This window comes from Nonomuraea sp. 3N208, from assembly GCF_052245935.1.
In the GTDB taxonomy this organism is placed as follows: domain Bacteria; phylum Actinomycetota; class Actinomycetes; order Streptosporangiales; family Streptosporangiaceae; genus Nonomuraea.
In genome coordinates, this window is the sequence record NZ_JBQQBR010000013.1 from 166078 (window position 1) to 221522 (window position 55445).

A 55445-nucleotide genomic window follows, 5' to 3' on the forward strand; every position below is an offset into this window, starting at 1 on the left:
GAGCCTACGAACAGGTCGGTCGACTCGGCGGACAGCAGGCGGACAGGCAAGGGGAGACCTCCGTGAGGAGCAGCATGATGCCGGCGCCCGTAACACTAAGGCCTTCGGAGATCAATGACAACGATGTCAAAGATCGCCTGTGGATAACTTGGGGCCGACTGCCTGGGTTCTGTGGATAACTTGCGAGCCGCGCTCGCGTACCGCACCCCGGCCGCCCGTCGAGTGCGAGGAGCCGGTGGCGGCATGGAAGGATGACCGCATGAGCGCAGTGAAACTCGATGGCAAGGCGACCGCCGCCAAGATCAAGGCAGACCTCACGACCCGAGTGGCCGCGCTCAAACACCGCGGCATCACCCCCGGCCTGGGCACCGTGCTCGTGGGCGAAGACCCGGGCAGCCAGATCTACGTGGCAGGCAAGCACCGTGACTGCGCCGAGGTGGGCATCGCCTCCATCCGCGTCGACCTCCCGGCCACCGCCACGCAGGCCGAGGTCGAGGCGGCCATCGACGAGCTCAACGCGTCCCCGGAGTGCACCGGCTACATCGTCCAGCTCCCCCTGCCCAAGCACCTCGACACGATGGCCCTGCTGGAGCGCATGGACCCGGCCAAGGACGCCGACGGCCTCCACCCGGTCAACCTCGGCCGCCTCGTCCACATGGTCGACGCGCCGCTCCCCTGCACCCCGCACGGCATCGTGCTGCTCCTGCAGGAATACGGCGTGCCGATCAAGGGCGCGGAGGTGGCCGTGGTCGGCCGCGGCATCACCGTGGGCCGCTCGCTCGGTCTCCTGCTGACCCGCCGCAGCGAGAACGCGACCGTGACCCTCTGCCACACCGGCACCCAGGACCTGGCCGGCCACGTGCGCCGGGCGGACATCGTGGTGGCGGCCGCAGGCGTGCCCGGGCTGATCACCCGCGACATGGTCAAGCCCGGCGCGGCCGTACTCGACGTGGGGGTCTCCCGGGTGAACGGGAAGATCGCCGGTGACGTGGCGCTGGACGTGGCGGACGTCGCGGGATTCCTCACCCCCAACCCGGGCGGCGTCGGCCCCATGACCCGCGCCCTCCTACTCGCCAACGTGGTAGCGGCCGCCGAACATCTCTAGGACTCCGCCTCAGGCGCGGGCGACCGCCAACGAGGCCAGGTCGGCCTCGATCTTGCTTGCCGTGGCCAGAAGTGGCGGGAGGAGGTCGCGCCTGGCCTGCTGCAAGGTCGTACGGCTGGCGTGCGTCGAGACGTTCACCGCGGCCACCGCGCGACCCGAACGGTCCCTGATCGGGGCGGCGATGGAGCGCAGCCCCTCCTCCAGCTCCTGGTCCACCATCGCCCACCCGCGGCCGCGTACCCGGTCCAGCTCGGCCCGCAGCGCCGCGGGCAGCACGATCGTGTGTGACGTGAGCCGGCGCAGCGAGGCACGTTCCAGATAGGCGTCCAGCTCGTCCGGCGGGAGGGCCGCGAGCAGCACCCGCCCCATCGACGTGCAGTAGGCCGGGAAGCGGGTGCCGATGTTGATGGTCACCCGCATGATCCGGGCCGTGGCCACCCTGGCCACGTACACCACGTCCGCACCGTCCAGCACCGCCACCGAGGCCGACTCGTGCACCTCTGCGGCCAGCCGTTCCAGGTGCGGGTCGGCCACTTCGGGCAGCGACAGGCTGGACAGGTACGCGTACCCGAGCTCCAGCACCCGCGGCGTGAGCGAGAACAGCCGCCCGTCGCTGCGCACGTACCCCAGGTCGGCGAGCGTGAGGAGGAACCGCCTGGCAGCCGCCCGGCTGAGCCCGGTCGCGCGGGCCACCTGGCTGAGCGTGAGCTCGGGCTCGGCGGCGCTGAACGCCCGGATCACCGCGAGCCCGCGGGCCAGCGACTGCACATGATCGACCATCGTGATCCCCTTGACAGGAGACGGCAGAGGCGTAGCTTCCGCGATACGGGGCTTGTTCGGTCAGAGAATACATGTGCGCATCGCGAACAAACAGGAGCCACCGTGCGTCGTGCTCTCATCGTCCTCGCCGCCTTACTCGTGGCCGCCTGCGGGGGCACCCAGCCCGCGGCGCCCGGTCAGCAGTCGTCAGGCGGGATGAACAAGGTCAACGCCGGCGTGATCGCCATCGTCGACACCGCCCCGATCCACCTCGGCAAGGCCAAGGGGTTCTTCACCGAGCAGCAGATCGACCTCACGATCACCTCCGTCCCCGGCGGCGCGGCCAGCATCTCGGGCGCGGTGAGCGGGCAGTTCCAATTCGCGTTCGCGAACACGACCTCGCTGCTGACCGCCAAGCAGCAGGGCCTCGACGTCAAGGTGGTCGCCAACGGCGTCTCCTCGACCGGCGAGCAGGGCAAGGACTTCAGCGCCGTGCTGGTCAAACCGGACAGCCCCATCAAGACCGCCAAGGATCTGGCAGGCAAGAAGATCTCGGTCAACCAGCTCAAGAACATCGGCGACACGACCGTACGCGCCTCCGTACGCAACGCCGGCGGTGACCCCACCGGGATCGAGTTCGTGGAGCTGGCCTTCCCTGACGCGCCCGCCGCGCTGCAGAGCGGTCAGGTGGACGCGATCTGGGTGGTCGAGCCGTTCGTCAGCCAGGCGATCAGCCAGGGAGCACGCCCCGTGGCGTGGAACTTCGCCGACGCCGCCCCCAACCTCACCGTGGCCATGTACTTCACCACGGGCCGGACCGACGCCGACCTGACCAGACGGTTCACGGCGGCGATGCGCAAGTCGCTGGAGTACGCCGACTCGCACCCCGATGAGGTCAGAGAGGTGCTGAAGACGTACACGAAGATCGCGCCCGAGGTGATCGCGAAGATCAACCTGCCGAAGTGGCCGGTCGAGGTGAACAAGGCCTCCGTGCAGACCGTGGCCGACCTTGCCGTGGCGGACGGGGTGCTCAAGGAGAAGATCGACGTGTCGGCGCTGGTGCCGTGACCAGGCTCCTCTACGGCCTGGCCGGGCTGGGTGGCCTCCTGGCGCTGCTGGAGGCCGTGCCCCGGCTCGGCCTGGTCGACGAGCGTTTCCTGCCGCCCGCGTCGCTGATCCTGAGCACGCTGGCCGCGCAGCTGGCCGCGCCGCAGTTGTGGATCGCGCTGGGCGAGACCATGGGCGGCTGGGCGCTGGGCCTGGCGATGGCGTTCTGCGCGGCCGTCGTGGCCGGGGTGATCATCGGGATCGTGCCCGGCCTGCGCGCGCTGACCAACTCCACGATCGAGTTCCTGCGCCCGATCCCGTCGGTCGCGCTGGTGCCGCTGGCCACGCTGCTGTTCGGGCCGTCGCTCGGCTCGACGCTCATGCTCGTCGTGTACGCCGCGTTCTGGCAGGTGCTCATCCAGGTCCTGTACGGCGTCGCGGCCGTGGACGCGGTGGCCTACGACACCGCCAGGTCGTACGGGCTGTCGGCCTGGTCGCGGGTCAGGCACCTGGTGTGGCCGACCGCGCTGCCGTACGTCATGACCGGGCTCAGGCTGGCGGCGGCGGTGGCGTTCATCCTGGCGGTGACGGCGGAGCTGGTGATCGGCAGCCCCGGTCTGGGGGCCGAGATCCAGGTGGCGCAGAGCAGCGGGGCGGTGCCCACGGTGTACGCGCTGATCGTGCTCGCCGGGGTGATCGGCATCGGCGTGAACACCGCCGTGCGGCTGCTGGAGCGCAGGGTGCTGGCCTGGCATCCGGCCGTGCGATCGGAGGTCGCCGCGTGAAGGCCCGCCAGGTGACGGTCTGGGGTCGCGGTGCGCGCGCGGTCAGGTTGCTGGCTCTGCCCGTGGCGTTGGTGCTGGTCTGGTGGGCGGTCAGCGGGAGCTCGTTCTACCTGCCGAGCCCTGTCCAGGTCGGGCAGGCGTTCGCCGAGACCTGGTTCTCCGAGCGGCTCGTCGAGGACGTGGTGCCGAGCGTGGGGCGGCTGCTGGCAGGCTACGCGGTGGCCGGCCTGCTCGGCGTCGGCCTGGGCGTGCCGATCGGGTTGTCGCGGCGGCTGCGCGCCACGCTGGAGCCGGTGCTGGAGTTCTTCCGCGCCGTCCCGCCGCCCGTGCTGGTGCCGCTGATCATGCTGCTCGCCGGCATCGACACGCCGATGAAGGTGCTGGTCATCGTGTCCGGCTGCGTGTGGCCGATCCTGCTGAACACCGTGGAGGGGGTGCGGGCGCTGGACGAGGTCCTCGCCGACACCTGCCGCATGTACGGCGTGCGCGGCGCCTCCAGGCTGCGGCGTTTCGTGCTGCGCGGCGCGAGCCCGCAGATCATGACCGGGCTGCGGCAGGCTCTGTCCGTCGGGATCATCCTCATGGTCATCAGCGAGATGTTCGCCAGCTCCAGCGGGCTGGGGTTCACGATCGTGCTGTTCCAGCGGCAGTTCCAGATCGCCGAGATGTGGAGCGGCATCCTGCTGCTCGGCCTGCTGGGCCTGGGGTTGTCCATCCTCTTCCGCCGCGTCGAGCGGTGGGTGTTGTCCTGGTACTACGGCAGTGGAGCCGCCCGTGCTTGAGATCTCCGCGCTGAACAAGGTCTACGAGAGCCCCGGCCGCCGGGTCGAGGCGATCCGCTCTGTCACGTTGAGCGTCGAGGCGGGCGAGCTGGTGTGCGTGGTGGGGCCGTCGGGCTGCGGCAAGACCACGTTGCTGCGGTGCGTGGCCGGGCTGCTGCCGGTCAGCGGCGGCGCGGTGCGGGTGGCCGGCGTGCCCGTCACTGGGCCGCCGCCGCGGATGGCCGTGGTGTTCCAGGAGTACGGCCGGAGCCTGTTCCCCTGGATGACCGTGCGGCAGAACGTCGAGCTGCCGCTGAAGGAGAAACGCCTGCCTGCCGCGCGGCGGAGGGAGCTGGTGGCCGGCTCCCTGCGGGCGGTGGGGCTCAGTGACGCCGCGGACGCCCATCCTTGGCAGCTGTCCGGCGGCATGCAGCAGCGGGTGGCCATCGCGCGCGCGGTGGCGTACGAACCGCAGGTGCTGCTGATGGACGAGCCGTTCGCGGCCGTGGACGCGCAGACCAGGGCCGACCTGGAGGACCTGATCCTGCGGCTGTGGCGGGACCTCGGCGTGACCACGCTGTTCGTCACCCACGACATCGACGAGGCCGTCTACCTGGGACAGCGGGTGATCGTCCTGTCCTCCTCGCCCACCACGGTCATGGAGGACCTGAAGATCGACCTGCCGCCCGAACGTGACCAGCTGACCACCCGGTCCCAGCCGCGCTTCGGCGAGCTGCGCGGGCACGTCTACCGGCAGATCCAGCGAGCCAGGGGGACACGATGACGACAGTGCGGGACGCCACGTTCGACGTGCTCAGGCGGTACGGGCTGACCACGATCTTCGCCAATCCCGGCTCCACGGAGGTCACCCTGCTGACCGGGCTGCCGGACGACCTGCGCTTCGTGCTGGCGCTGCACGAAGGGTCCGTGGTGGGGATGGCCACCGGCTGGGCGATCGGGCGCGAGGCGCCGGCACTGGCCGTGCTGCACACGACGGCCGGGCTCGGCAACGCGGTCGGCGCCATCGCCACGGCCCGGGGCAACCGGGCGCCGTTGGTGATCCTGGTCGGGCAGCAGGACCGACGGCACCTGGCGCTGGAGCCGTTCCTGGCTGGGCGGCTGGACGGGCTGGCCGGGGATTATCCGGTGTGGGCCGATCAGCCGGTACGGGCTCAGGACGTGCCGGGGGCGGTGGCGCGGGCCTGCCACGAGGCGATCACCTTCCGCGGGCCCGCGCTGGTGGTGGTGCCGATGGACGACTGGGACGCCGCTTTCGACGGGGAGATCGCCGCGGCTGCCTCACAGGTCGTGCGGCCGGTCGCCGTGGCGGACGCCGAGCTCCCGCCGCTGGTGTCGCTGCTGGCGGGGGCCCGGGCGCCGGCGATCGTCGCGGGTGCGGGCGCCGACTGGGAGTCCTTGGTGGGGCTGGCCGAGCGGCTGGGGTGCCCGGTGTTCCAGGAGTCGTTCGGGGCGCGGGCCGGGTTCCCGCAGGACCATCCGCAGTACGCCGGTGTGCTGCCGGCCGACCGGGTGCGGCTGCGGGGCGTGCTGGCGGGCTACGACGTGGTGCTGGCGGTGGGGGCGCCGGTCTTCCGGCAGTACCCGTACGTGCCGGGGCCGCTGGTGGCGGCGGGGACGGCGGTCGCGGTGATCACGGACGATCCGGCTGAGGCACATCGCAGCCCGGCCGACCTGGCCTATTTGGCCGATCCGTCAGCCGTCTGCGCCCGCCTGACCACCCTGCTGCCCCCAGGCGACCAGGACGGTGGGGGCGTTGATTCGAGGCCGGCCGGCGTTCCGCCGGTGCCGGAAGGAGGGCGGCCGTTGCGGGCCGCGCATGTGCTGCGTGAGCTGGCCGTTCGGCTGCCCGCTGACACCGTGCTCATCGAGGAGACCCCGTCGTCCCGCCCCGACCTGCACCGGCTCGTTCCCGCCAGGAACCCGCTCGGTTTCCTGTCCGCGGCCATGGGTGGGCTCGGGTTCGCCGTGCCGGCCGCGGTCGGGCTGCGGATGGCGCTCCCGGACCGCCCCGTGGTCGCGGTCGTGGGCGACGGATCGGCGCTTTACGGCATGCACGCGCTCTGGAGCGCCGCGCACTACCGGGTGGGCGCGCTGTTCGTGGTGCTCGCCAACGGCCGCTACGCGATCATGGACCGGCTGGCCGACCAGCGGGGCGGCAAGGCGCCGTGGCCGCCGTTCACCGAGGTGGACATGGGTGCCCTGGCCCGGTCGCTCGGCTGCCCTGCGCGGCGCGTGGAGACGTACGAGGAGCTGACGGCGGCACTCGACGAAGTGATGCCGGGGCTCTCCGCCCGCGAGGAACCCCTCTTGCTCGACGTCACCGTAACGGTGGACCCCGACTTCCAACCTTGAGGAGGCTCATCATGACGTTCCTAGACCCCAAGATCTGGACCGGCCTGATCTTCGACGGCGGATGGACGGCCTCGCGCGCCGGAGACGCGCCGGTCGTCGAGCCGGCGACGGGCAACGAACTCGGCCGCGCGGGCACGTCAGGCGCCGACGACGTGGCCGCGGCCGCCCTGCGGGCCCGCCAGGAGCAGCGGGCGTGGGCGGCCACCCCGTACGAGGAGCGGGCGGCCGTGCTGCGCCGCGCCGGTCGGCTCTTCGAGGAGCACGCGCAGGAGATCCAAGACTGGATCGTCCGGGAGTCGGGCGGGGTGCCCGGCAAGGCCGGGTTCGAGACGCACGTGGCGGCGCAGGAGTGCTACGAGGCGGCGGCGCTGGCCTCGCAGCCGCTCGGCGAGGTGCTGCCGACCTCGCGCAAGCGGCTCAGCTTCGCTCGGCGGGTGCCCGTGGGCGTGGTCGGGGTGATCGCGCCGTTCAACTTCCCGCTGATCCTCGGCATCAGATCGGTGGCTCCGGCGCTCGCGCTCGGGAACGCGGTCGTCTTCAAGCCGGACCAGCGCACCGCCGTCTGCGGCGGGTTCTCGATCGCCCGCGTCTTCGAGGAGGCGGGGCTACCGAGCGGCCTGCTGCACGTGCTGCCCGGCGGCCCCGAGACCGGGCAGGCGCTGGTGACCGACCCGAACATCCCGGTGATCTCCTTCACCGGCTCCAGCGCGGCCGGGCGCAAGGTCGGGGAGGCCGGGGCGCGCCTGCTCAAACGGGTGCACCTGGAGCTGGGCGGCAACTCGGCGCTGGTCGTCTTCGACGACGCCGACCTCGAGCCCGCCGTGTCGGCCGCCTCGTGGGCGTCGTTCTTCCACCAGGGGCAGATCTGCATGACGGCGGGCCGGCACCTGGTGCACGAGTCTGTGGCGGAGGAGTACGTCGAGCGCCTCGCGGCCAAGGCCGACGCCCTGCCGGTCGGGGACCCGGCAACCGGGCAGGTCGCGCTCGGCCCGCTCATCGACGGCGGGCAGCGGGACCGAGTGCACCGGCTGGTCACCGAGAGCGTGTCGGCCGGGGCCAGGCTCGCCGCCGGCGGGACGTACGACCGGCTGTTCTACCGGCCCACCGTGCTGGCCGGGGTGCCGGCCCACGCGCCGGCGTACGCGGAGGAGGTGTTCGGGCCGGTGGCGCCGGTGACGACGTTCTCCTCGCTGGAGCAGGCGGCGGCGCTGGCCGCCGACTCGGAGTACGGCCTGTCGCTGGGCATCCTCACGCGCGACGTCATGAAGGGGCTGGCGCTGGCCGAACTGGTGCCGACGGGAATCGTGCACATCAACGACCAGACGGTGGACGACGAGGCCGTGGCGCCGTTCGGCGGGCGTGGGGCGTCGGGGACGGGGACGAGGTTCGGCGGCCCGGCCAATGCGGACGCCTTCACGGAGACCCAGTGGGTCACCGTGCAGGGGGACGTGGCGGCGTACCCGTTCTGATCCGCCGCCCACGGACGGCCGGCGCGGCCTGCGCGGGAGCGGGGTTACCGGTTCCGGTATCGGTCCGTGGCGTCCCGAGTAGCCCGGATGGCGGCGTCCGCCGTCTCGTACGTCCGCTGCGCCAGCCCCACGAAAATGCAGTCCACGATCAGCAACTGGCTGATCCGGCTGGCCAGCGCCCCAGGCCGGAACGCCGTCTCCCGCCCGGCCGACACCAGCGTGTGGTCGGACAGCTCGGCCAGCGACGATCGCGGATTGTTGGTGATCCCCACGACCAGCGCCCCGGCGTCGGCCGCCGTCCGGGCGGGGACGAGCACGTCGGGGGTCTCCCCGCTGCAGCTGATCGCCACCGCCACGTCCCCGGTCTTCAGTAAAGCCGCACTGGTCAACGCCAGGTGGGCATCGCTGAACGGATGGCTGGACAGCCCGATCCGCAGCAACTTCTGCGACATGTCGGCCGCGACCAGCCCGGACGCCGCCACGCCGTAGACGTCCACCCGCCGCGCCACGGAGATCGCCGACACCACCTCGCCCAGCTGATCGGAATCGAGCTGGGCGGCCGTGTCGGCCAGCGCCTCGGACTCGGCCCGCGCCACTTTGGCGATCACGTCCGTCAGCGGATCGTCCGGCGCGAGGTCCCCGGGCACCAGCCGCTCGGGCTGCTGGGCCACGGCCGCCGCCAGCGCGAAGCGCATCTGCGAGTACCCGGAGAACCCGAGCGCCCGCGCCGTCCGCACGATCGTGGCCTCGCTGGTCCCGGACACCACGCTGAACTCGGTGATCGTGCTCCGTACGACCAGCCCCGGGTCGTCCAGGATGATGCGGGCGATGCCCTTGGCCGCCGGCGTGAGTGACGGCAGCACGGCGCGTACGGCGGCGACGGGGTTCGCCGACTCGGTGGCGCTCATCGGGTCAGCCATTCCGCCGCCGCCTGCGCGGACACGCGTGAGATCCCGTGGGTGGCGATGTGGGCGGCGCCGATGGGTGGGCCGGGGATGCCGGTGTCCACCACGATCACGTCGGGCCGCGCCGCCACGGCCTTGGCCACCACGTCGCGTACCCAGGCGTGCCGGGCGGCGTCGTGCACGACCAGCACGACCGGCCGTTCGTCGAAGGGCGGCAGCTCGCCGTCGGGCTCCAGCCGCAGCATGGCGGTGTTCGGCAGCCGCCTGGTGAGCGCCGCCGTGATGCCGGTCGGCGTGGCCGGGTCCACGGCCTGGCTGTGGCGGGTGTTGACCTCGACGACCAGCGGGCCGCGCTCGAGTACGGCGGCTCCGGTCGTGGTCAGCGCGGCCCTGGCCGCCTCCAGGCCCACGCCGGGGTCGACGTCGGCGCGGGCCTGCTCGCGGAGCGGGGCCTGGGCGTCGTACCAGCTCGAGAGCGCCAGCACCCGCGCGGCCGCCTCGGCCAGCCGCTCCTCGGGCAGGACCCCGTCGCGCACGGCCGCCACGACCGCGTCGCGGATCTCGTGCAGGCTCTCCTCGGTGCCCAGCCCCACGCAGACGGCGTCGGCGCCGGCGGCCAGCGCCCGCACCGCGATCTCGCCGGGGGCGAACATGGCGGCCACCGCCCGCATCTCGATCGCGTCGGTGACGACCATCCCGTCGAATCCGAGCTCGCCCCTGAGGAGTTCGGTCAGCACGGTACGGCTCAGCGTCGCCGGCATCGCCGGATCGAGAGCCGGGGCGAGCACGTGGCCGGTCATGATGCTGCGTACCCCGGCGCCGATAGCGGCCTGGAACGGCGGAAGGTCACGGTCGGCGAGCACCTCGCGGGAGGCGTGCACGGTGGGCAGCGCCAGGTGGGAATCGGTGACGGTGTCGCCGTGACCGGGGAAGTGCTTGGCGCAGGCGGCCACGCCCGCGCGTTGCACCCCGTTGACGTAGGCGACCGTATGGCGGGCGACGAGGTCCGGAGCCGGCCCGAACGAGCGCACGCCGATCACGGGGTTGGCCGGGTTCGCGTTGACGTCGGCCGAGGGCGCGTAGTTCAGTGTGATGTCGAGCTCGGCGAGCATCCTGCCGATCTGGCGGCCGACCCGCTCGGTGAGATCCACGTCGTCGGCCACGCCCAGCGCCCTGTTGCCGGGAAAAGAGCTGCCGGACAGGACCTCGAGCCGGGTGACCGTGCCCCCTTCCTCGTCGATCGCGACGACGGCGGCCGGGTTCTCGGCCCGCAGCCGCCGTACGAGCTGGGCGTCGATGGCGTTGCGGGCGAACAGGACTACCCCGCCCAGACCCTCGCCCAGCGCACGGCGCAGCCAGTCGGGGACGGAGGTCCCCTCGAATCCCGGATGCAGCACCGTCAGCGCCAGTCTGCACAGGTCACGGCTCATCGGCATTTTCCTTCATCGATATTGATCTGAAGGTAATTTTCTGTCATCGTCGCCCTCTATATAACCATCTCCGAGAGGCCACCCCCCATGCCGAGCAGAAGGACTCTCTTAAAGGGTCTCGCCCTAGCCGCCGCCGCTTCCGCCGTTCCGCTGCCTGCCTTCGCCCAGGCCGACTACGTGCCGCCGCTGCGCCAGATGCGCGGCATGTGGATCGCCTCCGTCGTCAACATCAACTGGCCGTCGAAGCCGGGACTGACCGCCGACCAGCAGAAGGCCGAATACCTCGCCTGGCTCGACGTGGCCGTGCAACGCAAGCTCAACTCGGTGTTCGTGCAGATCAGGCCCACGGCGGACGCCTTCTGGCCGTCGCCGTACGAGCCGTGGTCCCAATACCTCACCGGCACGCAGGGCCAGGACCCCGGCTACGACCCGCTCGGGTTCGCCGTAGAGGAGACGCACAAGCGCGGCCTGGCCTTCCATGCCTGGTTCAACCCGTACCGCGTGTCGATGCAGGCCGACCCGGCCAAGCTGCACCCCGACCACCCCGGGCGCAAGCACCCCGACTGGATCCTGCCGTTCGGCGGCAAGCTCTACTACAACCCGGGCATGCCGGAAGTACGCAAGTTCTGCCAGGACGCGATGATGGACGCGGTCACCCGCTACGACATCGACGGCCTGCACTTCGACGACTACTTCTACCCGACCAACACCACGGCCTTCGACGACAGCGCCGCGTTCGCGAAGTACGGCGCCGGCTTCCCCGACCTGGCCTCCTGGCGGCGCAACAACGTGGACCTGATGGTGCAGGAGATGCAGCAGCGGGTCCTGGAGAGCAAGCCGGACATCGCCTGGGGCATCAGCCCGTCGGGCATCTGGCGCAACAAGGCCAGCGACCCGCTCGGCTCCGACACCAACGGCGGGCAGTCGTACGACAACCTGCACGCCGACACCCGCGGCTGGGTGAAGAAGGGCTGGCTGGACTACATCGCGCCGCAGCTCTACTGGTACATCGGACAGCCGCCGGCCGACTACTCCAAGCTCGTGCCGTGGTGGTCGGACGTGGCGAAGGGCACGAACACGCTGCTGTGGATCGGGCAGCCCGCGTACAAGGCCGGCGACCCCGCCCAGCCCGCGCCGGAGTGGAAGAATCCCGCCGAGTTGTCCAACCACCTGACGCTCAACAGGAACCACCCCGAGATCAGCGGCGACATCTGGTACAACGCCAACGACGTCAAGGTCGACAGGATCGGCTCCATCACGACGGCCGTCAACGAGCACTACCAGCGGCCCGCGCTCGCGCCGGTGCTGCCCAGGCTCGCGGACGGGGAGCCGCCGCGGCGGCCGGCGGTGGCGTACGCACTGCGCCGTGACGGCGGCGTCGAGGTGCGGGCGGTGGCCACCGGCAGGGAAGAGCCGTTCCTGTTCGCGATCTTCCGCTTCGCCGGGCACGCGTCGCCTGCCGCGTTCGCCGACGCCCGCAACCTGGTCGCCGTCTTGCCGGGGGACCGGCAGATCCGCTGGACCGACCCGGACGGCGCACGCGGCGACCACTACTACGCGGTCGCGGTGGACCGGGCCAACCGGACCAGCAAGCCCAGCAACGGATTCCGGGTCATCTGAAATCCGCCGGCAACGCGGTTGTCAGCATGCTTCGCCCGCACCTGTCGCCGGCCATTGCCCTGACCTGCCAAGAGCCCGGTGGGTCGCCGCGCACCGAAAGGCGCGCGGCGCCCGCCGCTCTCCTGAGCCCATTCCGATGAGCGTGGTGTTGTCCAGGTTCCGACGCTGCCGGAACCCCTCGCCGAAGCCCCGGTCGCGATCCAGTCCCTATGAAGCCCTGCGCCCAGCCGCCGAAGCCTGCTCGGTCGTGGCTCCCGATGACCGCTGTGGGGGGACCACAGGGGTCGGCCGCACCAGACCGAGCGCGACGACCTCGTTGGCCAGTCGCGTGCGCCGGTTGGTGCCCTCGGGAATCCTGAACTTCTGGTAGAGCCGCAGCAGATGTTGCTTGACCGCGGCCTCGGTCACGACCAGGTCGTCGGCGATCTCGCGTGCGGTCGCCGGCGCCACGAACGCCTCGTCCGACAGCGCCGGCCTGCAGAGCGAGGTCAACACGTCCACCTCGCGCCTGGTCAGCTCGGGCGCCGCGGCCCTGCGCAACTCCACCTCGGGGGTGAAGTCCTCGCGGGGAACGCCACCGATGCGACCCCGCGCCGCGCCGAACGAAACGACGTCGCCGTCGTCGAGGACCCTCCGGGCGATCGGCCTGCCGTTCACCCGCGTGCCGTTCCTGGACAGCCCCAGGTCGACGACGTACAGGTAGGGTCCTCGTCTGACGAACTCGGCATGGAGTCGAGACACGCTCGGATCGGTGAGCCGGATGTCCACACCCCGGCCCCTTCCGACCGTCGTGATCTCGGGGCGCAACGGGATCACTTCGCCAGTGTCCTCGATGCGTATGAACGGCCCCTCCACGGCAGTTCCTCCCCAGGTAGCCCGCCGTAACTATTACTACAGCTCCGGCTTACCCAAACGAGGGGATGCGGAATCTCCTTTGCCGAAAGGAGAATCCGCCGTGAAATTGGTCTGGACCTTTGCGGACGGTTTTGCCTGCTCACGGGTAGACTTCGGACAAGATAAGCGGAGGAAACACTCATGGCGGACAAGCCCACGAAAGGCCTGGCCGATGTCGTAGCCGCGTCCACAGCGCTGAGCGACATTGACGGAAAGGCTGGTCGGCTCTTCTACCGTGGATACGACATCCACGACCTGGCCGGCCGCGCGACCTTCGAAGAGACCGCACACCTGCTGCAACGTGGCAAGCTACCCACCCGCTCCGAGCTGGACGCTTACGCCGAGGAGCTGTCGCGGGGCAGGGAGCTCGGCGCCCTGGTGTCCGCGAACATCGCCGAGATCGCCGAGAAGCAGAAACCCATGGAGGCGCTGCGCTCGCTGGTCTCGCTGTCCGGCGCGGACGACGCCGACAAAGACTCCATCGCCCCTGAGGCCAACCTGCGCAAGGCCGCCCGGCTGGTCGCGCAGCAGCCGCTGCTGGTCGCCCGCTATCACGCCGCCCGCACCGGCGGCAGCGTCCCCGACGCTGACCCGTCGCTGAGCATCGCGGCGAACTTCCTGCTCCAGGTCACCGGGCGCACACCCGCACCGCGCGAGGTCGAGATCTTCGACGAGTGTCTGGTGCTGCACGCCGACCACACCATGAACGCCTCCACGTTCGCCGCCCGCGTCTGCGCCGCGACACTGTCGGACATGCACTCCGCCATCGTCGCCGCCATCGGTACGTTGAAGGGCCCTTTGCACGGCGGCGCGAACGAGCAGGTCATGAAGACGCTGGAGTCAATTCCCGCGGACGGGGTGGCCCAGGCCGTACGCGACAAGCTCGCCGCGCACGAGAAGATCATGGGCTTCGGCCACCGCGTCTACAAGACCGAGGACCCGCGCGCCACGCACTTGCGCAGGATGTCCGCGGAGCTGGCCGAGGCCACGGGCGACGACACCTACTACCGGATGTCCAAGGAGATGGAGGAGGTCGTCTTCGAGGAGAAGGGCCTCTACCCGAACGTCGACTTCTACGCTGCTTCCGTGTATCACTATCTCGGCATCCCGACAGACCTGTTCACGCCGGTCTTCTCGATCAGCCGCATGTCCGGCTGGACGGCGCACGTCATTGAGCAGCACGCCGACAACCGCTTGATCCGCCCCGACAGCGAATACATCGGCGAGACGGATCAGAAGTGGAAGCCGCTAGAAGAGCGTTGAGTGACTGTTGAGCGATCAAGGGACCGAACGCGAGAGCTGGGGACCGTACCCGCTGATTCTGGCGGGTGCGGCCGTCGGCGTGGTCGCGATCTTTTTCGTGGACCCGCGCTGGGGCGGGTTCGCGCTGGGCGCCGTCGTCATGGTCGCCGCCGCACTGCGTTTCGCCGGGTACGGCGGCCAGTTGTCCGTCCGCAGCAAGAGAACCGACGTCACCACGCTGGCCGTGTTCGGCTTCGTGCTCGTCCTGACCTCGCTGCTGCTGGACGACAACGAGCTCAAGGCGTTCATCCTGTCCCTTTTCGCCCGTTGACCGGACGGTCCGATAGCCTCAACGCATCAATTCATTGAAGGGGAACCATTCGCATGCCCAAGATCAAGGTGGAGGGTCCGGTCGTCGAGCTTGACGGCGACGAGATGACCCGGATCATCTGGCAGTTCATCAAGGACCAGCTGATCCTTCCCTACCTCGACGTTGACCTGAAGTACTACGACCTCGGCATCGAACACCGGGACGCCACGGACGACCAGGTCACCATCGACGCCGCCAACGCCATCAAGAAGTACGGCGTCGGTGTGAAATGCGCCACCATCACCCCGGACGAGGCGCGGGTCGAGGAGTTCGGTCTCAAGAAGATGTGGAAGTCCCCCAACGGGACCATCCGCAACATCCTCGGCGGCGTCATCTTCCGCGAGCCGATCATCATGTCGAACGTGCCGCGGCTCGTCCCCGGCTGGACCAAGCCGATCGTCGTCGGCCGTCACGCCTTCGGCGACCAGTACCGCGCCACTGACCTGAAGGTTCCGGGCGAGGGCACGCTGACCCTGACGTTCACCCCCAAGGACGGCTCCGAGCCCATCGAGCTGGACGTGTACGACTTCCCCGGCAGCGGCGTCGCGATGGCGATGTACAACCTGGACGAGTCGATCCGCGACTTCGCCCGGGCGTCGATGCGCTACGGCCTGGCCCGTAACTACCCGGTCTACCTCTCCACGAAGAACACGATCCTCAAGGCGTACGACGGCCGCTTCAAGGACCTGTTCGCCGAGGTCTTCGAGAGCGAGTTCAAGGACGAGTTCGAGAAGGCCGGCCTGACCTACGAGCACCGCCTCATCGACGACATGGTCGCCGCCGCGCTCAAGTGGGAGGGCGGTTACGTCTGGGCGTGCAAGAACTACGACGGCGACGTGCAGTCCGACACGGTCGCGCAGGGCTTCGGCTCGCTCGGCCTGATGACCTCGGTGCTGATGACCCCCGACGGCAGGACCGTCGAGGCCGAGGCCGCGCACGGCACGGTCACCCGCCACTACCGCCAGCACCAGCAGGGCAAGCCCACCTCCACCAACCCGATCGCCTCGATCTTCGCGTGGACCCGTGGCCTGGCACACCGGGGCAAGCTCGACAACACCCCCGCCGTGACCGACTTCGCCAACACGCTGGAGCAGGTCTGCATCGAGACCGTCGAGAGCGGCCTGATGACCAAGGACCTCGCGCTCCTGGTCGGCGCCGACGCCCAGTGGCTCACCACCCAGGACTTCCTGGCCGCGCTGGACGAGAACCTCAAGAAGAAGATGGCCTGACCGTCCTCCGCAGCGTTCTCGCCGAAAGGGCCGCCGACGTGCGGCCCTTTCCCATGTCTTGACATAGGGGCGGCGTGGCATAGTTGATCACCTGGGTAAGGACCCCCTCGTAAACAGTCGTACGCGTCTCGGGGGGTTCGAATGCGACTGCGTATTTCCAGTGGGCTTGGGGTGCTCGCCGCCGCAGCGCTCCTGACCGGGTGCGACTCGCAGCCCGACACCGCCAAGATGGCGGACACCAAGGCGTCAGCCGCCGCCAAGGTCAAGGTCGACAAGGCCGCCAAGGTCAAGGCCGCCGCCAACGCGAAGGCGAACGAACTGGGCCAGATCCCGGTGCTGATGTTCCACCGGATCGTGGAGAAACCGGCCACGACCGACGACCGCACGCCGCAGCAGTTCCGCGCGGACCTGGAGCGGCTGGTCAAGGAGGGCTACGTGCCGATCACGGCGGCCGAGATGGTGGCCGGCAAGATCGACATTCCGGCCGGCAAGCACCCTGTGGTCCTGACCTTCGACGACTCTTCACCGTCGCAGCTCACGCTGAACCAGATGGGCGTCCCGCAGAAGGACACGGCTGTGGCGATCCTGCAGGACGTGGCCGCCAAGAACCCGGGCTTCCGCCCGGTCGCCACGTTCTACGTGACCCGCGACATGTTCGGCAAGACCGGTCGCGAGGAGCAGGCCCAGGCGCTGCTCTGGCTGAAGGAGAACGGGTTCGACATCGGCAACCACACGCGCGATCACTTCGACCTGCGTACGCGCACGCACGAGCAGGTCGAGGAGCAGATCGGCACCATCGGGCAGCAGATCACCTCGCTGTCCTACGTCAAGCCCGCCACGATCGCCCTGCCCTACGGCAACCAGCCACGTAAGAAGGACTGGGCCATGCGCGGCAAGCACTACAACCACCAGGGCGCGTTCCTGGCCGGCTACACACCGGCTCCCGCGCCGTTCAGCAAGGCGTACGACCCGGCCGGCATCCCGCGGATCAAGGTCATGGAGAAGAAGGGCGACTGCGCCCAGTTCTGCTCGCATGCCTGGCTGGACTGGCTGAAGAACAACCCGGACATGCGTTACACGTCCGACGGGGACGCCGGCACGGTGGCGTACCCGAAGTTCAAGGGGCCGTACCTGCGTAAGTCCTTCGCCAAGTGGAGCCTGCCGTACTAACCGGCTCGCCTGTCGAAGGTGATGCCCGCGCGCCGTAGGCGGTCGATGAGCGGCCGGCCCATGGCCGAGGCCGTCGTCAGCTGTCCCGCGCGGTCGGGCACCTCGTCGAAGGCCAGGCACAGGGCCGACTCGCCGAGCATCTTGGCGGTCTCTTCGTACCCGGGATCGCCGCCGGCGATCTCGGTGACCACGCGCTCACCGCCGCCCTCGCCCAGGAACGTGACCTTGAACCAGCTCTTCGCGCGCCGCTCGGGCGAGGGGCCCTCGCCCGGCCGCAGCCGGCTCTGGATCAAGCGGCGGGCCGGTGGGATGATCGCGAGCGTCGCGAACGCGCCCGCGCCCGCCGCCGTCGCCACCGCCTGCGGGAGCGTTCTGACGGCGTAGTGCTGGCGGTAGGAGAAGTCCGGGCCGTAGCGGTCGAGCAGACGGGCCGAGTAGCCGACGATGTACGGATCGATGGTGGGCATCGGCAGCGCCCATCCGCCCACGTACCGCAGGCCACCGGGCCCCGAGCTCACCTTGCGTCCCTTCAGGCGGGGTTCGGCGGCCCGGCGCTGCGCGGCGGCCTCGGCCATCTGACGGGCGCGGCCGAACATGGTCATGGCGGTGGCCAGCGTGCCGCCCGACGGGCGCATGCTCGCCCGCAGGAAGCCGCTGACCGCCAGCGGGACACCCTCGGGGAGCAGGCTGACGGTGTAGAGGACGCCGAGATCCCACGGGATCGAGTCGAAGCCGCAGGCGTGCACGATCTTGGCGCCGCTCCTGGCGGCCTGATCGTGGTGGCGCAGATATGTCCGGTCCACGAACTCGGGCTCGCCCGTCAGATCCAGGTAGTGGGTGCCGGCCTCGGCGCAGGCGGCGACGAGCGCCTCGCCGTGGGTGACGTACGGGCCGACCGTGGTGACCAGGACCCGCGTCTGGCGGGCGAGCTCGGCCAGTGCGGCCGGGTCGGCGGCGTCGGCGATGAGGATCGGCACGTCGAGCCCGAGCCGCTCCAGCTTGGCGCGGTCGCGTCCGGCCAGCGCCCACCGGGTGCCCGAAGGGGCGGCACCGGCGAGATAGGCGGCCGTGAGCGCGCCGGTGAACCCGCTCGCGCCGAAGAGCACGATGTCGTAGGGACGGTCCATGATCTCGAGCCTCCCCGGGATCGGCCGCGTGCGCAAGGGTGCCACTTGACTCCCCGCTTTGACAGGGTGACGCAATTCGTGACCTCACGAACGGTTAACGAAACCCTGAGAGGTTGCTGAGCGTCGTAAAGTTTGCGTCGTTGGGGTTGGTGTAAACGTGGGGATGACGAATGCCGCAGATCTCGCCGCTGATGGCCGGTGATCCCACCCACCTGGGGTCATTCCGGCTGTCCGGACGGGTCGGGGAGGGTGGTCAGGGCATCGTCTACCTGGGCGTCGACGAGGAGGGCGAGCGGGCCGCCATCAAGCTGCTGCACGTGAAGTTCTCCGGTGACACGATCGCGCGGTCGCGTTTCGCCAGGGAATTGAAGGCGGCGCAGCGGGTGGCGTCGTTCTGCACGGCCAGGGTGATGGAGGCCGATCTCGACGGCGACACGCCGTACATCGCGAGCGAATACATCGACGGCCGGTCGCTCAGGGAGATCGTCGAGACCGACGGGCCGATCAGCGGCACGGCGCTCGACCGGCTCGCGATCGGCACCGCGACCGCGCTCACCGCCATCCACCACGCGCAGATCGTGCACAGGGACTTCAAGCCCGACAATGTGCTGATAGCCGCTGACGGGCCGCGGGTGGTGGATTTCGGCATCGCCCGGATCATCGACTCCACCGGCACGATCACCAGCCGGGCCATCGGCACACCTGCCTACATGGCGCCCGAGCAGATCGCCGGCGACGACATCGGGCCGTACACGGACGTGTTCTCCTGGGGTGCGACCATCGCGTTCGCGGCGACCGGGAAGGCCGCGTTCGAGGGCAAGTCCATCGCCACCGTGCTCAACCGGATTCTCAACCACGAGGTCGACGTTGGCATGATGCCGGAGCCGCTGCGCGGCGTGGTGCGCTCCGCGCTGGCCAAGGCGGCCGTCGAGCGGCCGTCGGCCGACCAGATCCTGCTGCGGCTGCTCGGGCAGTCGACCGGGGTGGGGGCGTCCACGGCCGTGCTCACCCGGGGCGTGCAGGTCGCCAGCGACGACACCACGCCGTTCATGAGGGTGTCGGCCGGATCGATCACCGACAGGGGCTCCGCGTCCCTGGTGCCGTCCCAGTCCGGCCCCTCGGCTCAGGAGGAAGCACCCGCGACGGGGCAGGGAGCCGTGACGGTGATGCCCGGCGGGCACACAGGCGGGTCCGCGCCGCCGGACGCGGGGCGGGCACCGAACCCGATGACCGAGCCGTCAAGGCCGCCGGCGCGGCGTCGCCGCGCCAAGGTGTGGATCGCGTTCGGCACCGCGCTCGTCCTGGTCGCGGCCGCGGCGCTGGCGCTGGCGCTCAACGGCTGGCCGCCGCTCGCGTTCAGGGAGGAGCCCGAGCCGACTCAGGAGCCCACGCGATCGTTCGCCTCGGTGGCGGACAAGGTCGCGCAGACCGGGAAGATCGTGATCGGCGTGAAGGGCGACCTGCCCGGCGTCGGGCTGCAGGACGGCGACGCCTTCCAGGGCTTCGACATCGAGATCGCCAAACGCATCGCCGCAGGGTTGGGAGCCACGGACACGCAGTTCGTCAGAGTCAGCCGGGACGACCGGCCGTCAGGGCTGGCCGAAGGCAGGGTGGACCTCGTCGTCGCGACCTTCGCGGTCGACAAAGGCCCGACCCAGTTCGCGGGCCCCTACTACCTGGCGCACCGCGACGTGCTGGTCAGAGCGGGCAGCGGCATCGAGGACCTCGAGGACCTCGAGGGCAAGAGGATCTGCGCCCCCAACAGCCCGTCCGTCGGCGAGGTGCAGGACCGGGTGAAGGTCAAGCTCGTGCCGGCCGGCGATATGGCCCTCTGCATGGACAAGCTCAGGAGCAGTGAGGTGGACGCCATCCCCGGCGAGGACCTCATCCTGGCCGGGTTCGCCAACCGCGAGAACCTCCGCTACAAGATCCTCGGTGCCAAGCTGAGCAACGAGCGTTACGCCGTGGGCATCAGGAACGGCGACGCGAAGGCCTGCAAGGCGGTGAGCGGCATCATCGCGGACCTCTACGCCACCGGCGCGCTCAAGCAGCTCGTCGCCAAGTATTTCGGCAAGGTTGAGTTCAAGCCGGAGCTGGAGCAACCCGCGATGGAAACCTGCGGATGACGAGGGGGTAACATCCCCAACGTCAACAATCCTGCTGCGAGTTAGGGGAAAGGCTATGGCGTCGTCAGCCACTGCGCCCGTCAAGGTGACCGTCACCGGAGCCGCCGGCCAGATCGGCTACGCACTGCTGTTCCGCATCGCGTCGGGGCAGCTGCTCGGCGCCGACGTGCCGGTCAAGCTGAGCCTGCTGGAGATCTCGCCGGCGCTGAAGGCGGCCGAGGGCACCGCGATGGAGCTGGACGACTGCGCGTTCCCGCTGCTGTCCGGCATCGAGATCACCGACGACCCCAACGTCGCCTTCGACGGGGCCAACGTCGCCCTGCTCGTCGGCGCCATGCCGCGCAAGGCCGGCATGGAGCGCGGCGACCTGCTCGGCGCCAACGGCGGCATCTTCGGCCCTCAGGGCAAGGCGATCAACGACCACGCCGCCGACGACATCAGGGTCCTGGTCGTGGGCAACCCGGCCAACACCAACGCGCTCATCGCCCAGCAGCACGCGCCCGACGTGCCGGCCGACCGCTTCACCGCGATGACCAGGCTCGACCACAACCGCGCGCTGTCGCAGCTCGCGGCCAAGCTCCAGGTTCCGGTCGCCGAGATCAGGAAGATGACGATCTGGGGCAACCACTCGGCGACGCAATACCCCGACCTGTTCCACGCCGAGGTCGGCGGCAAGGTCGCGGCCGAGCAGGTCGACTCGGAGTGGCTGAAGGACACGTTCATCCCGACGGTGGCCAAGCGCGGCGCCGCCATCATCGAGGCCCGCGGCGCCTCCTCGGCCGCCTCGGCCGCCAACGCCGCGATCGACCACGTCTACGACTGGGTCAACGGCACCGACTGGACCTCGGCCGCGGTCGTCTCCGACGGCTCGTACGGGGTGCCCGAGGGCCTCATCTCGTCGTTCCCCGTCCGCGCGGCGAACGGCACGTTCGAGATCATCCAGGGCCTCGAGATCGACGCCTTCTCCCGCGAGCGGATCGACGCCAGCGTCCGCGAGCTGGAGGAGGAGCGCACCGCCGTGAAGGAGCTCGGCCTCATCTGACGGCCCGGCGAGAACGCCCCCCGCCCGATGCGGGGGGCTTTCTCATGGGCTCACCCCGCTCTGTGCGGGGCAGGATGTCGGTTGCACGGCCGGAGCGGGCTGCGGAGTGGTGAAGATCACGCCTGCGGCCGCAAGGAGGCTGCCCATCGTGATGAGGGCACCATAGATCAGCTTCGTGACCCTTGGTGAAAAGCTCCTCACGTTTCGGTATCACAGCACATATTCGGCCGGAGTATGGCTTATTTACCGGAAAGCGCGTCCCAAGCGTCGGAGACGATGTCGCGCAGCGCCGGCCGCTCGGCCTTCCAGCCGAGCTCGCGCTGGATCTTCGCGGACGAGGCCACCAGCACCGCGGGGTCGCCGGCCCGGCGCTCGCCCACGACGGCCGGGATCTCGTGGCCGGTGACCTCGCGGCAGACCGAGATGACCTCCTGCACGCTGAAGCCGCTGCCGCTGCCCAGGTTGTAGATCTTGTGCTCGCCCGGCGTGATCGACTCCAGCGCGAGCAGGTGTGCCCGCGCCAGGTCGGTCACGTGGATGTAGTCGCGCACGCAGGTCCCGTCGGGCGTCGGGTAATCGGTGCCGAACACGTTCACCGAGGCGCGCTCGCCGGTGGCGACCTTCAGCACGTTCGGGATGAGGTGGGTCTCGACGACGTGCCGCTCGCGGAAGCGGCCGTAGGCGCCGGCAACGTTGAAGTACCGCAGGCTCACCGCGCCCAGCCCGCGGATGCGCGCGTACGCGCTCAACGTGGTGTCCACGGCCAACTTGGAGGCGCCGTACGGGTTGGTCGGGCGCGTCGGGTCGTCCTCCTGGATCGGGGAGCGCTCAGGCTCGCCGTACGTGGCCGCGGTCGAGGAGAACACGATCTTGCCCACGCCCTTGTCCCGCATGGCCTCGAGCAGCGCCAGCGTGCCCCCGAGGTTGTGCTCCCAGTAGAGTCCCGGCTTCTGCACCGACTCGCCCACCAGCGACCTGGCCGCGAAGTGCAGCACGGCGTCCACGCCGTCGAGCACATCGCCTGCGTCGGCGATGTCCGTCCGGACAAAACGGGCGCCCTCCGGCACCGCGTCCTCATGTCCGGTCGACAGGTCGTCGAGCACGGTCACCTCGTGTCCCGCCTCGACCAACTGCGCCGCGACCACGCTGCCGACGTATCCGGCCCCTCCGGTGACCAGCAGTCTCATGTTGGCTCCTGTTCAAATATGTTTGATTTTGTATGGCTTGCCGTTCAGCATACGCTGGAAACCACACGAGTACGCTGCCAACCACCATGTTCGACACCGTCGCGGCCAACATCGCCCTGGTTCTCATCTTCATTCTGACCGGGGGCTTCTTCGCCGCTGCCGAGATTGCGCTGGTCTCACTCAGGGATAGCCAGGTGCGTCAGCTCGCCAAGCGTGGCCGCCGAGGCGAACGCGTGGCCAAGCTCGCCCGTGACCCCAACCGGTTCCTGTCCGCCGTGCAGATCGGCGTGACCGTGGCCACCATGCTGTCGGCCGCGTTCGGCGCCGACCGGCTGGCCACGCAGCTCGTGCCCGTGCTCGAACAGTGGCGGGTGCCCGACGCCGTCTCCCCTGTGCTCGCGCTGGTGCTGGTGACGCTGGCGATCTCGTATGTGTCGCTTGTGCTCGGTGAGCTCGCCCCCAAACGCCTGGCCCTGCAGCGGGCCGAGGGGCTCTCGCTGCGTGTGGCGCCTTTCCTGGACTGGATCGCCACCCTGTCGCGCCCGATCATCTGGATGTTGTCGAAGTCCACCGACGGCGTGGTCAGGCTGCTCGGCGGCAATCCGAAGGCCGACAGGGAGGAGGTCACCACCGAGGAGCTGCGCGAGATGGTGGTCGGGCACACCGACCTGACCGCCGACGAGCGAAAGCTGATCGCCGAGGTATTCGCCGCCGGGAAACGGCAGCTCAGGGAGGTGATGCTGCCGCGTACGGAGGTGGAGTTCATGGAGGCCGACAGGCCGCTGGTCGACGCGGCGCGCGAGGCCGCCAGGCTGCCGCACTCCCGCTTCCCGGTCTACCGGGAGTCGTACGACGAGGTCATCGGCTTCGTCCACGTACGCGACATCCTCGACCCCGAACTCGCCGGCCGCACCGAGCCGATGAGCGCGGTCGTGCCGATCCGCCCCGCGAAGTTCGTTCCCGCCTCCAAACGCCTGCTCACCACGCTGAACGAGATGCGCGACGAGGGCCAGCACCTGGCGATCGTGGTGGACGAGTACGGCGGCACCGCCGGCATCGTCACCATGGAGGACCTGGTCGAGGAGCTGATCGGGGATATCAGGGACGAGTACGACATCGAGGAGGACGTCGTCATCCTGCCCGCCGGCGAGATCGAGATCGACGGCCTGACGAACCTCAACGACTTCGCCACCGAGACCGGCATCAGGCTGCCCGACGGCCCCTACGAGACGCTGGGCGGGTTCGTGATGGCCATGCTGGGCCACGTGCCCGTCCTCGGGGAACGTGTGGAGGTCCCGCAATTCGAGCTGGCCGTCACCGAGCTCGACGGCCGCCGCGTCGCCCGGGTGAGGGTGAAACGCCGCCCGGTCCTCGAGTCGCCGCCCGCGCAGGATTCCTGACACAATTGCGTGCTATGGCCAGACCTCGTGTACTCTCCGGCATCCAGCCCACCGCGGACTCCTTCCACCTGGGCAATTACCTGGGTGCGGTCCGCCAGTGGGTCACTTTGCAGGAGACCCACGACGCCTTCTACTGTGTGGTCGATCTCCACGCGATCACCGTGCCGACCGAGCCCGCGGCGCTGCGCCGCCGCAGCCGCGTCGCGGCCGCGCAGCTCTTCGCCGCGGGCCTCGATCCGGAGCGTTCCACGGTCTTCGTGCAGTCGCACGTACGCGAGCACACCGAGCTCGCCTGGGTCCTGATCTGCCTCACCGGCATGGGCGAGGCGGGCAGGATGACGCAGTTCAAGGACAAGTCCGCCAAGTTCGGGGAGAGCGCGGCCAGCGTCGGCCTGTTCACCTACCCGATCCTGCAGGCCGCCGACATCCTGCTCTACCAGGCCAACGCGGTGCCGGTGGGCGCCGACCAGAAGCAGCACCTGGAGCTGACCCGCGACCTGGGGCAGCGCTTCAACCACCGTTTCGGTGACACGTTCACGCTGCCGGAGCCGTACATCCTCAAGGAAGTCGAGAAGATCACCGACCTGCAGGAGCCGACGTCGAAGATGTCGAAGTCGTCGTCGAGCCCGGCCGGGATCCTGGACGTCCTGGAGCAGCCGGGGCCGCTGCGGAAGAAGATCATGCGGGCGGTCACGGACACGGGGACCGAGGTCCTGTTCGACGAGGACAACAAGCCCGGCATCTCCAACCTGCTGCGCATCCAGTCCGCGCTGACCGCCACGCCCATTCCCGAGCTGGTCGCCCGCTATGAGGGGCAGGGATACGGCACGTTCAAGAAGGACGTGGCCGAGGCGGTCTTGGAGACGTTCGCGCCGATCCGGGAGCGTACGGAGAAGCTGCTGTCGGACGAGAAGGAGCTGGACCGGCTGCTGGCCGTGGGCGCGGAGCGCGCCGCGACGGTGGCCAGGCAGACCATGGCCGCGGTCCGCGACCGGGTCGGCTTCCTCCCCACGCTCTGACTCCCGGGCCGTCGCGGTCCGTCCTGGCGGCGTCTGGGGCGGGAGGCCGGCCGAACGGTGGTCAGGGGCGGCGGAGGTCGGCCGTCAGCTCGGCGGTTGCCGCGTAGTCGGTGGCGAGCGCCTCGCGCTCGGCCGGGGTCAGGTCCATCGCCTCCACCTCCGCCAGCACCGCCACCGCGCCGTCGTGGTCACCGGTACGCATCCGCAGCTCAGCCAGGTAGACCAGGGCCGGCACCCGTTGGACGGCAGGGGCGTCGGCGTGCCGGGCGAGGCCGTTCTCCAGCACGCGGATCCCCGCCTCCTCATCCCCATGGGAGTCGGCCTGCCGGGCGGCCGCGGCCACCGCTCGCGCCAGCCGGCCCTCCGACGGCCCCGGCTCGTCGGCGTCCTCCTTGTACCGGCTGATCCGCAGCCAGTTGCCCCCGGGATCCACCACCGAGAACCCGCCCGCGGTGCCCTGCATGCGCCGCGGCCGGGTCATCCGCGGGATCCCGGACACCGGGATCTTGCCGTACGCCTCCCGCAGCCCCGCGGCGAACGCCTGGTGCAGCACCGCCGGGTCCGGGACGAGCACGATCACGGTGAACATGGACTCGGCGGGGTCGAATTCGGGGACGCCGAAGAAGTGCAGCTCGATCCCGCCACGGCGGACGGAGGCGTACGGGTTGGGGCGCTCCTGGCGGTAGGTCACGTCGAACCCGAGCGCGGTGTAGAAGGGCAGGACGTCGTCGAGGTGGCGGCAGGGGAGCGCGGGAATGACCGTTTCGGTGCGCATACCAACATCGTACGGTGTTCGGAGTATTTGTCGCAGGAGGATTTCCTGATGGAGTACGCGGGACGCGGTGACCCGGCGCGCACGATGGCGCTGCTCTGGGACGGTCTGCCCGCCCCGCGGCGCGGCCCGAGGCAACGGCTGGAGTTGTCGCGCATCGTCGACGCCGCCATCGCCCAGGCCGACCGCGCCGGTCCTGCCGCCCTGTCGATGCGGGCGCTGGCCCAGGAGCTCGGCATCGGGACCGCGTCGCTGTACACGTACGTGCCGGGCAAGGCCGAGCTGCTGGAGTTGATGGTCGAGCGCGTCGCGGGAACCCAGCCGCTCCCTGATGCCGGCGCCGGGTGGCGGGCCGGGTTGCGCGACATGGCCGTCGCCGACCTGGCCGCCTACCGCGCCCATCCGTGGTTGCTGCAGGTGTCCACGTCGCGGACCGTCTTCGGGCCGGCCGTCCTCACCCGGTACGAGGCCACGCTGGCGCTGCTGGACGGGCACGGCCTGGCCGCCATTGACGTCGTCGGCTGTGTGGCGGCGGTGGAATCGTACACGCGGGGCGCGGCGTCGGCGGTCGTCGAGGCCGAGCAGGCGCCGGCGCAGACCGGGAGCAGCGATGACGAGTGGTGGGAGGGGCAGGTCCCGTTCCTTGAGGAGCGCATGAACGGGCGTTTCCCGCTGTTCGCGGCGCTGGAGGAGGCGGGGGCGTTCGCCGTGTCGGACACGACGCTGCCGTACACGCTGCAGCGGGCGCTCGATCGCTTCTCCTTCGGCCTGGACCTGGTCCTCGACTCGATCGGCGCCCGCATCGCCCCGCCCACCCCCGGCTAGCGGCCCGCCCCGGCCGCGGAGTGGGGCGCACCGTCAGACCGTCGGCGGCCCCGGCCGCCCGAGGGCGTCACCTCCCTCGGGTCGCCCGGTGGATGCGCAGGAGGGCGCGGAGGGCGGCGAGGGTGGGCCTGGTGAACCGGATGTCGCCGTGAACGGCGGTCCAGCCGGAACCATCCCGTTCGAAGGCCCACCCGGGAAACTCCCGCACGGCTTCCTGCTGTAGTCGTGCCATGACGAAATCGGCACTCGGCGCTGTGGTCATGAACGCAGCGTGTCACTGATGTATCGGTCCGTGACGAACTCAAGCGACAGATCTCCCAGTTCGCAAAGTCCGAACTCTGAGTTCGCGGTTCAGTTGAGGATGCCGTGGCGTTCGGCGAGATGGCGAACCTCCGGCGCCCACGACGGCCGTGCCCGCCGCGCCAGCGACCGGACCATCTCCCTCAGCAGCAGCTTGTGGTCGAGCTCCTCAGAGCATTCGCGCTCGATTCTCAGCAGGTGCAGCAGGCTCGCGGCGTCGTCGCCCAGGTCCTCGCAGGCACGGGCGACGTGGCCGAGATGGGTGGCGCGCCGCTCGATGGACGGGGTGTGGCGCAGGTCGATGTCGTCGGCGATGCGCAACACATCTTCGGGCCGGCCGACGTCGTTCTCGATGCCGGCCATGTGAATGGCGACGTTGGTGGGTCCGAAGAAGGCCAGATCGTAGACGTCGGCCGAGTCTCGCACACGTTCGGCGAGTTGCGTCGCGGGCCCGCGTACTCGTTCCCTGGCCCGGTCGTCGTCGCCCGCGCGGGCCTCGCCGACGGCGGCGAGCAGGTGGAGCGCGCCGAGTGCCTTGACGTGGCGGTGGTCGCCGTCGGCCACATGCGGCTCGATGAGCTCGATGCCGCGCCGCGCGATCTCGTACGCGATCTGGTGCATGTCATCCGACAACATCGACTGCCCGAGGCTCCAGTACGCCCACGCGATCATCAGCGGGTCCTCGGACTCCTCGGCGAAGCGCATGGCCCGGTCCGCCGCGAGATGCGCGAGGTCCACCCGCCGCAGGTGCTTGAGCACACCCCTGGCCAGAAGGTACGCGTCCGCCGCGACACTGCAGGAACGCGGCGTGCGCTCGGCCGCCAGGCTCTCGGCGTCGGTCACCAGGGACGGCAGCGCCGCCATCAGGATCGAGTAGCGGCGCGCCGAGGTGAACCAGGAGTTGCGGGCGTCCGCGACCCGTTCCGACAGCTGCTCGGCGTCGGGCGGCTCGAGGTCCGGCGCCGACGAGCGGCAGGTGAACAACGCGCGCTCCATGTCGCTGATCTGCGGTCGGCTCGGCTCGTGAGAGTCGCGCGGGGTCTCTCCTAAGAGCACCGCGGTGCGTACGCCCAGCACCTTGGCGATCTCCCGCAGGAGGGGCAGTGAGGGTGTGCGCTTGCCGTGCTCGATCAGCTCGATGTGCCGGGGAGTGCATCCGGCCTGGGTCGCCAGCGCGGTGGTGCTCATGCCCCGCCGCTCGCGCTGGAGTCTGACCATCTGCCCGGTGCTTATTTCGGTCATGGGTGTGGGCGCCTCCTGGCTCGGTTCAGCACCCCACAGGCTAGGGCTCCAGACCACGGCCTGCCATGGTTTCCGCCCAGCTCAGGAGGTGCGAGAACGCGAGTGATGCTCCAGAACGCGGGACAGGAGGTCGGTCAGCTGCTGGCGTTCCGGTTGGCTCAAGGGTGCGAGCACGTCGTCCTGTAGCTCGGTGATGAGCTTGTCGAGGCGCTCCAGGTGCCGGCGGCCCCGCTCGGTGACGGTGATGACGTTGCGGCGGCGGTCGGCGGGGTCGGGCGCGCGGTCGACGAAGCCGCGTTCGGCCAGCTCATTGATCACGGAGACCAGGTCGCTGCGGTAGATGCCGGTGCGCTTGCTCAGCTCCGCCTGGCTGGCCGGCCCGGACTCGTTCAGCGCCACGAGCGTCGCGTAGTGCCACTTGCGGGCGTCCATGCGGGCCAGCCCCTCGGAAACCAGCCGGTCGGCGTGCATCGCGAGCATCGACAACATGCGGCTGGGCAGGCGCCGCAACCGGGCGGAGGGCTGGTGCGAGTCCATGGTGTCCCACGTCATGCCCGCGATCATATCCGCCTTGCGTTAGTGGCACTAACGATGTACGTTCGTTAGTGCCATAAACGTTAGTCTCACGAACGAAATAGGGATCATGTCTTCCAAGACGATCGACGTGCTCGACTCGACCATGCACTACGAGGACTCGGGCGCCGGTGTGCCCTTCGTCTTCCTGCACGGAAACCCCGCCTCCTCCCATGCCTGGCGCAAGGTCCTGCCGGGGGTCGCCGCGGACGGTCGCCGCCTGCTCGCCCCGGACCTCATCGGCATGGGCCGCTCGGGCAAGCCCGACATCCCGTACCGGTTCGCCGACCACGCCCGCTACCTCGACGCCTGGTTCGACGCGCTCGACCTTTCCCAGGTGGTGCTCGTCGGCCACGACTGGGGTGGCTCGCTCGCCTTCGACTGGGCCTCCCGCCACCCGGATCGAGTGCGGGGCGTCGCCTTCTTCGAAACCATCCTGCGCGGGATGAGCTGGGACGAGCTCGGAGACAGGCCGCGTGCCCGCGCCGAGGCCATCCGCGGCCCTGAAGGGGAGTCGCTGGTGCTCGATCAGAACTTCCTCGTGGACACCGCGTTCACGGGAGGGGTGCTGACGCCCTTGAGTGATGAGGAGAAGGCGCCCTATCTGGCGCCGTACCCGACGCGCGAAAGCCGGCGGCCGTTGCTGGAGTGGTCACGTTCGCTGCCGCTCGACGGCGAGCCGGCCGACGTGGCGGAGCGGATCGAGGGCTATCTCAAATGGCTGGGCGCTAGCGGCGATGTGCCCAAGCTGCTGGTCACCTTCGACTCTTCGCCGACACTGCTGATCACGGAGCGGATGGCCGCCTGGTGCGCGGGGAACATCGCCGCCCTGGAGAGCGAGCACGGCGGTCCGGCCGGGCACCACGCGGCGGAGGATCGGCCCGAGGCCATCGCCGCGGCGATCTCGGCCTGGGCCGGCCGGCACGATCTGGGCTAGCGGTAGCGGCGGCGGCTCATCGGGGCCAGGACCTCGCGGAGCGCGTCCGCCGCCCGCCGCATCGTCTCCTCCGGAATCCCGGCGGTCACGTCCGTGTACGCCCGGGACGAAGCCTCCAGACCCGCCTCGGCCACCCGCCGTCCCTCGTCCGTCAACTGCACCCAACGGCTGCGCGCGTCCCCCGCGTTGGCCTCGCGCTCCACGTATCCCGCCGCCATCAGCCGCTGCAGCACGTTGCTGATGCCCCCCGAGGTGAGGAGCAGCGCCTTCGACAGCTCGCTGGGCTTCATCCGGTATGGAGGCGCCGCCCGGTTCAGCGTCATCAGCACGTCGAACTCGGCGTAGGTCAGCCCCAGCTCCGCCAGCTCCACCTTGATCGCCTGCTCGAACAGCAGATGGAGCCGGGTTATCCGCTTGCCGAGCTCGAGCGTGGCGATGAGCGACGACGACATGCCCACCTCTTTCCAGAGGGGTGTCAGCGCGTCGATCTCATCCGGTTTCACGCCTTGAGGATACCTAGCGGGAGATTGCTTTTCTAAAAGCTTCTGTTTAAGCTTTCGAGCATGACAACTACCATGTTGATCAAGAATGGCGTCGTCATCGACACGGAGCCTGAGCCCGTCGTCCTCGGCCGCGCCGACGTGCGGATCGAGGACGGCGCCATCGCCGAGGTGGGCCCCGGCCTGCCGGACGTCCCCGGCGCGGAGGTGATCGACGCGGCCGGGCGGTTCGTGCTCCCCGGCTTCGTCGACACCCACCGGCACACCTGGCAGGCCGCCATCAGGGCCGCCGCGCCCGACGTCGACTTCCCCGGCTACATGCGGCGCGTCGTAGGCGAGCTCGCGCCCCGCCACCGTCCCGAGGACGTCTACGCCGGCAACCTCGGGGGCGCGCTGGAGTGCCTCGACGCGGGCATCACCACGCTGCTCGACTGGTCGCACATCCAGTTCAGCCCCGGCCATACCGAGGCGGCACTCCAGGCGCTGCGCGAATCCGGCATCAGGGCGGTGTTCGGCTACTGCCATGGAGGCGAGCCCGGTGGCCTGGTGAGCGAGACCCGGCGGGTGCGAGAACAGCTGCCGGACGGCCTGGTCACGATGGCCCTCGCCGCCCTGGGGCCGGAGATCGCGGGGGAGGAGCGTGCGCTGGTGGAGTGGCGGCTGGCCAAGGAGCTCGGCCTTCCGGTCACCTGCCATCTCGGAAACAACCCGGAGGGCACCGGGCTGGCTTTCCTGGAGGCGAACGGGCTGCTCGACACCCCGACGACGTTCGTGCACGCCCTGCACTACACCGATGAGGAGTTCAAGCGCATCGCCGCCAGCGGCGGCAGCGTCTCGCTCGCGCCGGTGGACGAGATGAACCTGGGAATCGGCTACCCGGCCACCGGGCGGGCCAGGGCGGCAGGCGTACCGACCGGGCTCGGCGCCGACACCGTGGCCTGTTCGCCCGGCGACATGTTCTCCCTGATGCGGACGATCCACCTGCTCGAACGCGGCCGCCCCGACGGCGCCGGACTCGGCTTCACCACCCGCGACGCGCTGCGCATGGCCACCATCGAGGGCGCCCAGGTGCTCGGCATGGACGGCGTGATCGGTTCGCTGCGGCCCGGCAAGCAGGCGGACCTGGTGCTGTTGCGTACCGACCGGCTCGGCATGGCCGCCGCCCACGACCCGATCGGCGCTATCGTGCTGAACGCCGACACAAGTTCCGTCGACACGGTGCTGGTCGCGGGGCGTGTCGTCAAGCGAGATGGGCAGTTGCTCCACCACGACCTGACGGCGGTCCTCGCCTCCCTGCGGGAGTCCGCGGGCGCGGTTGTGAGGTGATCCCGCGAGGGAGCGTCGTCGCCCGCCTCACGGAGTGAGGCCAATGAGCCTGCGAGGGAGTGCCGTCGCCTGGAGGAGCGGCGGGAGCGTAGCGACCAGAGCGGGGGAAGGCGGCGGCATATGGCGACCGAGCCGCCGAACGGAGTGAGGCCAGGAGCAGGAGGGCGTGATGGCGGGCCTGGCGGAGAGGATCGAGGAGGCCAAGGCCTGGGGCCGCGGCAAGGTGGATGACTGGCGGGTCCGCAGGTTGTCGTTCGATCATCTCATCAGGGCCGTGCAGCGCTACCAGCTGCAGTTCGGCGACCGGCTGGCGGGCGCGGTCACCTACTTCGCGTTCCTGTCGTTCTTCCCGTTGGTGGCGCTGTCGTACGCGGTGCTCGGGCTCGTGGTGGCGACCAGTGAGCCGACCAGGGAGGCGCTGGAGGCGGCGATCATCGAGCGGCTGCCGGGGATCGCCGCGCAGCTGGACTTCGACGCCATCGCCAAGGCCAAGGAGACCGCCGGGATCATCGGCCTGCTCGGTCTCCTCTACGCCGGGCTCGGCGCGCTGGACGCGCTGCGCGGGGCGTTGCGCGAGATGTCCATGACCACCGAACCGCCGCTCAACTTCTTCCTGGGCAAGCTCCGCGATCTGGCCTCGATCGTCATGATCGGCGTGACGATGATCTCCTCGGTGCTGGTGGCCGGGTTCGCCACCACGGCCACGGACAACGTGCTGGAATTCCTGTTCGGCAGCGAGTCCGCACTGGTCACCACCGGGCTGCGGCTGGCCGGGGTGGCGGCGAGCGTGGGCGCCGACTGGTTGTTGTTCCTGATCCTGCTCGGCTGGGTGGCGAGGCCCACCCAGCCGTTCCGGCTGATCGCCAAGGGCGCGTTGCTCGGCGCGATCGGGTTCGGCGTGCTCAAGCAGCTCGCCACGCTGCTGCTGGGGCAGACGCTCGGCAACCCCGTCTACGGCACGTTCGCCGTCATCGTGGGCTTGCTGGTCTGGATGAACTTCTCCGCCAGGCTCGTGCTCTACGTCGCCGCGTGGACGGCGACGGCGGGGTTGTGCCCGCCGCCGTCCCCGACGCCGCCGCCGGCGTCAGAAGCGTGACTTGGCGCGCTTGCGGCGGATGCCGTACCAGAGATAGATCAGCCCGAACAGCAGCCCACTGCCGATCACCACGGAACCGACCGTCTTGGTGGAGGCGTCCTGGTTGCGCGCCGCCGTGTCCAGCAGCGGCGGCTGCTGGGCGGGGGTGACGTTCGCGGCCGGCGGAGCGGACGCCTGCTGCTGCGGGGCGGGCAGCCCTGCGGGGAGCGGGTCGACCAGCTGCCCGACCGGTGCGGCCTTGCCCCTGACCGAGAAGCCCCAGTCGAGCAGCGAGGCCACCTCGTCCCAGAAGCCGCCCTCGTGTCGCATGATGCTCACCACGATCGTGTGACCGCCGCGGGTGGCCGCGCCGACGAAGCTGGCCTGCGCCTTCGTGGTCCAGCCGTTCTTGATGCCGACCATGCCGTTGTAGCGCCAGAGCAGCTTGTTGTGGTTGCTGATCTGGTAGTGCTTGCCCTTGGGCGCCGGGAAGTTCGCGATCTTCGTGCTGATGTAGCGGGTGAAGTCGGGGTTGGCCAGACCGGCGCGGGCGATGAGCGCCAGATCGTAGGCCGAGCTGCTCTGCCCGGGCTTGTCCAGGCCGCTCGGCGTCTTGGCCACGGTGTCGTACGCCTGCAGCCGCTTGGCCTCGGCGTTCATGTCCGCCATCGTCTTGGCGAGGCCGCCGTTCGTCTCGGCGAGCGCCATGGCCGCGTCGTTGCCCGACGACATCATCAACGCTTTGAACAGGTCCTCGACCTTGTAGGTCATCTTCGGCGTCAGACCGACCGCGCTGCCCTCCTGGTTGCAGGCGTTCTGGCTGGGCCGGATCTTGCGGCTCTTGTCGAGCTTGGGGATGAGCGTGAGCGCGGTCAGCGTCTTCAGCGTGCTGGCCGGCAGGTAACGCCCGTGAGCGTCCTTGGCCGCGAGCACCTGGCCCGTGCCCACGTCCGCGATGACGTACGAAGTAGCCTTGGTCTTGGGCGGCTTCTTGACGCCTTGGGGCGCCACCAGGCCGCGGCTGCCCAGCGCCTCGCCACCGACGGGTGTCGTCGGTGCGGCATATGCGGTCCCACCGGTGAGCGAGACCGAGGCGATGAGTGCCGTTACCGGCACGATTTTTGTCCACATGGCGGTCTCAGCGTAGCTTCGTGTGAATGCCCATGTGGCGACACATCCCCCGAAGATCCGCCATTGATACCAGAGAGGCACAGATGTCACGAAAGATCGCCGGATTCCTGATGGCGCTCGGCGCGTTCATGGTCTTCGAGTGGGTGAATCTCGGGTTTAACCTGCAAGATGGGCATGAAACCAGCTTTTATGTCGTCCACGGCATCTTGATCGCGGTGAACATCGTCCTCGCCATTGTGCTCGCGGTCATCGGCTGGCGTGGACTCCGTCCTGGATCACTCAGTGATCATTCCCTTAGGGGCCGCAAAGGAGACGCCGGGTAAGCGCGTGCAGCTCGTCGGCCTCCTCTCGTGAGTCGCCGATCGAGGTGAAGCCCAGCTTCCCGTGCTCGGGAATGGCCCCGAGCAGGTGGAAGACGTTCCCGGTGCGCCGTTCGGCATCGAATCCGATACCCAGCCGGTCCGCCGTGCGCATGACCTCGCCCGGGGTGCGCCCGCGCAGGCAGGAGGAGGCGCAGTTGTCGGTCGCCGTGTAGTACTTCGGCTGATCGCCGGCCATGAGCAGGCCGGTCGCGGGATCGTACGCGGCGCCGGTCGTGAGCACGGCCGAGCCGAACGGATGCGTAGTGCCGCCGATCCGCAGGTTGATCTCGCACAGCAGCGCCGCGTACCCGGCGTCGGCCTTCAGCGCGAAGAAGTCCATCCCGAAGACCCCCACCACGCCCCGTTCGGCCAGCACGCGCGCGATCCGCTCGGCCGAGGCGCCCACCTCGGCGCGGTACTCGGGCGCGGCCGGGAACGTGCAGCCCTGGTAGACGTGGCCGTTGGCGCCGCCGAGCACCTGGTCGTGCGTGGCCAGCACCCGCGCCTCGCCGCCCGGCGTGATGCAGGCCAGCGCGCTGGGGTGGTAGAGCGGCCGGTGCTCGATGTACTCCTCGACCACCGCCCCGCGGTCCCTGATCTTCGTCGAGAACGTGTCCCAGCTCTCGCCTGCCATCGCGAAACTGGTCAGCGACCTGTCGGTCTTGGTGACGATCGCGTTGCCAAGCCCGGAGTAGGCGTCGTTCAGCTTGACGATCACCCGATCGCCCGGCAGCGCCTCGATGGCCTCCTCGATCTCGAGTGTGGTCCGCAGGTCGCCGAAGCCACGTGCCATCGGCACGCCCGCCTCGTGGCCCATCTCGCGGGCGCCGCTCTTTGAGCCGTAATAGGCGAAAGCGGTGGCCGGACCGTAGAGGGGCACGTTGAGTAACGACGCGAGCTCTTCCTCGAGCTCGCTCAGGACGAACGGCACCAGACACGCGTCGCCGTCGATCTCCGACCGCAGCTGCTCGATCACATCAGGGCGGTCGAGCAGGCTCCTGGTCAACGGCTGAGACCAGGGATCGTCGATCGTGATCAACGTGAGCCGCTTGGCGGCGTCATCCGGATCGGGCAGGAACGCGAAGTAGTAGTCGATGATGTCGGGATCGATGGGCGCGGAGGAGAGGTAGACCACCTTTACCCCGGGTTCGCGGAGCGTCAGCAGGAGGAAGAGCAGGCGCTCCTCGTAGGACCTGGCTGCCGTGATGCGGCGCAGCTCGTCCTGCGGAAGGGAGAGCGAGGGTACGACCACCAGGGTCCCCTCACTCGGCTCGAAGATGCTCAACCCAGCATACTTCTCCCCGAACGGGATATTAGTGATCATATTGCGAGTGAAACACGCATTCTTCTCAAATGCAGCCACCGCCGAAGTGTGATGACCATGACAGAAGGTGACAGGATTCGGAATCGCCGACCACGTTTGGAACCGGCGACATCGGGTCACCATCTAATGATCCCTTGTGACTATTTCTGGATCAGGCAGACGTTCACGTAACGTCACCACCTGAGGTTACGGACGTGCCGTCGGCTAACTTTTGGTGTATCTGTCGGCGGGAAGTCGCGCGCGGGGGATAGAGTCGAAGCATCGCCATCGGGCTCACGGCCAACCGCTGTGCACCCGGGCTGCAGCGGCGCTCGCGACTGACGAACGCAAAGCCCATGCTGACGATCTCGCGCACCCGAACCAGCGGGTGTGTTTTTTGATTCGCCGAGCGGCCGCTCGACCGGGTGGCCACGGCGGAAGGACGAGCTTTCACAGCGCATGAGCCGCGATGGTCAGACATATTGGGGCGCGCGGCATGGACGGGATGGTGACATATGCGGGGACGTGAGCTTCGGGGAGAACTCGACGCGTTCCTGGCGGAGACCGAGCAGGATCTCGTGGCGTTCCGCCGCGACCTCCACATGCACCCTGAGCTGGCCTTCGCCGAATATCGCACGACGCAGCGGATCGCCGAGCGGCTCACCGCCGCCGGGCTGACGCCTTCGGTGCTCCCCAGGGGCACCGGCCTCATCTGCGACGTGGGCAGCGGCGACGGCCCGACCGTCGCGCTGCGCGCGGACATCGACGCGCTGCCGCTGCACGACGAGAAGGACGTGTCCTACCGCTCGAGCGTGGGCGGCGCCTGCCACGCCTGCGGCCATGACGTGCACACCACCGTGTTGCTCGGCACCTCGCTCTTCCTGGCCCAGCAGGCCGCGGCCGGCCTGCTGCCCGGCCGGGTCCGGCTGATCTTCCAGCCCGCTGAGGAGTTGCCTGGCGGCGCGCTCGAGGTCATGGCGCACGGCGGCATCAGCGGCGTCGACCGCATCTTCGGCCTGCACTGCGACCCGCGCGTGGACGTCGGTCAGGTCGGGCTCAGGCCGGGCCCGATCACCTCGGCCTGCGACAAGCTGACCATCCGGGTCTCGGGACCCGGCGGCCACACCGCGCGCCCGCACCTGACCGCCGACCTCGTCTTCGCCCTCGCCAAGATCCTCACCGAACTGCCCGCGGCCCTGTCGCGCCGCGTCGACCCGCGCTCCTCGCTCAGCCTCGTCTGGGGCCGGGTCGAGGCCGGCACGGCGGCCAACGCGATCCCCGACGACGGCATCGCCGAAGGCACCGTGCGCTGCCTCGACGAGGACGCCTGGCACGCCGCCCCCGATCTGATCAAGTCCCTGCTGGACTCGGTGGCCGGCGCCTACGGCATCGAGGCCGAGCTGGACTACAAGCGCGGCGTGCCGCCGGTGGTCAACGACGAGGTCAGCGTCGAGATGCTGGCCGAGGCCGCCGAGCGGGTGCTGGGCGCGGGTGCGGTGATCCCGACCCAGCAGTCGCTCGGCGGCGAGGACTTCGCTTGGTACCTCGAGTCGATTCCCGGTGCGTTCGCCCGCCTGGGCACCCGCTCGCCGGGCGGCGTGACCTACGACATCCACCAGGGCACGTTCGACGTGGACGAGAAGGCGATCGCGATGGGTGTGCGGATCATGGCCGCCACCGCGCTGACCGCCCTCTGGGAGGTCGGGCCGCTCGACTCGATCACCAGCGCGCTGGCGTGACCATCGGCAGCCCCAGGGACGAGTGCCCCGGCGACACCGTGATCTCGGTGCCCGGCGGGTACCGCAGGGTGTAGTCGTAGTCGGTCGAGATGATCACCAGTCCCAGCCGGTGGCCCTTCTTGAACAGGTAGTCCGTCGGCTGGAAGTCCCAGGTGAAGGTGTAGTCCTTGCCCGGCCGCAGCGGCTCCGTCCGGTCATGGCGGTGCCGGTTGCGCACGTCCAGCCATCCCCGGGTGACGATCTTGTACGGGGTGGTGGCCGTGCCCAGCGCCCTGAGCGTGGTGCAGCCCGTGTCACCCGGGACACCCTGGCCGTAGCAGTAGGTCTGGCCGGTCGAGAGCAACGTGCCGTTGGGGCGGACGTCGGTGCCGTAGTCCACCAGTAACGCCGTCAGGTACGGCGACGCCCCGTTCTTGAACGAGGCACGCACCGACACCGTCGGCGTGCCGGAGATCCGTACGTCGGCGGGGAGCTCGCCGGTCGTGTACGCCAGCCGGTTCGGGTCGGACCCCGTGGCCTCGACGAGCTCTTCGGCCGTCCTGGCCTTCTGGTCGACGAAGGACTCCTTGGCCGACAGCGGCCGGGGGACCAGGCTCAGCCGCTGGCCGGACCCCAGGTGGAGAGGAACGGCCGTGGCGCCGGGCAGCGGCCACGACTTGTGCTGGGCCCACTGGCCGGCCGCGATCTCGACGTCGGCCTGCGGCTCACGCATGATGCCCGAGTCGATGCCGTACAGCCAGTGGTCGAACCAGCCGTGCAGCTGGCGCAGCCACTCGACCGTGCGCAGGCTGAACGGGTTCATGTGGGTGCCCTGGTGCAGCCAGATCTTGCGCGGCACGTGCCGCTTGGCCAGGGCGTACCACCACTGCGCGAACTGCTTGGTCTTGACGTTCCAGTCGTTGAGCCCGTGTACGACGAAGACGCTGGCCTTGACCTTGCCGACGTCGTTCAGGTAATTGCGGGCGTCCCAGACGGGGCTGTAGTCGCCGGTGATCCGGTCCTGGGTGGCGGTGATCTGGTCCATCAGCGCGCCGCAGGCCTCCTGGCCGTTCTCCCTGGTCAGCACGTATTTGGCGAGCACGTCCAGGTCCTCGCCCTGGAAGCCGCCGGGGGCCAGGACGCCGCCGTTGGCGCGGTAGTAGTCGTACCAACTGGAGATCGCGGCGATCGGCACGATCGTCTCCAGACCCTCGACGCCGGTCGCGGCGACCGCGTTCGGGAGCGTGCCGTTGTAGGAGACGCCGATCATGCCGACCTTGCCGGTGGACCAGGTGGCCTCGACCGGGTTGCCGGCGGCGTCGAAGCCCTTGGCGCGGCCGTTCAGCCAGTCGATCGCGGCCTTCGGGCCTGCCGTCTCGTTGCGGTCGCCGGAGGTCGGGCAGCCGGTGGCGCGGCCGCTGCCGAGGTTCTCCACCAGTGCGATGGCGTAGCCGCGGGGCAGGAAGTAGTTGTCGTAGTAGCCGTCGAACGGCTCGGCGGCCAGCTTGTTGGCGAGTGCCTTGAGCGTGGGCAGGGGGTTGCCGTTCTCGTCCACGTCCACGGGGTGGTTGGCGACGTCGTTGCCCCCGGCGTAGTACGGGCTGGCCTCCATGATGACTGGGACCTTCAGTCCCTGGTCGGTCTCCTTGGGGCGCAGGATGTCCACCGCGACGCGGTCCGGTGCGCCGTCGTTGTCGCTGTCGGTCCCGGCGACCTCGACGAACACCGTCCGCTTGATGGCGTCCGCCCGGGAGAAGACCGGCTGGGTGGCGTTGTTTTCGATCTTGATGGCGGGGGTGTCGGCTGCGGCCGGCGCGGTGCCGGTTAAGGCCGCGATGAGGATCGCGGCCAGCGGCGCGGCCAGTGCCTTCCTGGGGTGCATGCGGGGCTCCGATCGGAAAATTCCACCGTCTGTGGGAATCTCTGTCATGATCGGGCCCAGGGCAAGAGGTGATTCAACCCCAAAGTCGGGCAAACTTCTGTGTGCTCTCTCATGAGGGTTTCAGGTCACAGACGCGACTGAGGTCGATAACGGAGTAGTTGCGACCCTGTGCGCTGGTTTGGTCTGCCCTGGTCAAGCAACTATCTTCCGTGCAGGTGCCGTACGTTTCTTCGCGCCTGCGATGAATCTCGACGGCGGGGAAATGGAAGGGAGTCGCCTTGCTCGGCAAGCGATTCAACAGGATGGCGCTCGGCTCGGTAGCTGGGGTCATGCTCATGGCAGCGGCCGCATGTGGCGGCAGTGGTGGGGGCTCCACGACGGCCAGCGAGGCGCCGACCGGTGCGGCCAGCAGCGAGGCGCCGAAGAGTGCGCTCAAGGTCGGACTGGCGTTCGACATCGGCGGACGTGGTGACAAGTCGTTCAACGACGCCGCGTACGCCGGCCTGGAGAAGGCGAAGACGGAGCTCAGCGCGGAGATCAAGGAGCTGAGCCCGGCCGCCGACGGCTCCAACCGCGGCGACCTACTGCGTCAGCTCGCCGACGCCGGCTACAACCCGATCATCGGTGTCGGCTTCGCCTACGGCGAGGACATCAAGAAGACGGCCGAGGAGTACCCGGACATCGAGTTCGCGGTCGTCGACTCCGCCTCCAACGCGCCCAATGTCACCGGCCTGCTGTTCGCCGAAGAGCAGGGCTCCTATCTGGCGGGCGTCGCCGCGGCGACCAAGTCGGAGGGCGGCCACATCGGCTTCGTCGGCGGTGTGGAGAACGACCTGATCAAGAAGTTCGAGGCGGGCTACGTGGCCGGCGCGAAGTCGGTCAAGTCGGACATCAAGATCGACATCAAGTACCTCACGCCCGACGGTGACTTCTCCGGCTTCAAGGCCCCCGACAAGGGCAAGGTGGCGGCCGACAAGATGTACCAGGACGGCGCCGACATCGTCTACCACGCCTCCGGCGACTCCGGCCTCGGCGTGTTCCAGGCGGCGGCCGCGGCCAAGAAGAAGGCCATCGGCGTCGACGCCGACCAGCGCCAGACGGTCAAGGAGACCGACCTGCAGTCGGTCATCATGACCTCGATGCTCAAGCGCGTCGACGTCGGCGTGTTCGAGTTCATCAAGGCCTTCCAGGGCGGCGCCAAGGGCGGCAGCAATGTCACCTACGACCTCAAGGTCGACGGCGTTGGCCTGGCCACCACCGGTGGCGAGATCGACGACATCAAGGACAAGCTCGACGCTGCCAGGCAGGACATCGTCGACGGCAAAATCACGGTTCCGGCTAAGCCGTAACCTGGTAGGACGATCGACTGAGGGCCCGGAGTCCGGCTACTTCGGGCCTTCTGTCTATGCCGCCCCCCTCTAGGAGAGGCGAGATGAGTGCTGACACCCTGGCCACGGCGAAACCCGCCGTAGAGCTGGAGGGCATCACCAAGCGTTTCCCCGGCGTCGTAGCGAACCACGACATCCGCATCACCGTCGAACCCGGCACGGTGCATGCCATCGTCGGTGAGAACGGCGCAGGCAAATCCACCCTGATGAAGATCCTTTACGGCATGCAGAAGCCGGACGAGGGCACCATCAAAGTCAACGGCACCGAGGTCGGTTTCCGCACGCCCAGTGACGCCATCGCGGTCGGCATCGGTATGGTCCACCAGCATTTCATGCTGGCCGACAACCTCACCGTGCTGGAGAACATCGTTCTCGGCGCCGAACCGAAGAAGGGCGGCAGGCTGGACACCGCCGCCGCCCGCAAGCGCATCACCGAGCTGGCGGAGAGCCACGGTCTGCGGGTCGATCCTGACAAGCTCGTGGAGGACCTCGGCGTCGGCGACCGCCAGCGCGTGGAGATCCTCAAGGTCCTCTACCGCGGCGCCCGCATCCTGATCCTCGACGAGCCGACGGCCGTGCTCGTCCCCCAGGAGGTCGAGGAGCTCTTCCAGAACCTGCGCGAGCTCAAGGCCGAGGGCCTGACCGTCATCTTCATCTCGCACAAGCTCGACGAGGTGCTCGACATCGCCGACGCGATCACCGTGATCCGGCGCGGCACCACGGTCGCAAGCCTGGCCAGGAACGAGGTCACCAGCGCCCGCCAGCTCGCCGAGCTCATGGTCGGCAGCGAACTGCCCACGCCCGAGACCCGCGAGTCCACGGTGACCGACCGCGTGGCGCTCCAGGTCGCGCACCTCACCATGGAGGCCGACGGCTACCACCCGGTGCCGAAGGGCGCCTCGGTCGAGGAGTACGCCGAGAAGTTGCGTGCGGACGGCAAGAGGCTGCTCCTCGACGACGTGTCGTTCGACATCCACGAGGGGGAGATCCTCGGCATCGCCGGCGTCGAGGGCAACGGCCAGTCCGAGCTGATCGAGGCCATCATGGGCATCCGCGCCACGCACGGCCGTATCGCCCTTGGCGAGCTGGACATCAGCACCTGGTCCACGCTCAAGCGCAGGGAATCCGGCATCGGCTACATCCCCGAGGACCGGCACCGCCAGGGTCTGCTGCTGGAGGCGTCCCTGTGGGAGAACCGCGTGCTCGGCCACCAGACCAGGAAACCGGCGCGTAACGGCATCTGGGTCGACCGGCGGGCCGCCAAGGCCGACACCGAGCGCATCGTCAAGGACTACGACGTCCGCACGCCGAGCGTCGACACCCTCGCCCTGGCCCTGTCCGGCGGCAATCAGCAGAAGCTGATCGTGGGCCGCGAGATGAGCGGCGCGCCCAAGTTCCTCATCGCCGCGCACCCGACGCGCGGCGTGGACGTCGGCGCCCAGGCCGCCATCTGGGACCACCTGCGCAACGCCCGGGCGGCGGGCCTGGCCGTGCTGCTCATCTCCGCCGACCTCGACGAGCTGATCGGCCTGTCCGACACGATTCAGGTGATCTACCGGGGACGCCTCGTGGCCGCACTCGATCCTTCCGACATCACGCCCGAGCGGCTGGGCGGCTACATGACCGGCGCCATCGCCGGCACTGAGGAGACGTGATGCCCGCCGGGCTCAACCGGGCGCTGCTCACCGTGGCCGGCGCCGTCATCGCCATCGTCCTGGCCATCGCGATCTCCAGCGTGGCGATCATCGCCGCGGGTGCCAGCCCGCTGGACGCGTTCGCCGCCTTCTTCAATTTCGGCGAGACGCCACGGGCGGTGGTCAACGGCGTCGCGGCGTTCCTCAACCGGGCGGTGCCGCTGTTCATCGCCGGTCTGGCGGTGGCCGTCGGCTTCCGCATGAACCTCTTCAACATCGGCGTGGAGGGGCAATACCGGCTGGCCGCCGTTTGCGCGGCCTACGTGGGCTCGACGTTCACCGCTCCCGCGCCGATCCAGATCGCGATGATCGTCGTTGTCGCGGCGGCCGTCGGCGGCCTCTACGCGCTGATTCCCGCGGTCATGAAGGTGACCAGGGGCGTGAACGAAGTCATCGCCACGATCATGCTCAACTACATCGCGATCAACCTGACGTCCTTTCTCGTGCGCGGCCCGTTCGCGGGGCAGCGCGGCGAAGGGCAGCTCACCACGACCACGCCGAAGTTGGCGGACTCGGCCATGTTCCCCAATCTCAACTTCATCTTCGACTGGTTCGGGCAGCCCTCGCCGACCCGTGGGGGCGGCCTGTGGGGCTTCCTGCTCCTGGCGGTCGTACTTGGTCTGGCGGTCTGGGTGGTGCTGGAGCGCACCCGCTTCGGCTTCAACGTGAAGGCCAGCGGGCTCAACGGGCCGGCCGCGCTCGCCTCCGGCGTCAACCCGAAGAAGATGATCATTGCGGCGATGGTGCTGTCCGGCGGCATCGCCGGGCTCATCGGCCTGCCCGAGATCCTCGGCGACAGGGGCGCCTTCAATTCCAACTTCACCGCCGGTCTGGGCTTCCTGGGCATCGCGGTGGCGCTGCTCGGCAGGAACAAGCCCGTGGGCATCGCGGTCGCCGCGTTGCTGTTTGCCTTCCTCGACCGGGCGCAGGGCGCGCTGCAGTTCGCGGAGGTCCCCGCGTCCGTCGTCACGATCATCCAGGGAGTGATCGTCCTGCTGGTCGTCGTGGCGAACGAGGTGACCAACCGGCTGGCGCTCAGGCTCGAAGAACAGCGAGCCGCCCAGCAGCTTGGCAGGAACACTCCGGTTGAGGTGGCAGCATGACCAGATTCACCAAGTACCACATGGTGCTTGTCGGCGTCGCCGCGCTCCTCCTGCTGATGTCGCTGGTACGCGTCGTGTCGGGCCAGAACGACATCACCTCCTCCGGCACGTTCGCCGCCGCGTTGCTGCTGGCCGTGCCGATCGGCCTGGCCGGACTCGGCGGTCTGTGGGCCGAGCGGGCCGGCGTGGTCAACATCGGCCTCGAAGGCATGATGGTGCTCGGCACCTGGTTCGCCGGCTGGGCCGGCTACCAGTGGGGCGCCGTTGCGGCGCTGATCGCGGGGCTGCTCGGCGGCGCGCTCGGCGGCCTCATCCACGCCGTGGCCACCGTGACGTTCGGCGTCGACCACATCATCAGCGGCGTCGCCATCAACTTGCTCGGCCCCGGCGTCACCCGCTTCCTGTCCGAGGTGCTCTACAAGGAGGGCACCCCGGCGGCCGACGCCGGCGCGGGCATCACCACCTCGCCCGCGATCACCGGGAAGACGTGGGAGCCCAGCCTGCCGCTGCTCTCGGACGGCCCTGACCTGCTCGGGAAGCTCGAGAGCACCCACTGGTTCCTGCTCTCCGACCTCGCGGGCATCCTGCGCGGCCTCACGCACAACGTGAACATCCTGGTCGTCCTGGCGGTCCTGCTGCTGCCGCTGACGTTCTTCGTGCTCTGGCGCACGGCCTTCGGCCTGCGGCTGCGCTCCGTGGGCGAGAACCCGTGGGCGGCCGAGTCGCTGGGCGTGAACGTCTACCTGATCAAGTACATCGCGGTCGTCATCTCCGGTGCGTTCGCCGGGCTCGGCGGCGTGTTCCTGGTCTTCGTCTCCACCAAGTACGTCGAGGGCCAGACGGCCGGGCGCGGCTTCATCGGCCTGGCCGCCATGATCTTCGGTAACTGGCGCCCTGGCGGGCTCGCCGCCGGCGCGTCGTTGTTCGGCTACGCCGACGGCCTGCAGCTGCGCAGCTCGGGGGCGGTCACGTCGTTCTTCCTGTTCGGCGCGGTGCTGCTGCTCGCCTATCTGATCATCAGGGCTCGCCGGATGCTGGCGCCCGACCAGCCGGTCGAGCTGGCGGCCAGGAGTCCCAAGGACTACACGCTGATGGCCGCCGCGGCGGCGGGCATGGTCGTATTGTTCTGGCTCTGGATGACCGTAGACCAGCTGCCGAACGAGTTCGTCTTCATCACACCACACGTGCTCACGCTGCTCGTGCTCCTGGTGGCTTCGCAGCGGCTGCGGATGCCCAAGGCCGACGGCGTGCGCTACCGCCGGGGGGAGCAGCATTGAGCATCGACTGGGACAGCCTGCGCGGCGAGGCTGCTGAGGCCATGCGGCACGCGTACGCGCCGTACTCGAAATTCCCCGTGGGGGCGGCGGCGCTCGTCGACGACGGGAGGATCGTCACGGGCTGCAACGTCGAGAACGCCTCCTACGGGCTCGGCCTGTGCGCCGAGTGCGGGCTGGTGTCGGCGCTGCAGCGGTCCGGCGGTGGCCGGCTGGTGGCCTTCACCTGCGTGGACGGCCACGGCGAATTGCTGATGCCGTGCGGGCGCTGCCGGCAGCTCCTGTACGAGTTCGGCGGCGAGGACCTGCTGGTCGAGACCGTCGACGGGCCGAAGCCGATGTCCGAGATCCTGCCGTACGCGTTCGGCCCGGAAGACCTGAGCAGGAGCGCGTAGTGGATGCCATCGAGGTCATCCGCGCCAAGCGGGACGGCGGCGAGCTGACCACGGCTCAGATCGACTGGGTGATCGCCGCCTACACCCGTGGCGACGTGGCCGACGAGCAGATGTCCGCGCTGGCCATGGCCATCCTGCTGAACGGCATGAACCGGCGCGAGATCGCCGACTGGACCGAGGCCATGATCCGCTCCGGCGAGCGTATGGACTGGTCGATGCTGGATCGGCCGACTGCCGACAAACACTCGACCGGCGGCGTCGGCGACAAGATCACGCTTCCGCTGGCGCCGCTGGTGGCGGCGTGCGGCGCGTACGTGCCGCAGCTGTCCGGACGCGGCCTCGGCCACACCGGCGGCACCCTGGACAAGCTGGAGTCCATTCCGGGCTGGCGGGCCTCGCTCTCCAACGACGAGATGTTGCACGTCCTGCGCTCGGCCGGCGCCGTCGTCTGCGCGGCGGGCTCGGGCCTCGCCCCCGCCGACAAGAAGCTGTACGCGCTGCGGGACGTCACCGGCACCGTCGAGTCCATCCCGCTGATCGCCTCGTCGATCATGTCGAAGAAGATCGCCGAGGGCACCGGCTCGCTGGTCCTCGACGTCAAGGTGGGGTCGGGGGCGTTCATGAAGTCCGTCTCGACGGCGCGCGAGCTGGCCGAGACGATGGTCGCACTCGGCACGGACGCGGGGGTGCGCACGGTCGCGCTGCTCACCGCGATGGACCGGCCCCTGGGGCGGGCCGTGGGCAACGCGCTGGAGGTCGAGGAGTCCGTCGAGGTCCTCGCCGGTGGCGGGCCCTCTGACGTCGTGGAGCTGACGGTACGGCTGGCGCGGGAGATGCTGGAGGCGGCCGGGGTCTCCGCCGGCAAGGACCCGGCCAAGGCGCTGCAGGACGGGTCGGCCATGGACGCCTGGCGGCGGATGATCGCCGCTCAGAGCGGGGACCCGGACGCCGTGTTGCCGCGCGCGGCCGAGACGATGGTCGTCGAGGCGCCGGCGTCGGGGGTGCTGACCCGGCTGGACGCGTACGCGGTGGGGCTGGCGGCCTGGCGGCTGGGGGCCGGGCGGGCGCGTAAGGAGGACCCGGTGTCGTTCGGGGCCGGCGTCACGCTGCATGCCAAGCCAGGGGATCTGGTGCGGGCCGGCCAGCCGTTGATGACGTTGCACGCCGACGAGACCGAGCGGTTCGGGCGGGCGCTGGAGGCGTTGGAAGGCGGGTACGCGGTGGGGGCGGCAAGCGAGGAGCAGCTTCCGCTGGTCATCGACCGCATCACGGCCTCGTAGTCCGGCTGGGCGCGTGCGGGCGCCTGTCCCGCCGTCCGGGTCAGGAGATCAGGGCGGCGGGGGTGTCGCTGAAGATGCCGGACAGGACGGCGCGGTGGGTGGGGAGTGCTTCTGCGTGGCGGGCGCGGCCCTCGTCGGTGATGGCCACGAAGACGCCGCGCCGGTCCGAGTCGCAAACGCACCGTGACACGAGCGCAGCCTTCTCCAACCGCGCCACCACCCTGGACAGCGCGCTCTGGCTCAGGTGAACCTCGTCGCAGAGCTCCTGTAGCCGCAGATTCTTCTCGTGGTGCACGATCCGGTCCAGCACCTCGAACTCGCTCGGCCCCAGCCCGTGTCGATCGCCCAGCTCTCGCTCCAGCGCGCACATGGCTTTGGCGTGCTTGGCCAAGACGTAATGCCAGGTCTCGAGCACGAACTCCTCGTCCATGTCGCGGAGGTTACCACCCCGCTAAAACTTATGCAACGGCATTAAATGCGCTTGCATTAGATGCTGGCGCATGTATTGTTCTGACCCATGTCCTCTTCCTCAACTTCCGCATCGCTTTCTTCACGTTGGGGGTTGCTCACCGTGCTCTGCGCGGTGATCTTCCTTGACGCCCTGGACGTTTCGATGGTCGGCGTCGCCCTCCCGGCCATCCAGCAAGACCTGGATTTGAGCACGTCGTCCTTGCAGTGGGTGGTCAGCGGTTATGTGCTCGGCTACGGCGGTCTTCTGTTGCTCGGGGGCAGGACCGCCGACTTGCTCGGGCGGCGCAGGGTGTTCCTGGTCGCGCTGGGTGTGTTCGCCGTCGCGTCGCTGCTCGGTGGCATCGTGGACGACGGGGCCCTGTTGATCGCGGCCAGGTTCGTCAAGGGTGTGGCGGCCGCCTTCACCGCGCCCGCGGCATTGTCGATCATCACGACGACCTTTCCTGAGGGCCCGGAGCGCAACAGGGCATTGAGCATCTTCACCGCCTGCGGCGCCAGCGGCTACTCGCTCGGCCTCGTGCTCTCCGGCCTGCTGACGGAGCTCGACTGGCGGGCGACGCTGCTGATGCCGGTGCCCGTCGCGATCGTCGCGCTTTTCGCCGCGTTGAAGGTGCTGCCGCGCGGCGCCGAGGAGCGGGCCGAGGGCGGCCACGACCTGCTCGGCGCCGTACTGATCACCGCTTCGATGTTGCTCCTGGTCTTCACCGTCGTCCAGGCGCCCGAGGCCGGGTGGGCCTCGGTGCGTACCATCGGCTCGCTGGTGGCCGTGGCGGCGCTGCTCGGCTTGTTCGTCTTCACCGAACTGCGGATGAAGCACCCGCTGGTGCGGCTGGGCATCCTGCGTTCCGGCCACATCGTCCGGGCCAACCTCGGTCTGCTCATCCTCATGGGTTCGTACGTGGCCTTCCAGTTCGTGGCCATGCAGTACTTCCAGAACCTGCTGGGCTGGTCGGCCCTGGGCACAGCGCTGGCGTTCCTGCCCGCCGGCCTGCTCGTCGCGGTCACCTCGACCAAGATGGGCGACTTCGCCGACAGGTTCGGCACCGGCAAGCTGATCGTCATCGGCGCGGCCGCGTTGGCCGGCGGCTACGCGATCTTCCTGGGCATCGACAGCACGCCCAGCCTGGCCGGCATGGTCATCCCCGGGATGCTGCTACTGGGCGTCGCGTTCGCGCTGTCGTTCCCCGCGCTCAACATCCAGGCCGTCAGCGGCGTGCACGACGATGAGCAGGGGCTGGCCTCCGGGCTGCTCAACACCTCCGGGCAGGTGGGCGGTGCCATCGTGCTGGCCGCGGTCACCGCCGTGCTGACCTCGGGCGGTGGCGAGACGCTCTCGATCGGTACGCTGCGCGCGGCCATCGTGGTGTCGCTGGTGCTGGCCCTGGTCGGGCTGGCGATCTCGGTGATCGGGCTGCGCGGCCGCAAGGCCGTGGCCGTGGAGCCGGACAGCGACAAGGTCTACGAGACCGTCTGATCACTCCATCACGAGGGCCCCGCCGTCCTGGCGGGGCCCTCTTCTCATTCCGCCACCACGCCGATCGGCGAGTCGTACTCGAGCGACTCGGTCGCCTCGTCCGTGAACTCGGTCGAGGTGCCCGACCGCACGTTGACCTTCGCCAGGTAGACGTAGTCATCGTCCAACTGCCGTACCAGGACCTCGTCCGCGCTGAGCCAGCGCTCCACCGCGATCACCTCGTACTCGTCCAATGCCGTGCGGACCGCGGAGACGCCGCCCGTGCGGACGTCCATGGTGACGAGGTACGAGTCCTCGGCGATCAGGGCCAGCGTCTGGCCGTCCGGGGACAGGGCGCCCCCGTACTCGATGAGGTCGGGGTCGATGCGGTAGCCGCCCGCGTAGACCTGTGCGCCGCGCAGCTCGATCGTGGTGACGGAGGCGTGGCCGGGGACGTTCTCGACGTCCTCGCGCTCGCTGACCACCTGAGCTCCGTCGTCCCGCACGGCGAGGACCTCGACCTCCTTGCCTGTGGTGTAGCTGGTCACGCCGGTGTCGAAGTCGAGCAGCGCGCTGGTGGTGGTGCCCTCGCCGGCGAAGGCGATGGCGAAGTAGCGGCCGTTGGGCGAGGACGTGAGGGTCGCGGGGAGCGGCTCGTCGTCGACGTCTATCCGCCTGACGGTGTTCGTGGGGAGGTCGTGGACGACGTACGAGCCCCGGTTGTTGCGATAGGCCAGGCGGCGGCCATTGTGGCTGACGGCCAGCGGGAGCGCGGCGCCGGTGTTCTGGTCGTACCCGGCTCCGGCGCCGGGCAGCCGCCATTCGTCGCCCGACACGGTCACCAGGCGCCACTGGCCGCAGGGCTGCGGGTTCGGCGGGTCGTTGGGGGTGTTCTGGCAGTAGCCCAGGTAGGCGTAGTGGATCGGGTCGTTCAGCTTTGCGGGCAGGGCGTCGGGAGTCTTCTCCGTGGTCTGGTAGCCGGTGGTGTAGTCGTCGGGCTCGGCCATCACCTGCTCGAGGTTGTCGGCGACGGCGGTCACGGCCGCCACGGTCAGGGCCGCGAACGCGGCTACCGAGCCGGCGATGACCGTCGCCCAGGTGGCCGCCCGGACCCTGCGCCGCCGGCCGATGATGCGTAGGACGGCGTCGGAGAGGTGGATGTGGGGCATGTCGCCGGCGATGCGGATCAGTGCGGCCCGCACCGCCGGTTCGTCGTCCGCCGCGGCCGTATCCCACGCCCGCGCCGGCGCCTCCCACGGCCCCGATCCTGGCGAACCGGCGGACCCGGGGTTGTCGGCTGCGGCGAAAGCCCCGGGCTGGTCACGAGAGGCGCCGGACCCGGCTTCGGGGACGGCCCACGGCGTTGCTTCGGGGGTGGCGGATGGCGCGGCTTCCGGGGCGGCCCACGGCGTGGTTGCGGGGTGTCGCGGCGCGGGCGGACGGTCATCGGGGATGTGCCCGTCTGGCGGCGTCTCCGGTGCGGACTGTGGTGAGGCGGTTGGCTGCGGCGGAGCGGATGCGGCGGTGGTGAAGAGGTCCGGGTGGGTGGCTTTGAGGTAGGCCAGGGCCTGGTGAGTTTCCTGGTCGAGGATGGCCGTCCACAGGCCCGTGATCGCGGCGGCCTGCTGCGGTGGGAGGCCGTCGTGGTAGCGGGCGACCACGGCGGCCCGCGCGTTGGGTGGCAGCGAGGCCAGCACGAAGGACCCAGACGCCGGCGGAGCCTTGTCCGACAGGAAGCGCCGATACAACTCGCGCAGCACGGCGTCCACCGGCTGGCTCCAGCGGACCGAGGACCAGCGGCGGCCGACCGTGACCAGCGCGCCCACGGCCAGATCGCGCGCTCGGTCCGCGTCGCCGGTCAGCAGGTACGCGGTCCGGGCAAACGACGCCCCGTAATTGGCCAGGAAAACCGGTAAGTCGTTGGATTCGCTCACGTATGTGACTCCTTGTGAGCTGATCAGGGTAGAGGGTCGGTCCCGTTCGGCGAAAGGGCCAGGAAAGATCGCGCCGGCCGCCCGAAACGCCGCTTGCGGGCCGGTGCGCTGGGCATCTACCGGGCATGCGACCGTCATCCCCGTGCGGCGGCCGGTGGGCGCGCAGCCGCCTCGCCGCTCCGCTCGCCTGCCTGGCCCTGCTCGCGGCCGGCGGCACGGCGTGCGGCCCGGCCACCCAGAACGCCCTGCCCGGAACCCCGTTCGCGACCGAATCGGCGGCCATTCCCGAGCCGGGCACCCCGACCAGCACGGCGGAGGTGGACGTCGAGCGGCCGGGCATCGGGCCCGCCGTCGTGACGGCTGTCCGGTATGCCGCCCACGAAACGTACGACCGGCTGGTCATCGACCTCGAAGGCGATATTCCTGGATACAGCGTGAGATGGGTGGACGAGTTTGTGGAGGCCGGCTCCGGCAAGCCCATCGAGGTGCGCGGGGGCGCGTACCTGCAGCTCACGCTCTTCCCCGCGAACGCGCACGAGGAGGACGGCGAGCTCACCTGGACGGGCGGCCCGGTCTACCAGGCCGACCTCCGCAATCTCACCGAGGTCGTGCGGACCGGTGACTTCGAGAGCCACGTCGGCGTCGGCCTGGTGCTGGCCAGGCAGGCGGCGTTCCAGCTCACCGAGGCGTCCTCGCCCAACCGGCTGGTACTCGACGTGGCACACTGATCCCGTGGTGAGAAAGATCGAGGGCCCGGCCCGTATCCCCGTACCCGGCGGCAAGCTCATCGACGAGCACATCGGCCGCGTCAACAGCGGCGACGAGGAGATCTCCATCGCCCACATGACCGCACCTCCGGGCTGGGAGGAGCCCGCGCAGACGCCGTCGTTCACCGAATACACCGTGGTCCTGCGCGGCACGATGATCATTGAGCACGACGGCGGGCGGACGGAGGTCGCGGCCGGGCAGTCGGTGGTGACGTCGCCGGGCGAGAAGGTCCGCTACAGCGTGGGTCCCGAGGGGGCTGAATACGTGGCCGTGTGCCTGCCTGCCTTCTCCCCGGAGAGCGCGGGCCGCGACTGAGACCGCTGGTCATATCATGGGCGGATGAGCCCCACGTTTGACGAGATCCGACGGGCTCCCAAGGTGTTGTTGCACGATCACCTCGACGGCGGGCTGCGCGCCGAGACGATCGTCGAGCTCGCCCGGGAGACTGGTTACGATCGGCTGCCTACCAACGATCCCGACAATCTCTGCCAGTGGTTCGAGGAGGCGTCGGATTCCGGATCGCTCGAACGTTACCTGGAGACGTTCGACCACACCGTCGGCGTCATGCAGACGCGCGAGTCGCTCGTCCGCGTGGCGGCCGAGTGCGCCGAGGATCTGGCCGCGGACGGCGTGGTCTACGCGGAGGTGCGTTTCGCGCCCGAGCAGCACACCACCACAGGGCTGACCCTGGACCAGGTCGTCGAGGCGGTGCTCGAGGGCTTCAAGCAGGGCTCGCAGGGCCGCGGCGTCCGCGTCGGCACGCTGCTCACGGCCATGCGGCACCAGGCGCGCTCCATGGAGATCGCCGAGCTCGCCGTACGCTACCGCGACGTGGGCGTGGTGGGGTTCGACATCGCGGGGGCGGAGGCGGGATACCCGCCCACCAGGCATCTCGACGCGTTCGAATACCTGCAGCGGGAAAACTCCCACTTCACCATCCACGCGGGCGAGGCGTTCGGGCTGCCGTCGATCTGGCAGGCCATCCAGTGGTGCGGCGCCGACCGGCTGGGGCACGGCGTGCGGATCATCGACGACATCACCGTGGCCGGCGACGGCACGGCCAAGCTGGGCCGGCTGGCCGCCTACGTCCGTGACAAGCGCATTCCGCTGGAGATGTGCCCCACGTCCAACCTGCAGACCGGGGCCGCCGCGTCGATCGCCGACCACCCCATCGGGCTGCTGCGGCGCCTCTACTTCCGGGTGACGGTCAACACCGACAACCGGCTGATGAGCCGGACGAGCCTGTCGCTGGAGTTCGCCAAGCTGGTCGAGGCGTTCGGCTACGGCTGGGACGACCTGCAGTGGTTCACGGTCAACGCGATGAAGTCGGCGTTCATCCCGTTCGACGAGCGGCTGGCGCTGATCAACGGTGTGATCAAACCCGGGTTCGCGCAGCTGAAATGGCAGCCGTGAAACAGACCTACCGCTCCAGGTCCGCGTTCGTGTTGGCGTGGGTCTGGCTGGCGTTCGTCGCGTTCAACGTCTGGGACCTGATCAGCAAGTACAACGGCAAGCCGTCGCTGGTGGCGCTGGCCGTGCTCGGCGCGCTGACCGCGCTGGTCTATCTCGTCGCGCTGCGGCCCGCGACCGTGTTCACGGAGGCGGCGCTGGTGGGGCGCAATCCGCTGCGGACGACGCAGGTGCCGTGGGCGGCCATCGACGACGTCAGCGTGTCGCATGCCATCAGCGTGCACCACGGCGATGACCAGGTGCTGCGACTGTGGACGCCGATGGCCAGCGCACGGGAACGGGCCAAGGCGCAGCGCCGCGGCATGTCCGGGCAGCAGCGGGGACGCTTCCGCACCGAGCCGACGCTGAGCAAGGGCGAGCAGGCGGCGGCGGAGGCGTTCGCGGGCAAGACGCACGCCGACTGGGTGGGCGAGCAGATCCGCGAGCGTGCCGAGTCGGCCCGGCAGCGCCACGAGGAGGCGGCGCCCGTCCGGGCCACGTGGGCCTACGACGCCATCGCGGTGCTGGTGGGCGCGGCCATACTCGTGGTCGTGGCGATCGTCCTCCCTTAGCTGGCTGGTTCGCGCGATCGCCGTCCCCGGCGTCGAGGTCGCGTCGTCATCCTCTGGCGTCGACGAAACGGCGCATGCCGGCCTGGGCGATCCCGGTTTCCTCGACCTGCTTGGCGGCCTCCGTCTCGACCGCGAAGGCCCGCTCCACCTCGGTCAGCGGCGGGCGCAGCAGCGACAGGTGCACGTCGGTGGCGGTGCCGTGCCGTGACCAGTGGCGTACGCGGGCGATCGCCGACTCCACCAGCGCTTCGGTGGCGACGATCTCGTCAAGCAGGCCCGCGGCCAGGGCCTGCTCGGCGCTCAGGCGGGCCGAGTCGAGCACCAGCCGCAGCGCCCTGGCGCCGGTCAGGCGGGGCAGCAGGTAGCTGGAGGCGTTCGAGATCGACAGGCCGATGTGATTCTCGGGGAAGAAGTACTCGGCCGCAGGAGCGCCGATGCGGCTGTCGAAGCACAGCGTCCACTCGGCGGCCCCGCCCACGGCTATGCCGTTGACCGCGGCCACCACCGGGACGCGGGTCTCCAGCACGGCCCTGGTCATGTCGTGGAAGAGCTCCACCTCCTCCAGGAGGGATTTGCCCGCGGCCTCCCGGAGGTCCTCCCCGGCGGAGAACGCCCGGCCCGTGCCGGTGACCACGATGCCTTTGACGCTCTTGCCGTCCCCGTGCCCGCGCACGGCCGCCGCCAGGTCCCTGCGCATCTGCGCGGTGAGGGCATTGAGCTTCTCGGGGCGGGCCAGCGTGATCAGAGCGACCTCGTCGTGTTCCGTTATCTCGATCATGCTCTCTCCTTCTCCACGGGGATGGCGGGTGCGGCGCGTTGGTCGCGTTCTGGCTGCAGCAGGTGGCGTTTCTCGATGCGGGCCGATGGCGTCAGTGAGAAACCTTCGACGAACTCCACGTACGCCGGGATCTTGAAGCGGGCCAGGCGTAGCCTTGCGTGCTCGATCACGCGCATGGCCGTCTCCACGCCGGCCGGGTGACCGGGGCGGAGCTGGATGAACGCCTTTGGCAGTTCGCCCCACAGGTCGTCGGGGATGGGCACCAGGGCCGCCTGCAGCACCGCGGGGTGCTGGGTGAGCACGCTCTCGACCTCGGCGCACGAGATGTTCTCGCCGCCCCTGCGGACCATGTCCTTGATCCGCCCGGCGTGGTGGATGTAGCCGTGGGTGTCGCGGAAGCCCAGGTCGCCGGTGTGGTACCAGCCGTCTCTGAACGCCTTGGCGGTCGCTTCAGGATGGTTCCAGTAGCCGTTCATCATGGGGACGCCTCTGACGAGGATCTCGCCGGTCTCCTCGTCGAGCACGACCTCCTTGCCAGACGGCGCGAGGCCCATCGCACCGGTGCCCACCGTCTCCTCGGCGTCGATGGGCACCACCAGGTCGGGGCCGCTCTCGGTGGAGCCGTACAACTCGCGCCACGGCGCGCCCCAGCGCTCCTCGAACTCCTGGTGCAGGTCAGGGCGGATGCCCGAGCAGAGCACGAGCCGCATCCGGTTCTCGCGGTCAAGGGGGTGGGGCGGCTGCTTGTGCAGCAGGAGCGGCATCGTGCCGAGCACGTACGTGAGCGTCGCGCCGTGCTCCCTGGCCGAGGGCCAGAAGCCGGACGCGGAGAAGCGGGGGAGCACCACCAGCGGGATGCCGCCGATGAGGCAGAGGACGGTGGCCCACTGGGGATCCATGTACGAGTACGCCTGGGCGATCAGCATGACGTCGTCGTCGCGGAGCTGCGCCTGGCCGGCAACGATCTGGGCGGTTCTGAGCCAGTAGTCGTGGGTGAGCATGCAGGCCTTGGGGAAGCCGGTCGTCCCCGACGTGTACTGAAAATTCGCGACATCGTGGGGAGTGATGGGAACGGGGCGGGTGGGTGGTGACCCGGACAGGGAGTCGAGGGCGTAGACCGTGCCCGGGATGTGCGGGGCGTGCTCGGCGGTGGTCAGCGTGGCGACGGCGCCCGAGTCACGCAGGACGTGCTCCAGGTCGGCGGCCCGGTAGCGGACGTTGACCGGCACCGTGATCGCGCCTGCCTTGAGTATCGCCAGCCAGCTGAGCGGCCAGCCGGGCACGTTGTCCATCATGACCGCGACCCGATCGCCGGGCCGTACGCCCTTGTCGATCAGGGCGCCGGCCAGCCGATCCGACTGGGCGTCGGCATCTTCGAAGGTCAGCGAGGTGTCGGGGAAACGGAGGAACTCGCGGCGGCCGTACTGTCTAGCGGCGTGCCTCAACAGGTCGGGGATCGTTTCTGGCATCCGGCGGCTCCCAAGGGAAGTCGGGCAGCAGGGAGAGGTCGAGGGCCGCGACGACCTGGACGGGAGCGCGTACGGCGGCCAGGCCGATCGCCACGAACTCCGCGCACACCTGCTCCAGCGTGGAGTCCCCGTCGGGGCGGTACCACTCGCTGGTGCCGGTGCACATGGACATGAGGGCGAGGCGGGTCAGCTTCTGGTCGGCGATGCGGAAGGCGCCTGCTGAGACGCCGTCGGCGATGGCGTGCTTCCAGTGGTCCTCGTAGGCGTCGCGGAGTGCGATGATCTCGTCGAGGGCGGCGGAGCCGGGGGTCAGGGAACGGAGTTCGGCGTCCATGACCCGGGTCGTCATGGGGGCGCTTGCGTGGCTCGCGGTGAGCGAGCTGATCAGCAGGCCGAGGCGGTCGGTGGGGC

Annotated in this window: 53 protein-coding genes (2 of these 53 only partly in view); 33 read left to right on the plus strand and 20 right to left on the minus strand. The window is 69.6% G+C overall.

All coding sequences use genetic code 11. The annotated features are described in order from the left end of the window. Positions 1–50: the start of a glycoside hydrolase family 38 N-terminal domain-containing protein gene (locus tag ACTWPT_RS21400; protein WP_443179183.1), read on the minus strand. 4099 nt of this gene lie to the left of the window's left edge; the window shows 50 of its 4149 coding nt (coding positions 1–50); its start codon is at positions 48–50; the stop codon falls past the left edge of the window. A 209-nt stretch (positions 51–259) separates the two neighbouring features. On the opposite strand from ACTWPT_RS21400, the gene ACTWPT_RS21405 reads away from it, so the two are divergent. Beyond that, positions 260–1105, plus strand: a complete 846-nt coding sequence (locus ACTWPT_RS21405; protein ID WP_443179184.1) for a bifunctional methylenetetrahydrofolate dehydrogenase/methenyltetrahydrofolate cyclohydrolase — start codon at positions 260–262, stop codon at positions 1103–1105. A gap of 9 nt (positions 1106–1114) precedes the next feature. Here the strand turns inward: ACTWPT_RS21405 and ACTWPT_RS21410 are convergent, their stop codons facing one another. Next, positions 1115–1885 carry an IclR family transcriptional regulator gene (locus ACTWPT_RS21410; protein ID WP_443179185.1) on the minus strand — a complete coding sequence of 257 codons (771 nt, stop codon included), beginning with the start codon at positions 1883–1885 and terminating at the stop codon, positions 1115–1117. A 102-nt stretch (positions 1886–1987) separates the two neighbouring features. On the opposite strand from ACTWPT_RS21410, the gene ACTWPT_RS21415 reads away from it, so the two are divergent. Genes ACTWPT_RS21415 through ACTWPT_RS21440 form a run of 6 tightly spaced genes read left to right on the plus strand, consistent with a single transcriptional unit; the run spans position 1988 to position 8299 of the window. After that, on the plus strand, positions 1988–2932 hold the full coding sequence (locus ACTWPT_RS21415; RefSeq protein ID WP_443179186.1) for an ABC transporter substrate-binding protein: 945 nt from the start codon (positions 1988–1990) through the stop codon (positions 2930–2932). Beyond that, positions 2929–3696, plus strand: a complete 768-nt coding sequence (locus ACTWPT_RS21420) for an ABC transporter permease (protein WP_443179187.1) — start codon at positions 2929–2931, stop codon at positions 3694–3696. Before ACTWPT_RS21415 ends, ACTWPT_RS21420 begins: the two co-directional genes overlap by 4 nt. After that, positions 3693–4478 carry an ABC transporter permease gene (locus ACTWPT_RS21425; protein ID WP_443179188.1) on the plus strand — a complete coding sequence of 262 codons (786 nt, stop codon included), beginning with the start codon at positions 3693–3695 and terminating at the stop codon, positions 4476–4478. The genes ACTWPT_RS21420 and ACTWPT_RS21425 overlap by 4 nt, the downstream gene beginning before the upstream one ends. Further along, complete coding sequence (locus ACTWPT_RS21430; protein ID WP_443179189.1) at positions 4471–5241, plus strand: ABC transporter ATP-binding protein; 771 nt, start codon at positions 4471–4473, stop codon at positions 5239–5241. The genes ACTWPT_RS21425 and ACTWPT_RS21430 overlap by 8 nt, the downstream gene beginning before the upstream one ends. Beyond that, positions 5238–6830 (plus strand): thiamine pyrophosphate-dependent enzyme, encoded by a 1593-nt coding sequence (locus tag ACTWPT_RS21435; protein WP_443179190.1) that lies wholly within the window; start codon positions 5238–5240, stop codon positions 6828–6830. The genes ACTWPT_RS21430 and ACTWPT_RS21435 overlap by 4 nt, the downstream gene beginning before the upstream one ends. An 11-nt stretch (positions 6831–6841) precedes the next feature. After that, positions 6842–8299 carry a benzaldehyde dehydrogenase gene (locus ACTWPT_RS21440; protein ID WP_443179191.1) on the plus strand — a complete coding sequence of 486 codons (1458 nt, stop codon included), beginning with the start codon at positions 6842–6844 and terminating at the stop codon, positions 8297–8299. 44 nt (positions 8300–8343) lie between these two features. Here ACTWPT_RS21440 and ACTWPT_RS21445 read toward each other — a convergent pair whose 3' ends face one another. Continuing rightward, positions 8344–9207: a MurR/RpiR family transcriptional regulator gene (locus tag ACTWPT_RS21445; protein WP_443179192.1), complete on the minus strand. Its 864-nt coding sequence runs from the start codon at positions 9205–9207 to the stop codon at positions 8344–8346. After that, on the minus strand, positions 9204–10634 hold the full coding sequence (locus ACTWPT_RS21450; RefSeq protein WP_443179193.1) for a glycoside hydrolase family 3 protein: 1431 nt from the start codon (positions 10632–10634) through the stop codon (positions 9204–9206). Before ACTWPT_RS21450 ends, ACTWPT_RS21445 begins: the two co-directional genes overlap by 4 nt. A gap of 87 nt (positions 10635–10721) precedes the next feature. Between ACTWPT_RS21450 and ACTWPT_RS21455 the strand changes: the two genes are divergently transcribed. Beyond that, positions 10722–12254, plus strand: a complete 1533-nt coding sequence (locus ACTWPT_RS21455; RefSeq protein ID WP_443179194.1) for a glycoside hydrolase family 10 protein — start codon at positions 10722–10724, stop codon at positions 12252–12254. Positions 12255–12461: 207 nt separating this feature from the next. Here ACTWPT_RS21455 and ACTWPT_RS21460 read toward each other — a convergent pair whose 3' ends face one another. Further along, positions 12462–13109 (minus strand): FHA domain-containing protein, encoded by a 648-nt coding sequence (locus tag ACTWPT_RS21460; RefSeq protein WP_443179195.1) that lies wholly within the window; start codon positions 13107–13109, stop codon positions 12462–12464. Between the two features lie 180 nt (positions 13110–13289). Here ACTWPT_RS21460 and ACTWPT_RS21465 point away from each other — a divergent pair, with 180 nt between their 5' ends. The 4 genes from ACTWPT_RS21465 to ACTWPT_RS21480 all read left to right on the plus strand — a co-directional run bounded on the left by ACTWPT_RS21465 (position 13290) and on the right by ACTWPT_RS21480 (position 17159). Further along, positions 13290–14411 carry a citrate/2-methylcitrate synthase gene (locus ACTWPT_RS21465; RefSeq protein ID WP_443179196.1) on the plus strand — a complete coding sequence of 374 codons (1122 nt, stop codon included), beginning with the start codon at positions 13290–13292 and terminating at the stop codon, positions 14409–14411. A gap of 7 nt (positions 14412–14418) precedes the next feature. Beyond that, complete coding sequence (locus ACTWPT_RS21470; RefSeq protein ID WP_443179197.1) at positions 14419–14721, plus strand: DUF3017 domain-containing protein; 303 nt, start codon at positions 14419–14421, stop codon at positions 14719–14721. A gap of 53 nt (positions 14722–14774) precedes the next feature. After that, positions 14775–15989: an NADP-dependent isocitrate dehydrogenase gene (locus ACTWPT_RS21475; protein ID WP_443179198.1), complete on the plus strand. Its 1215-nt coding sequence runs from the start codon at positions 14775–14777 to the stop codon at positions 15987–15989. Positions 15990–16130: 141 nt separating this feature from the next. Next, the gene (locus tag ACTWPT_RS21480; RefSeq protein WP_443179199.1) at positions 16131–17159 is read left to right on the plus strand and encodes a polysaccharide deacetylase family protein; all 1029 of its coding nucleotides are present in this window, start codon (positions 16131–16133) and stop codon (positions 17157–17159) included. Here ACTWPT_RS21480 and ACTWPT_RS21485 read toward each other — a convergent pair. Beyond that, positions 17156–18286 carry a saccharopine dehydrogenase family protein gene (locus ACTWPT_RS21485; RefSeq protein ID WP_443179200.1) on the minus strand — a complete coding sequence of 377 codons (1131 nt, stop codon included), beginning with the start codon at positions 18284–18286 and terminating at the stop codon, positions 17156–17158. The two genes, ACTWPT_RS21480 and ACTWPT_RS21485, sit on opposite strands and share 4 nt — an antisense overlap. A 170-nt stretch (positions 18287–18456) precedes the next feature. Here ACTWPT_RS21485 and ACTWPT_RS21490 point away from each other — a divergent pair, with 170 nt between their 5' ends. Beyond that, positions 18457–20412: a serine/threonine-protein kinase gene (locus ACTWPT_RS21490; RefSeq protein ID WP_443179201.1), complete on the plus strand. Its 1956-nt coding sequence runs from the start codon at positions 18457–18459 to the stop codon at positions 20410–20412. Positions 20413–20467: 55 nt separating this feature from the next. Beyond that, positions 20468–21454, plus strand: a complete 987-nt coding sequence (locus tag ACTWPT_RS21495; protein WP_443179202.1) for a malate dehydrogenase — start codon at positions 20468–20470, stop codon at positions 21452–21454. 239 nt (positions 21455–21693) lie between these two features. Here the strand turns inward: ACTWPT_RS21495 and galE are convergent, their stop codons facing one another. Beyond that, on the minus strand, positions 21694–22641 hold the full coding sequence (gene galE, locus ACTWPT_RS21500; protein ID WP_443179203.1) for a UDP-glucose 4-epimerase GalE: 948 nt from the start codon (positions 22639–22641) through the stop codon (positions 21694–21696). 86 nt (positions 22642–22727) lie between these two features. Between galE and ACTWPT_RS21505 the strand changes: the two genes are divergently transcribed. After that, entirely contained in the window at positions 22728–24041 is a 1314-nt protein-coding gene (locus ACTWPT_RS21505; protein ID WP_443179204.1) for a hemolysin family protein, read from the plus strand. A 14-nt stretch (positions 24042–24055) separates the two neighbouring features. Beyond that, positions 24056–25060, plus strand: a complete 1005-nt coding sequence (trpS, locus tag ACTWPT_RS21510; protein WP_443179205.1) for a tryptophan--tRNA ligase — start codon at positions 24056–24058, stop codon at positions 25058–25060. A gap of 61 nt (positions 25061–25121) precedes the next feature. On the opposite strand, the gene ACTWPT_RS21515 is transcribed toward trpS, so the two are convergent. Then, positions 25122–25835: a VOC family protein gene (locus ACTWPT_RS21515; RefSeq protein ID WP_443179206.1), complete on the minus strand. Its 714-nt coding sequence runs from the start codon at positions 25833–25835 to the stop codon at positions 25122–25124. 48 nt (positions 25836–25883) lie between these two features. On the opposite strand from ACTWPT_RS21515, the gene ACTWPT_RS21520 reads away from it, so the two are divergent. Further along, complete coding sequence (locus ACTWPT_RS21520; RefSeq protein ID WP_443179207.1) at positions 25884–26657, plus strand: TetR/AcrR family transcriptional regulator; 774 nt, start codon at positions 25884–25886, stop codon at positions 26655–26657. Positions 26658–26724: 67 nt separating this feature from the next. Here ACTWPT_RS21520 and ACTWPT_RS21525 read toward each other — a convergent pair whose 3' ends face one another. The 3 genes from ACTWPT_RS21525 to ACTWPT_RS21535 all read right to left on the minus strand — a co-directional run bounded on the left by ACTWPT_RS21525 (position 26725) and on the right by ACTWPT_RS21535 (position 28751). Beyond that, entirely contained in the window at positions 26725–26919 is a 195-nt protein-coding gene (locus ACTWPT_RS21525) for a hypothetical protein (protein WP_443179208.1), read from the minus strand. A gap of 89 nt (positions 26920–27008) precedes the next feature. Further along, positions 27009–28199, minus strand: a complete 1191-nt coding sequence (locus ACTWPT_RS21530) for a helix-turn-helix domain-containing protein (RefSeq protein WP_443179209.1) — start codon at positions 28197–28199, stop codon at positions 27009–27011. Between the two features lie 81 nt (positions 28200–28280). Then, positions 28281–28751: a MarR family winged helix-turn-helix transcriptional regulator gene (locus tag ACTWPT_RS21535; protein WP_443179210.1), complete on the minus strand. Its 471-nt coding sequence runs from the start codon at positions 28749–28751 to the stop codon at positions 28281–28283. A 91-nt stretch (positions 28752–28842) separates the two neighbouring features. Here ACTWPT_RS21535 and ACTWPT_RS21540 point away from each other — a divergent pair, with 91 nt between their 5' ends. Continuing rightward, the gene (locus ACTWPT_RS21540) at positions 28843–29709 is read left to right on the plus strand and encodes a haloalkane dehalogenase (RefSeq protein WP_443179211.1); all 867 of its coding nucleotides are present in this window, start codon (positions 28843–28845) and stop codon (positions 29707–29709) included. On the opposite strand, the gene ACTWPT_RS21545 is transcribed toward ACTWPT_RS21540, so the two are convergent. Further along, a complete protein-coding gene (locus ACTWPT_RS21545; RefSeq protein ID WP_443179212.1) occupies positions 29706–30212 on the minus strand; it encodes a MarR family winged helix-turn-helix transcriptional regulator in 507 nt (168 codons plus the stop codon). The two genes, ACTWPT_RS21540 and ACTWPT_RS21545, sit on opposite strands and share 4 nt — an antisense overlap. A gap of 60 nt (positions 30213–30272) precedes the next feature. On the opposite strand from ACTWPT_RS21545, the gene ACTWPT_RS21550 reads away from it, so the two are divergent. Together ACTWPT_RS21550 and ACTWPT_RS21555 are read left to right on the plus strand one after the other, a co-directional pair. Further along, positions 30273–31535 carry an amidohydrolase family protein gene (locus ACTWPT_RS21550; RefSeq protein ID WP_443179213.1) on the plus strand — a complete coding sequence of 421 codons (1263 nt, stop codon included), beginning with the start codon at positions 30273–30275 and terminating at the stop codon, positions 31533–31535. 169 nt (positions 31536–31704) lie between these two features. After that, on the plus strand, positions 31705–32631 hold the full coding sequence (locus ACTWPT_RS21555; RefSeq protein WP_443179214.1) for a YihY/virulence factor BrkB family protein: 927 nt from the start codon (positions 31705–31707) through the stop codon (positions 32629–32631). On the opposite strand, the gene ACTWPT_RS21560 is transcribed toward ACTWPT_RS21555, so the two are convergent. Next, entirely contained in the window at positions 32620–33726 is a 1107-nt protein-coding gene (locus tag ACTWPT_RS21560; RefSeq protein WP_443179215.1) for a D-alanyl-D-alanine carboxypeptidase family protein, read from the minus strand. The genes ACTWPT_RS21555 and ACTWPT_RS21560 overlap by 12 nt on opposite strands. 98 nt (positions 33727–33824) lie before the next feature. Between ACTWPT_RS21560 and ACTWPT_RS21565 the strand changes: the two genes are divergently transcribed. Then, positions 33825–34064, plus strand: coding sequence for an SCO4848 family membrane protein (locus ACTWPT_RS21565; protein ID WP_443179216.1), 240 nt, complete (start codon positions 33825–33827; stop codon positions 34062–34064). On the opposite strand, the gene ACTWPT_RS21570 is transcribed toward ACTWPT_RS21565, so the two are convergent. Next, positions 34036–35427, minus strand: a complete 1392-nt coding sequence (locus ACTWPT_RS21570) for a peptide ligase PGM1-related protein (protein WP_443179217.1) — start codon at positions 35425–35427, stop codon at positions 34036–34038. The genes ACTWPT_RS21565 and ACTWPT_RS21570 overlap by 29 nt on opposite strands. Before the next feature lie 494 nt (positions 35428–35921). Between ACTWPT_RS21570 and ACTWPT_RS21575 the strand changes: the two genes are divergently transcribed. Then, positions 35922–37145 (plus strand): M20 family metallopeptidase, encoded by a 1224-nt coding sequence (locus ACTWPT_RS21575; protein ID WP_443179218.1) that lies wholly within the window; start codon positions 35922–35924, stop codon positions 37143–37145. Here ACTWPT_RS21575 and ACTWPT_RS21580 read toward each other — a convergent pair. After that, a complete protein-coding gene (locus tag ACTWPT_RS21580) occupies positions 37126–39006 on the minus strand; it encodes a Xaa-Pro dipeptidyl-peptidase (RefSeq protein ID WP_443179219.1) in 1881 nt (626 codons plus the stop codon). The two genes, ACTWPT_RS21575 and ACTWPT_RS21580, sit on opposite strands and share 20 nt — an antisense overlap. Before the next feature lie 278 nt (positions 39007–39284). Between ACTWPT_RS21580 and ACTWPT_RS21585 the strand changes: the two genes are divergently transcribed. From ACTWPT_RS21585 to ACTWPT_RS21610, 6 genes are all read left to right on the plus strand, one after another. Continuing rightward, positions 39285–40355 carry a BMP family lipoprotein gene (locus ACTWPT_RS21585; RefSeq protein ID WP_443179220.1) on the plus strand — a complete coding sequence of 357 codons (1071 nt, stop codon included), beginning with the start codon at positions 39285–39287 and terminating at the stop codon, positions 40353–40355. A gap of 83 nt (positions 40356–40438) precedes the next feature. Then, positions 40439–42049, plus strand: coding sequence for an ABC transporter ATP-binding protein (locus tag ACTWPT_RS21590; protein ID WP_443179221.1), 1611 nt, complete (start codon positions 40439–40441; stop codon positions 42047–42049). Next, positions 42049–43191, plus strand: a complete 1143-nt coding sequence (locus ACTWPT_RS21595; RefSeq protein ID WP_443179222.1) for an ABC transporter permease — start codon at positions 42049–42051, stop codon at positions 43189–43191. The genes ACTWPT_RS21590 and ACTWPT_RS21595 overlap by 1 nt, the downstream gene beginning before the upstream one ends. Then, entirely contained in the window at positions 43188–44468 is a 1281-nt protein-coding gene (locus ACTWPT_RS21600) for an ABC transporter permease (protein ID WP_443179223.1), read from the plus strand. Before ACTWPT_RS21595 ends, ACTWPT_RS21600 begins: the two co-directional genes overlap by 4 nt. Beyond that, positions 44465–44860 carry a cytidine deaminase gene (locus ACTWPT_RS21605; RefSeq protein WP_443179224.1) on the plus strand — a complete coding sequence of 132 codons (396 nt, stop codon included), beginning with the start codon at positions 44465–44467 and terminating at the stop codon, positions 44858–44860. The genes ACTWPT_RS21600 and ACTWPT_RS21605 overlap by 4 nt, the downstream gene beginning before the upstream one ends. Then, entirely contained in the window at positions 44860–46140 is a 1281-nt protein-coding gene (locus ACTWPT_RS21610; RefSeq protein ID WP_443179225.1) for a thymidine phosphorylase, read from the plus strand. The genes ACTWPT_RS21605 and ACTWPT_RS21610 overlap by 1 nt, the downstream gene beginning before the upstream one ends. 40 nt (positions 46141–46180) lie before the next feature. Here ACTWPT_RS21610 and ACTWPT_RS21615 read toward each other — a convergent pair whose 3' ends face one another. After that, a complete protein-coding gene (locus tag ACTWPT_RS21615; RefSeq protein ID WP_443179226.1) occupies positions 46181–46570 on the minus strand; it encodes a MarR family winged helix-turn-helix transcriptional regulator in 390 nt (129 codons plus the stop codon). Between the two features lie 141 nt (positions 46571–46711). Between ACTWPT_RS21615 and ACTWPT_RS21620 the strand changes: the two genes are divergently transcribed. Beyond that, on the plus strand, positions 46712–48085 hold the full coding sequence (locus ACTWPT_RS21620; RefSeq protein WP_443179282.1) for an MFS transporter: 1374 nt from the start codon (positions 46712–46714) through the stop codon (positions 48083–48085). Positions 48086–48129: 44 nt separating this feature from the next. Here the strand turns inward: ACTWPT_RS21620 and ACTWPT_RS21625 are convergent, their stop codons facing one another. Next, the gene (locus ACTWPT_RS21625; RefSeq protein WP_443179227.1) at positions 48130–49998 is read right to left on the minus strand and encodes a hypothetical protein; all 1869 of its coding nucleotides are present in this window, start codon (positions 49996–49998) and stop codon (positions 48130–48132) included. Between the two features lie 125 nt (positions 49999–50123). On the opposite strand from ACTWPT_RS21625, the gene ACTWPT_RS21630 reads away from it, so the two are divergent. The 4 genes from ACTWPT_RS21630 to ACTWPT_RS21645 are packed head-to-tail and all read left to right on the plus strand — an operon-like array spanning position 50124 to position 52787. After that, positions 50124–50726: an AMIN-like domain-containing (lipo)protein gene (locus tag ACTWPT_RS21630; protein WP_443179228.1), complete on the plus strand. Its 603-nt coding sequence runs from the start codon at positions 50124–50126 to the stop codon at positions 50724–50726. A gap of 4 nt (positions 50727–50730) precedes the next feature. Continuing rightward, a complete protein-coding gene (locus tag ACTWPT_RS21635; RefSeq protein ID WP_443179229.1) occupies positions 50731–51081 on the plus strand; it encodes a cupin domain-containing protein in 351 nt (116 codons plus the stop codon). A 24-nt stretch (positions 51082–51105) separates the two neighbouring features. After that, positions 51106–52179, plus strand: coding sequence for an adenosine deaminase (locus ACTWPT_RS21640; protein WP_443179230.1), 1074 nt, complete (start codon positions 51106–51108; stop codon positions 52177–52179). Beyond that, positions 52176–52787 (plus strand): hypothetical protein, encoded by a 612-nt coding sequence (locus ACTWPT_RS21645; protein WP_443179231.1) that lies wholly within the window; start codon positions 52176–52178, stop codon positions 52785–52787. Before ACTWPT_RS21640 ends, ACTWPT_RS21645 begins: the two co-directional genes overlap by 4 nt. Before the next feature lie 46 nt (positions 52788–52833). Here ACTWPT_RS21645 and ACTWPT_RS21650 read toward each other — a convergent pair whose 3' ends face one another. The 3 genes in view from ACTWPT_RS21650 to ACTWPT_RS21660 are tightly spaced (each overlapping or abutting the next) and all read right to left on the minus strand, a layout consistent with a single transcriptional unit that may run on beyond the window. After that, a complete protein-coding gene (locus tag ACTWPT_RS21650) occupies positions 52834–53565 on the minus strand; it encodes an enoyl-CoA hydratase/isomerase family protein (protein WP_443179232.1) in 732 nt (243 codons plus the stop codon). After that, positions 53562–55034, minus strand: coding sequence for an AMP-binding protein (locus tag ACTWPT_RS21655; protein WP_443179233.1), 1473 nt, complete (start codon positions 55032–55034; stop codon positions 53562–53564). The genes ACTWPT_RS21650 and ACTWPT_RS21655 overlap by 4 nt, the downstream gene beginning before the upstream one ends. After that, positions 54994–55445: the 3' portion of a TetR/AcrR family transcriptional regulator gene (locus ACTWPT_RS21660; protein ID WP_443179234.1), read on the minus strand. It continues 241 nt past the right edge of the window; the window shows 452 of its 693 coding nt (coding positions 242–693); its start codon lies beyond the right edge, outside the window; its stop codon occupies positions 54994–54996. Before ACTWPT_RS21660 ends, ACTWPT_RS21655 begins: the two co-directional genes overlap by 41 nt.

Coding starts and splice junctions, on each gene's coding strand:
- ACTWPT_RS21405 (WP_443179184.1), top strand. CDS start 260: ATGAGCGCAGTGAAACTCGATGGCAAGGCGACCGCCGCCAAGATCAAG.
- ACTWPT_RS21410 (WP_443179185.1), bottom strand. CDS start 1,885: ATGGTCGATCATGTGCAGTCGCTGGCCCGCGGGCTCGCGGTGATCCGG.
- ACTWPT_RS21435 (WP_443179190.1), top strand. CDS start 5,238: ATGACGACAGTGCGGGACGCCACGTTCGACGTGCTCAGGCGGTACGGG.
- ACTWPT_RS21440 (WP_443179191.1), top strand. CDS start 6,842: ATGACGTTCCTAGACCCCAAGATCTGGACCGGCCTGATCTTCGACGGC.
- ACTWPT_RS21445 (WP_443179192.1), bottom strand. CDS start 9,207: ATGAGCGCCACCGAGTCGGCGAACCCCGTCGCCGCCGTACGCGCCGTG.
- ACTWPT_RS21450 (WP_443179193.1), bottom strand. CDS start 10,634: ATGAGCCGTGACCTGTGCAGACTGGCGCTGACGGTGCTGCATCCGGGA.
- ACTWPT_RS21455 (WP_443179194.1), top strand. CDS start 10,722: ATGCCGAGCAGAAGGACTCTCTTAAAGGGTCTCGCCCTAGCCGCCGCC.
- ACTWPT_RS21465 (WP_443179196.1), top strand. CDS start 13,290: ATGGCGGACAAGCCCACGAAAGGCCTGGCCGATGTCGTAGCCGCGTCC.
- ACTWPT_RS21475 (WP_443179198.1), top strand. CDS start 14,775: ATGCCCAAGATCAAGGTGGAGGGTCCGGTCGTCGAGCTTGACGGCGAC.
- ACTWPT_RS21480 (WP_443179199.1), top strand. CDS start 16,131: ATGCGACTGCGTATTTCCAGTGGGCTTGGGGTGCTCGCCGCCGCAGCG.
- ACTWPT_RS21485 (WP_443179200.1), bottom strand. CDS start 18,286: ATGGACCGTCCCTACGACATCGTGCTCTTCGGCGCGAGCGGGTTCACC.
- ACTWPT_RS21490 (WP_443179201.1), top strand. CDS start 18,457: ATGCCGCAGATCTCGCCGCTGATGGCCGGTGATCCCACCCACCTGGGG.
- ACTWPT_RS21495 (WP_443179202.1), top strand. CDS start 20,468: ATGGCGTCGTCAGCCACTGCGCCCGTCAAGGTGACCGTCACCGGAGCC.
- galE (WP_443179203.1), bottom strand. CDS start 22,641: ATGAGACTGCTGGTCACCGGAGGGGCCGGATACGTCGGCAGCGTGGTC.
- ACTWPT_RS21505 (WP_443179204.1), top strand. CDS start 22,728: ATGTTCGACACCGTCGCGGCCAACATCGCCCTGGTTCTCATCTTCATT.
- trpS (WP_443179205.1), top strand. CDS start 24,056: ATGGCCAGACCTCGTGTACTCTCCGGCATCCAGCCCACCGCGGACTCC.
- ACTWPT_RS21515 (WP_443179206.1), bottom strand. CDS start 25,835: ATGCGCACCGAAACGGTCATTCCCGCGCTCCCCTGCCGCCACCTCGAC.
- ACTWPT_RS21520 (WP_443179207.1), top strand. CDS start 25,884: ATGGAGTACGCGGGACGCGGTGACCCGGCGCGCACGATGGCGCTGCTC.
- ACTWPT_RS21525 (WP_443179208.1), bottom strand. CDS start 26,919: ATGACCACAGCGCCGAGTGCCGATTTCGTCATGGCACGACTACAGCAG.
- ACTWPT_RS21530 (WP_443179209.1), bottom strand. CDS start 28,199: ATGACCGAAATAAGCACCGGGCAGATGGTCAGACTCCAGCGCGAGCGG.
- ACTWPT_RS21535 (WP_443179210.1), bottom strand. CDS start 28,751: ATGACGTGGGACACCATGGACTCGCACCAGCCCTCCGCCCGGTTGCGG.
- ACTWPT_RS21540 (WP_443179211.1), top strand. CDS start 28,843: ATGTCTTCCAAGACGATCGACGTGCTCGACTCGACCATGCACTACGAG.
- ACTWPT_RS21550 (WP_443179213.1), top strand. CDS start 30,273: ATGACAACTACCATGTTGATCAAGAATGGCGTCGTCATCGACACGGAG.
- ACTWPT_RS21555 (WP_443179214.1), top strand. CDS start 31,705: ATGGCGGGCCTGGCGGAGAGGATCGAGGAGGCCAAGGCCTGGGGCCGC.
- ACTWPT_RS21565 (WP_443179216.1), top strand. CDS start 33,825: ATGTCACGAAAGATCGCCGGATTCCTGATGGCGCTCGGCGCGTTCATG.
- ACTWPT_RS21570 (WP_443179217.1), bottom strand. CDS start 35,427: ATGATCACTAATATCCCGTTCGGGGAGAAGTATGCTGGGTTGAGCATC.
- ACTWPT_RS21575 (WP_443179218.1), top strand. CDS start 35,922: ATGCGGGGACGTGAGCTTCGGGGAGAACTCGACGCGTTCCTGGCGGAG.
- ACTWPT_RS21580 (WP_443179219.1), bottom strand. CDS start 39,006: ATGCACCCCAGGAAGGCACTGGCCGCGCCGCTGGCCGCGATCCTCATC.
- ACTWPT_RS21590 (WP_443179221.1), top strand. CDS start 40,439: ATGAGTGCTGACACCCTGGCCACGGCGAAACCCGCCGTAGAGCTGGAG.
- ACTWPT_RS21595 (WP_443179222.1), top strand. CDS start 42,049: ATGCCCGCCGGGCTCAACCGGGCGCTGCTCACCGTGGCCGGCGCCGTC.
- ACTWPT_RS21600 (WP_443179223.1), top strand. CDS start 43,188: ATGACCAGATTCACCAAGTACCACATGGTGCTTGTCGGCGTCGCCGCG.
- ACTWPT_RS21615 (WP_443179226.1), bottom strand. CDS start 46,570: ATGGACGAGGAGTTCGTGCTCGAGACCTGGCATTACGTCTTGGCCAAG.
- ACTWPT_RS21630 (WP_443179228.1), top strand. CDS start 50,124: ATGCGACCGTCATCCCCGTGCGGCGGCCGGTGGGCGCGCAGCCGCCTC.
- ACTWPT_RS21640 (WP_443179230.1), top strand. CDS start 51,106: ATGAGCCCCACGTTTGACGAGATCCGACGGGCTCCCAAGGTGTTGTTG.
- ACTWPT_RS21650 (WP_443179232.1), bottom strand. CDS start 53,565: ATGATCGAGATAACGGAACACGACGAGGTCGCTCTGATCACGCTGGCC.
- ACTWPT_RS21655 (WP_443179233.1), bottom strand. CDS start 55,034: ATGCCAGAAACGATCCCCGACCTGTTGAGGCACGCCGCTAGACAGTAC.